Source organism: Nonomuraea sp. NPDC059023 (genome assembly GCF_042740095.1).
In the GTDB taxonomy this organism is placed as follows: domain Bacteria; phylum Actinomycetota; class Actinomycetes; order Streptosporangiales; family Streptosporangiaceae; genus Nonomuraea.
Map to the genome: position 1 here is coordinate 55797 of NZ_JBHYIO010000003.1, position 56852 is coordinate 112648.

Annotated in this window: 53 protein-coding genes and 1 riboswitch (2 of these 54 cut by a window edge); of the genes, 9 read left to right on the plus strand and 44 right to left on the minus strand. The window is 71.8% G+C overall.

What is annotated here, in order from left to right:
- Positions 1–380 carry the 5' portion of a 2-keto-4-pentenoate hydratase gene (locus tag ACFWYW_RS06210; RefSeq protein WP_379618618.1) on the minus strand. It extends 403 nt beyond the left edge of the window, so only the first 380 of its 783 coding nucleotides appear in the window; it begins with the start codon at positions 378–380; its stop codon lies off the left edge, out of view.
- An 8-nt stretch (positions 381–388) separates the two neighbouring features.
- Positions 389–1816, minus strand: a complete 1428-nt coding sequence (locus tag ACFWYW_RS06215; protein ID WP_379618620.1) for a 2-hydroxymuconic semialdehyde dehydrogenase — start codon at positions 1814–1816, stop codon at positions 389–391.
- A 177-nt stretch (positions 1817–1993) separates the two neighbouring features.
- On the opposite strand from ACFWYW_RS06215, the gene ACFWYW_RS06220 reads away from it, so the two are divergent.
- Both ACFWYW_RS06220 and ACFWYW_RS06225 read left to right on the plus strand, forming a co-directional pair.
- Positions 1994–3307 carry an MFS transporter gene (locus ACFWYW_RS06220; RefSeq protein ID WP_379618622.1) on the plus strand — a complete coding sequence of 438 codons (1314 nt, stop codon included), beginning with the start codon at positions 1994–1996 and terminating at the stop codon, positions 3305–3307.
- A 19-nt stretch (positions 3308–3326) separates the two neighbouring features.
- Positions 3327–4250 (plus strand): LysR substrate-binding domain-containing protein, encoded by a 924-nt coding sequence (locus ACFWYW_RS06225; protein WP_379618624.1) that lies wholly within the window; start codon positions 3327–3329, stop codon positions 4248–4250.
- Positions 4251–4467: 217 nt separating this feature from the next.
- On the opposite strand, the gene nusB is transcribed toward ACFWYW_RS06225, so the two are convergent.
- From nusB to ACFWYW_RS06240, 3 genes are read right to left on the minus strand one after another with little or no spacing between them, the layout of a single operon-like run.
- The gene (nusB, locus tag ACFWYW_RS06230) at positions 4468–4878 is read right to left on the minus strand and encodes a transcription antitermination factor NusB (RefSeq protein WP_184960681.1); all 411 of its coding nucleotides are present in this window, start codon (positions 4876–4878) and stop codon (positions 4468–4470) included.
- A 1-nt stretch (position 4879) separates the two neighbouring features.
- The gene (efp, locus tag ACFWYW_RS06235; RefSeq protein ID WP_379618626.1) at positions 4880–5440 is read right to left on the minus strand and encodes an elongation factor P; all 561 of its coding nucleotides are present in this window, start codon (positions 5438–5440) and stop codon (positions 4880–4882) included.
- Between the two features lie 26 nt (positions 5441–5466).
- Complete coding sequence (locus ACFWYW_RS06240) at positions 5467–6504, minus strand: M24 family metallopeptidase (RefSeq protein WP_379618628.1); 1038 nt, start codon at positions 6502–6504, stop codon at positions 5467–5469.
- A 92-nt stretch (positions 6505–6596) separates the two neighbouring features.
- On the opposite strand from ACFWYW_RS06240, the gene ACFWYW_RS06245 reads away from it, so the two are divergent.
- Positions 6597–8384 carry a glycoside hydrolase family 9 protein gene (locus ACFWYW_RS06245; protein ID WP_379618630.1) on the plus strand — a complete coding sequence of 596 codons (1788 nt, stop codon included), beginning with the start codon at positions 6597–6599 and terminating at the stop codon, positions 8382–8384.
- Here the strand turns inward: ACFWYW_RS06245 and ACFWYW_RS06250 are convergent.
- The 3 genes from ACFWYW_RS06250 to rhaI all read right to left on the minus strand — a co-directional run bounded on the left by ACFWYW_RS06250 (position 8359) and on the right by rhaI (position 13764).
- Entirely contained in the window at positions 8359–10032 is a 1674-nt protein-coding gene (locus tag ACFWYW_RS06250) for a serine/threonine-protein kinase (protein WP_379618632.1), read from the minus strand. The two genes, ACFWYW_RS06245 and ACFWYW_RS06250, sit on opposite strands and share 26 nt — an antisense overlap.
- Before the next feature lie 556 nt (positions 10033–10588).
- Positions 10589–12628, minus strand: coding sequence for a bifunctional aldolase/short-chain dehydrogenase (locus ACFWYW_RS06255; RefSeq protein WP_379618634.1), 2040 nt, complete (start codon positions 12626–12628; stop codon positions 10589–10591).
- Positions 12628–13764 (minus strand): L-rhamnose isomerase, encoded by a 1137-nt coding sequence (gene rhaI, locus ACFWYW_RS06260; RefSeq protein ID WP_379618636.1) that lies wholly within the window; start codon positions 13762–13764, stop codon positions 12628–12630. Before rhaI ends, ACFWYW_RS06255 begins: the two co-directional genes overlap by 1 nt.
- A gap of 106 nt (positions 13765–13870) precedes the next feature.
- Between rhaI and ACFWYW_RS06265 the strand changes: the two genes are divergently transcribed.
- Both ACFWYW_RS06265 and ACFWYW_RS06270 read left to right on the plus strand, forming a co-directional pair.
- Positions 13871–14845 (plus strand): LacI family DNA-binding transcriptional regulator, encoded by a 975-nt coding sequence (locus ACFWYW_RS06265; RefSeq protein ID WP_379618638.1) that lies wholly within the window; start codon positions 13871–13873, stop codon positions 14843–14845.
- Entirely contained in the window at positions 14842–16251 is a 1410-nt protein-coding gene (locus tag ACFWYW_RS06270) for a rhamnulokinase family protein (protein WP_379618640.1), read from the plus strand. The genes ACFWYW_RS06265 and ACFWYW_RS06270 overlap by 4 nt, the downstream gene beginning before the upstream one ends.
- A 64-nt stretch (positions 16252–16315) precedes the next feature.
- Here ACFWYW_RS06270 and ACFWYW_RS06275 read toward each other — a convergent pair whose 3' ends face one another.
- The 3 genes from ACFWYW_RS06275 to ACFWYW_RS06285 form a co-directional block, all read right to left on the minus strand.
- Positions 16316–17611, minus strand: a complete 1296-nt coding sequence (locus ACFWYW_RS06275; protein ID WP_379618642.1) for a dicarboxylate/amino acid:cation symporter — start codon at positions 17609–17611, stop codon at positions 16316–16318.
- Between the two features lie 89 nt (positions 17612–17700).
- Positions 17701–17784: a putative leader peptide gene (locus ACFWYW_RS06280; RefSeq protein ID WP_379618716.1), complete on the minus strand. Its 84-nt coding sequence runs from the start codon at positions 17782–17784 to the stop codon at positions 17701–17703.
- A 564-nt stretch (positions 17785–18348) separates the two neighbouring features.
- A complete protein-coding gene (locus ACFWYW_RS06285; protein WP_379618644.1) occupies positions 18349–19389 on the minus strand; it encodes an LLM class F420-dependent oxidoreductase in 1041 nt (346 codons plus the stop codon).
- Positions 19390–19483: 94 nt separating this feature from the next.
- Between ACFWYW_RS06285 and ACFWYW_RS06290 the strand changes: the two genes are divergently transcribed.
- A complete protein-coding gene (locus ACFWYW_RS06290) occupies positions 19484–20374 on the plus strand; it encodes an endonuclease/exonuclease/phosphatase family protein (protein ID WP_379618646.1) in 891 nt (296 codons plus the stop codon).
- Here the strand turns inward: ACFWYW_RS06290 and ACFWYW_RS06295 are convergent.
- The 32 genes from ACFWYW_RS06295 to ACFWYW_RS06450 form a co-directional block, all read right to left on the minus strand.
- On the minus strand, positions 20371–20937 hold the full coding sequence (locus ACFWYW_RS06295) for an NTP transferase domain-containing protein (RefSeq protein ID WP_379618648.1): 567 nt from the start codon (positions 20935–20937) through the stop codon (positions 20371–20373). The two genes, ACFWYW_RS06290 and ACFWYW_RS06295, sit on opposite strands and share 4 nt — an antisense overlap.
- Entirely contained in the window at positions 20924–22033 is a 1110-nt protein-coding gene (locus ACFWYW_RS06300) for an XdhC family protein (protein WP_379618650.1), read from the minus strand. Before ACFWYW_RS06300 ends, ACFWYW_RS06295 begins: the two co-directional genes overlap by 14 nt.
- The gene (locus ACFWYW_RS06305) at positions 22026–23099 is read right to left on the minus strand and encodes a VWA domain-containing protein (RefSeq protein WP_379618652.1); all 1074 of its coding nucleotides are present in this window, start codon (positions 23097–23099) and stop codon (positions 22026–22028) included. Before ACFWYW_RS06305 ends, ACFWYW_RS06300 begins: the two co-directional genes overlap by 8 nt.
- Positions 23092–23982 (minus strand): AAA family ATPase, encoded by an 891-nt coding sequence (locus ACFWYW_RS06310; RefSeq protein ID WP_379618654.1) that lies wholly within the window; start codon positions 23980–23982, stop codon positions 23092–23094. Before ACFWYW_RS06310 ends, ACFWYW_RS06305 begins: the two co-directional genes overlap by 8 nt.
- 21 nt (positions 23983–24003) lie before the next feature.
- The gene (locus tag ACFWYW_RS06315; RefSeq protein WP_379618656.1) at positions 24004–24741 is read right to left on the minus strand and encodes a metallophosphoesterase; all 738 of its coding nucleotides are present in this window, start codon (positions 24739–24741) and stop codon (positions 24004–24006) included.
- A 69-nt stretch (positions 24742–24810) separates the two neighbouring features.
- Positions 24811–25263: a PH domain-containing protein gene (locus ACFWYW_RS06320; RefSeq protein WP_379618658.1), complete on the minus strand. Its 453-nt coding sequence runs from the start codon at positions 25261–25263 to the stop codon at positions 24811–24813.
- A gap of 118 nt (positions 25264–25381) precedes the next feature.
- Entirely contained in the window at positions 25382–25852 is a 471-nt protein-coding gene (gene ribH, locus ACFWYW_RS06325) for a 6,7-dimethyl-8-ribityllumazine synthase (RefSeq protein WP_379618660.1), read from the minus strand.
- The gene (locus ACFWYW_RS06330) at positions 25849–27060 is read right to left on the minus strand and encodes a bifunctional 3,4-dihydroxy-2-butanone-4-phosphate synthase/GTP cyclohydrolase II (protein WP_379618662.1); all 1212 of its coding nucleotides are present in this window, start codon (positions 27058–27060) and stop codon (positions 25849–25851) included. Before ACFWYW_RS06330 ends, ribH begins: the two co-directional genes overlap by 4 nt.
- The gene (locus tag ACFWYW_RS06335; RefSeq protein WP_379618664.1) at positions 27057–27707 is read right to left on the minus strand and encodes a nicotinamide riboside transporter PnuC; all 651 of its coding nucleotides are present in this window, start codon (positions 27705–27707) and stop codon (positions 27057–27059) included. The genes ACFWYW_RS06330 and ACFWYW_RS06335 overlap by 4 nt, the downstream gene beginning before the upstream one ends.
- A gap of 32 nt (positions 27708–27739) precedes the next feature.
- Entirely contained in the window at positions 27740–28330 is a 591-nt protein-coding gene (locus ACFWYW_RS06340) for a riboflavin synthase (RefSeq protein ID WP_379618666.1), read from the minus strand.
- Complete coding sequence (gene ribD, locus ACFWYW_RS06345) at positions 28330–29766, minus strand: bifunctional diaminohydroxyphosphoribosylaminopyrimidine deaminase/5-amino-6-(5-phosphoribosylamino)uracil reductase RibD (protein WP_379618668.1); 1437 nt, start codon at positions 29764–29766, stop codon at positions 28330–28332. The genes ACFWYW_RS06340 and ribD overlap by 1 nt, the downstream gene beginning before the upstream one ends.
- A 26-nt stretch (positions 29767–29792) precedes the next feature.
- Positions 29793–29923: riboswitch (FMN riboswitch) on the minus strand.
- Positions 29924–30005: 82 nt separating this feature from the next.
- Entirely contained in the window at positions 30006–30815 is an 810-nt protein-coding gene (locus ACFWYW_RS06350; RefSeq protein WP_379618670.1) for an oxygenase MpaB family protein, read from the minus strand.
- A gap of 213 nt (positions 30816–31028) precedes the next feature.
- The gene (rpe, locus tag ACFWYW_RS06355; RefSeq protein ID WP_379618672.1) at positions 31029–31700 is read right to left on the minus strand and encodes a ribulose-phosphate 3-epimerase; all 672 of its coding nucleotides are present in this window, start codon (positions 31698–31700) and stop codon (positions 31029–31031) included.
- A gap of 61 nt (positions 31701–31761) precedes the next feature.
- Entirely contained in the window at positions 31762–32733 is a 972-nt protein-coding gene (locus ACFWYW_RS06360) for a phosphatase PAP2 family protein (protein ID WP_379618674.1), read from the minus strand.
- A gap of 73 nt (positions 32734–32806) precedes the next feature.
- Positions 32807–34246: an RsmB/NOP family class I SAM-dependent RNA methyltransferase gene (locus ACFWYW_RS06365; RefSeq protein ID WP_379618676.1), complete on the minus strand. Its 1440-nt coding sequence runs from the start codon at positions 34244–34246 to the stop codon at positions 32807–32809.
- Positions 34243–35172, minus strand: a complete 930-nt coding sequence (gene fmt, locus ACFWYW_RS06370; RefSeq protein ID WP_379618678.1) for a methionyl-tRNA formyltransferase — start codon at positions 35170–35172, stop codon at positions 34243–34245. The genes ACFWYW_RS06365 and fmt overlap by 4 nt, the downstream gene beginning before the upstream one ends.
- Before the next feature lie 2 nt (positions 35173–35174).
- A complete protein-coding gene (gene def, locus ACFWYW_RS06375) occupies positions 35175–35723 on the minus strand; it encodes a peptide deformylase (RefSeq protein WP_379618680.1) in 549 nt (182 codons plus the stop codon).
- A 34-nt stretch (positions 35724–35757) separates the two neighbouring features.
- Positions 35758–37089 (minus strand): hypothetical protein, encoded by a 1332-nt coding sequence (locus ACFWYW_RS06380; protein ID WP_379618682.1) that lies wholly within the window; start codon positions 37087–37089, stop codon positions 35758–35760.
- Between the two features lie 38 nt (positions 37090–37127).
- Entirely contained in the window at positions 37128–38717 is a 1590-nt protein-coding gene (locus ACFWYW_RS06385) for a hypothetical protein (protein WP_379618683.1), read from the minus strand.
- Between the two features lie 49 nt (positions 38718–38766).
- Entirely contained in the window at positions 38767–40845 is a 2079-nt protein-coding gene (locus ACFWYW_RS06390) for a primosomal protein N' (RefSeq protein WP_379618685.1), read from the minus strand.
- A gap of 9 nt (positions 40846–40854) precedes the next feature.
- Positions 40855–42006 carry a globin domain-containing protein gene (locus ACFWYW_RS06395; protein ID WP_379618687.1) on the minus strand — a complete coding sequence of 384 codons (1152 nt, stop codon included), beginning with the start codon at positions 42004–42006 and terminating at the stop codon, positions 40855–40857.
- 146 nt (positions 42007–42152) lie between these two features.
- Positions 42153–43403: a LuxR C-terminal-related transcriptional regulator gene (locus ACFWYW_RS06400; protein ID WP_379618689.1), complete on the minus strand. Its 1251-nt coding sequence runs from the start codon at positions 43401–43403 to the stop codon at positions 42153–42155.
- Positions 43404–43553: 150 nt separating this feature from the next.
- Positions 43554–45830, minus strand: coding sequence for an ATP-binding protein (locus tag ACFWYW_RS06405; RefSeq protein ID WP_379618691.1), 2277 nt, complete (start codon positions 45828–45830; stop codon positions 43554–43556).
- A 576-nt stretch (positions 45831–46406) separates the two neighbouring features.
- Positions 46407–47594, minus strand: coding sequence for a methionine adenosyltransferase (gene metK, locus ACFWYW_RS06410; RefSeq protein ID WP_379618693.1), 1188 nt, complete (start codon positions 47592–47594; stop codon positions 46407–46409).
- A 120-nt stretch (positions 47595–47714) separates the two neighbouring features.
- Positions 47715–48077: a hypothetical protein gene (locus ACFWYW_RS06415; protein ID WP_379618695.1), complete on the minus strand. Its 363-nt coding sequence runs from the start codon at positions 48075–48077 to the stop codon at positions 47715–47717.
- Positions 48078–48396: 319 nt separating this feature from the next.
- Positions 48397–49140, minus strand: coding sequence for a PspA/IM30 family protein (locus tag ACFWYW_RS06420; protein WP_379618697.1), 744 nt, complete (start codon positions 49138–49140; stop codon positions 48397–48399).
- A gap of 33 nt (positions 49141–49173) precedes the next feature.
- Entirely contained in the window at positions 49174–51135 is a 1962-nt protein-coding gene (locus ACFWYW_RS06425; protein ID WP_379618699.1) for a TPM domain-containing protein, read from the minus strand.
- A gap of 113 nt (positions 51136–51248) precedes the next feature.
- Positions 51249–52439: a bifunctional phosphopantothenoylcysteine decarboxylase/phosphopantothenate--cysteine ligase CoaBC gene (gene coaBC, locus ACFWYW_RS06430; protein ID WP_379618703.1), complete on the minus strand. Its 1191-nt coding sequence runs from the start codon at positions 52437–52439 to the stop codon at positions 51249–51251.
- Between the two features lie 138 nt (positions 52440–52577).
- Positions 52578–52847, minus strand: coding sequence for a DNA-directed RNA polymerase subunit omega (gene rpoZ, locus ACFWYW_RS06435; RefSeq protein WP_184960643.1), 270 nt, complete (start codon positions 52845–52847; stop codon positions 52578–52580).
- Positions 52848–52852: 5 nt separating this feature from the next.
- Complete coding sequence (gene gmk / locus ACFWYW_RS06440) at positions 52853–53488, minus strand: guanylate kinase (protein WP_379618706.1); 636 nt, start codon at positions 53486–53488, stop codon at positions 52853–52855.
- 52 nt (positions 53489–53540) lie between these two features.
- Entirely contained in the window at positions 53541–53864 is a 324-nt protein-coding gene (gene mihF, locus ACFWYW_RS06445; protein ID WP_157244637.1) for an integration host factor, actinobacterial type, read from the minus strand.
- A 544-nt stretch (positions 53865–54408) separates the two neighbouring features.
- Positions 54409–54732 carry a hypothetical protein gene (locus ACFWYW_RS06450; protein ID WP_379618708.1) on the minus strand — a complete coding sequence of 108 codons (324 nt, stop codon included), beginning with the start codon at positions 54730–54732 and terminating at the stop codon, positions 54409–54411.
- 68 nt (positions 54733–54800) lie between these two features.
- Here ACFWYW_RS06450 and ACFWYW_RS06455 point away from each other — a divergent pair, with 68 nt between their 5' ends.
- The 3 genes from ACFWYW_RS06455 to ACFWYW_RS06465 all read left to right on the plus strand — a co-directional run bounded on the left by ACFWYW_RS06455 (position 54801) and on the right by ACFWYW_RS06465 (position 55973).
- Complete coding sequence (locus ACFWYW_RS06455) at positions 54801–55184, plus strand: VOC family protein (RefSeq protein WP_379618710.1); 384 nt, start codon at positions 54801–54803, stop codon at positions 55182–55184.
- 148 nt (positions 55185–55332) lie between these two features.
- Positions 55333–55542, plus strand: coding sequence for a hypothetical protein (locus ACFWYW_RS06460; protein ID WP_379618712.1), 210 nt, complete (start codon positions 55333–55335; stop codon positions 55540–55542).
- The gene (locus tag ACFWYW_RS06465) at positions 55539–55973 is read left to right on the plus strand and encodes a PIN domain-containing protein (protein WP_379618714.1); all 435 of its coding nucleotides are present in this window, start codon (positions 55539–55541) and stop codon (positions 55971–55973) included. Before ACFWYW_RS06460 ends, ACFWYW_RS06465 begins: the two co-directional genes overlap by 4 nt.
- Positions 55974–56247: 274 nt before the next feature.
- On the opposite strand, the gene pyrF is transcribed toward ACFWYW_RS06465, so the two are convergent.
- Positions 56248–56852: the 3' portion of an orotidine-5'-phosphate decarboxylase gene (gene pyrF, locus ACFWYW_RS06470; protein WP_379616479.1), read on the minus strand. Its footprint extends 88 nt past the window's final position; only the last 605 of its 693 coding nucleotides appear in the window; its start codon lies off the right edge, out of view; it ends in the stop codon at positions 56248–56250.

A 56852-nucleotide genomic window follows, 5' to 3' on the forward strand; every position in this document is an offset into this window, starting at 1 on the left:
GCGGTCGCCTTGATCACGTCGGCGACCGTGTGGCGCTCGTGCGGCAGGTCGTGCTCCAGCACCAGCGCCACCTCGGCCTCGGCGCGCGGCTGCAGCACGGTCCCGGCCGGGATCTCGGCGCCGTCGGGAACCGCCATGTCGGCGAACAGCGCCCCGAAGTCCGGCTGGTCCACGCCGAGCTGCTTCTGCACGGCCGCGCTGGTCAGGCCGATCTTGCGGCCGGTCAGCCGCCGTCCCTCACCCAGCCACCTGCCGGTCAGCCAATCCTGTACGGCGTACGCCTCCTCGACCCCGCCGACCAGATCGCGCACGGGCTCGCAGGGCCGGCCGGAGGCGTGCGCCCCCAGCAGCCGCTCGGCGGCCTGTTGAACATTCGTCACCGATGACCTCATATCTTCACGCACACGTTGACCGGCTCGGAAAAGAAGTCGAGCGAGTACTCGCCGCCCTCCCGGCCGATGCCCGACGCCTTCACCCCGCCGAACGGGGTGCGCAGGTCGCGCAGGTTCCAGCAGTTCACCCAGACGATCCCGGCCTCGATCCTCGGCGCGACCCGGTGGGCGCGCGACAGGTCGCCGGTCCAGACGGTGGCGGCCAGGCCGTACGGGCTGTCGTTGGCCAGCCGGATCGCCTCTGCCTCGTCGTCGAAGGGCGCCACGTGGCAGATCGGGCCGAAGACCTCCTCGCGGACGGTCCTGGCGCTCTCGGGCAGGCCGGTGACGACGGTGGGCTCGACGTAGAAGCCGCCGTCGCGCTCGTCGCCGAACCTCGGGGCGCCGCCCCCGGCGACGACCGTGGCGCCCTCCTCGACGGCCAGGCGGTAGTAGGACAGCACCTTGTCGCGGTGCTCGGCCGAGATCATCGGGCCGTAGTCCTTCAGGCCTCTGGCCCGTTCGGCGAGCTTCGCGGTGAACGCGTCGAAGATCGGGCGCTGGACGTAGACGCGCTCGGTGCACAGGCAGATCTGGCCGGAGTGGGTGAAGCTGGAGCGGATCGTGCCCTCGACCGCCTCGTCCAGGTCGGCGTCGGCGAAGACCAGGGCCGGGTTCTTGCCGCCGAGCTCGAAGGAGACCGGGGTGACGTGGTCGGCGGCGGCGCGCATGATGGCCGAGCCCGTGGCCGACTCGCCGGTGAAGGCGATGGCGTCCACGCCGGGGTGGGAGGTCAGGAACTCGCCCGCCGCTCCGGCGCCGTGGCCGTGGATCAGGTTGAAGGCGCCGGGCGGCAGCCGTACCTCGTCGATGACCTCGGCCAGCAGCGTCGCGGTGGAGGGCGTCTCCTCCGAGGGCTTGGCCACCACGGCGTTGCCCGCCGCCAGGGCGGGCGCGACCTTCCAGGTGAGCAGCAGCAGGGGGAGGTTCCAGGGTGAGATGACGGCGACGACGCCGAGCGGGCGGCGCACGGTGTAGTTGAGAGCCTCGCCGGTGCCGCTCCAGCCGGGGACGCGGGTGTGGTGGGCGCGTTCCGGGCGGCCGTAGGACAGGTCGGCGTAGGCGCGGAAGTTGCCGATCGCGCGGGGGACGTCCACGGTGGCGGCCAGGTCGCGCGGCTTGCCGGTGTCGGCGACCTCGGCGGCGACGAACGCGTCGAACCGGGCCTCGATGCCGTCTGCGATCCGCCGCAGCCAGGCGCAGCGCTCCTCGCTGCTCGTGGCGCCCCAGGGACCGGCCAGCGCCGCCCTGGCCGCGACGACCGCGGCGTCGACGACCTCGCGCGGGGCCTCGGGGACGGTCCCCATCTGGCGCCCGTCGACGGGCGAGATCAGCGGGAAGGGGGTCCCCGTGGTCTCGAAGACCCCGTTGACGTAATGCTTCATGGCGCCATTGTCCGGCCGAGGCGCCATATCAGACCAATACCTGATCGCGGCCGAGCCATACCAATCCCGATATATGACGTTTTTTGCATAGGCGACGGCCAGAACAGTATTCGCCGCGACATAGCACCAGCGTGCATCCTCATCCGTACCCCCTGATCGGAAAGGTAAAGCCGCAAAATGGACACTGACCGCCGCAGGGCGGCGCGCCGCGTCTCGTGGGCGGCCTTCATCGGCACGACCATCGAGTGGTACGACTTCTTCCTGTACGGCACGGCCGCCGCGCTCGTCTTCAACAAGCAGTTCTTCCCCGCCATGGACCCCGTCGCCGGCTCGATCGCCGCCTTCGGCACCATGACCGTCGGATTCCTGGCCCGCCCGCTGGGCGGCATCGTCTTCGGCCACTTCGGCGACCGGCTCGGCCGCCGCAACACGCTGGTCGTCTCGCTGCTGATCATGGGGATCGGGACCACGCTCATCGGCGTGCTGCCCACCTACTCCAGCATCGGCATCTGGGCCGCGGTGCTGCTGGTCGTGATGCGCATCGCGCAAGGCATCGGCCTCGGCGGCGAACTCGGCGGGGCCGTGGTGCTGACCATGGAGCACGCGCCGAAGGGCCGTCGCGGCCTGTTCGGCGCCTTCCCGATGATGGGCACGCCCGCCGGGATGCTCTGCGCCAACCTCGTCTTCCTGGGCACCTCCTCGGCGCTGAGCGAGGAGGCCTTCATGTCGTGGGGCTGGCGGGTGCCGTTCCTGCTGAGCGTCGTGCTCGTGGTGGTCGGCATCTACCTGCGGCTGCGCATCGAGGAGAGCCCCGACTTCGTGGTCCAGCGCAAGCCGGTCAAGCTGCCGATCGCCGAGGTCCTGCGCGGCCACTGGCGCGGGGTCGTGCACAGCATCGCGGTCATCATCGGCAACAGCGCCGTCGCCTACGTCTTCATGGTCTACATCCTCCAGTACGGCCAGGCCCCCGCGATCGGCCTGTCCCGCACCTTCCTGCTGACCTGCGTGATCGGCGGCGCCACGGTCTGGCTGGCCACCGCGCCGCTCTGGGCCCACCTGGGCGACCGGTTCGGGCTCCGGGCCCTGTTCTCCCACGGCTCGTGGGTCCTGCTGGCCGGAGCCGTGGCCATCCTGCCCGTCGTCAACACCGGCAACCACGCGCTGATCGCGGTCTTCATGGTGGCCATGGGCGCGGTGCTGGCGATGACCCACGCGGCGCAGGGCACGCTGACGGCCAGCTTCTTCCCCGTCGCGATCCGCTACTCGGGCACCTCGGCCGCCTACCAGTTCGCCGCGCTGCTCGGCGGCGGCATCACCCCGCTGGTGGCAGCCTCCCTGCTGGCCTCGACCGGCTCGTCGTGGTCGATCACCGCGTACCTGGCGGTCGTGACCGCGATCAGCCTCGTGGCCGCGCTGGTCCTGCCCCGCAACGACGCCGAACGCTTCGGCGACGTCCCCGGAGCCATACCCGATCGGGCCGTCAAGAGCTGAAAGCTATGCTGAAATGGTGATGACCCGCGCTCTGGACCTGCTCGGCGGCCGCCTCAAGCTCCGCCACCTCGTGCTGGTCACCGCCATCGCCGACCACGGCAGCGTGCTGCGCGCCGCAGAACACCTCCGCCTCGCCCAGCCCGCCGCCACACGCGGCCTGCGCGAGGTGGAGCAGATCCTCGGCGTCGAACTGTTCACCCGGGGGCCGCGCGGGGTCACGCCGACCGTGTTCGGCACCGCCTTCGTCGACCACGCCCGCGCCGTCCAGGCCGAGCTGCGCCGGGCCGGTGACCGCATCACGGGCCTGGCCAACGGCGAGACCGGCACCGTCACCGTCGGCACCCTGCTGGCCGCCACGAACGTCCTGCTGCCCCGCTCGATCGCCGCGCTCAAAGCGGAACGGCCCGGCATCACGGTCATCGTGCGCGAGGGCACGTTCGACTCGCTCGTCCCCCGGCTCATCGACGGCGACACCGACCTGGTCCTCGGCCGCCTCAACCCCATCGACGACCGGCACGGGCTGCGCCAGATCCCGCTCTACGACGAGCCCATCCTCCTGGTCGCCCGCTCCGGCCACCCCGCCTCGGCCGCCTCGACCCTGGCCGGGCTGCTCGGCTACCCGTGGATCCTGCCGCTGGAGCAGACGTCGCTGCGGCAGGAGCTGGAACAGGTCTTCAAGAACCAGGACCTGCCGTTGCCCGAGGACCGCGTGGAATGCACGTCGATCCTGACGATCCGGTCACTGCTGCTGCAGACCGACATGGTGGCCGCGCTGCCGGCGCTGCTGGTCCGGTCCGATCCGCAGCTCGTGTGCCTGCCGGTGCCGCTGGCCTCGGTGAAACGCTCCGTCGGCGTCACGCTGCCGGGGTCACGGGCGCTGACTCCGGCGGCGAAGGTCATGCTCGACCATCTACGCACCCAGTCGGCCACCCTTGAGCCCTGACGGCATCCAGATCACACACCTTTGAGGCTTTCTACCGGGTCAAGGGCGGAGTCGTCGCGGCGGGGACCCCGTGAGCCCTCACGAGCGGCGCTCGACGGGCGCGCGCCCATGGCGGCGGAGCGGGTGGGGTGGCGGGAGCCGCAACGGAAAAGAGGCGCGCCATGAAGATCACGGCGCGCCTTCCCGAGTGCGCCGTGATGATCACGGCGCGCCCCCACTACAGCGACAGACTCGGCTTGAGCTGCTTGAAACGGGCCAGGAGGCCGTTGATGAAGCTGGGCGACTCGTCGGTCGAGAGCTCGCCCGCCAGGTGCACCCACTCGCTGATGACCACGCCCTCGGGGACGTCGGGCATCCACAGCAGCTCGTAGGTGCCGCCGCGCAGCAGGTTGCGGTCGACGGCGGGCATGCGCTCCAGTGTCCAGCCCTCGGAGTAGGTGGTGATGAGCTCGTCGATGCGGGCCCGGTGACGGGCCACGCCCTCCACGATCGCCGAGGTGTACTCGTTGACCGGCGGCTCGCTCCGCTCCACCCGCTCGGCGAGGATCTTCAGCGGGTCTTCTTCCCTGGCCTCAGCCTCGAAGAGGATGTCGAGGGCGCGCCTGCGTGCTTTGCCGCGTGCCGACACCTCAGGCCCGGCCGAGGTATTCGCCGCTACGGGTGTCGACCTTGACCTTCTCGCCGGTGGTGATGAACAGCGGGACCTTGATCTCGGCGCCGGTCTCCAGCGTGGCGGGCTTGGTGCCGCCGGTGGAGCGGTCGCCCTGCAGGCCCGGCTCGGTGTTGGAGATCAGCAGCTCGACCGCGGCCGGAAGGTCGACGTAGAGCGCGGCGCCCTCGTTGAAGGCGATCGTGGCCATGGTGTTCTCGAGCATGTAGCTGGCCGCGTCGCCGACGGTCTTGGCGGGCACGTTGACCATGTCGTAGGTCTCGGTGTCCATGAAGACGAAGTCGTCGCCGTCCTTGTAGGAGTACTGCATCTCGCGCTTGTCGACGTTGGCCACGTCGACTTTCACCCCGGCGTTGAAGGTCTTGTCGACGACCTTGCCGGAGAGCACGTTCTTGAGTTTGGTGCGCACGAACGCGCCGCCCTTGCCCGGCTTGACGTGCTGGAACTCCACAACGGCCCACAGCTCACCGCCGTCGAGCTTCAGCACCATGCCGTTCTTGAGGTCGTTGGTCGTCGCCACTCGTTTTCTCCCGCGTGTTGCCGCTCTTAAAGGACGAGCAGCTCTTTGGTCGTCTTCGTGAGGAGTTCCGGCCCGCCCACACGCGTGACCAGCGTGTCCTCGATGCGGACCCCGCCTTGTCCCGGGAGGTAGACCCCCGGCTCGACGGTGATGGGAACTCGATCCTCTAGTCTACCGGTCCTGGCGGGGCCCAGGAACGGCTCCTCGTGGATCTCCAGGCCGACGCCGTGTCCGAGGCCGTGCCGGAAGTGCTCGGCGTGGCCCGCTCCGGCGATCACGCCGCGCGCGGCGGAGTCGACCTCCTTGGCCGTGACGCCGGGCGCGAGGGCCTCACGACCGGCCTTCTGCGCGGCGGCGACGAGGTCGTAGATCTCGCGCTGCCAGGCGGCGGGCTCGCCCAGGCTGACGGTGCGCGTCATGTCGGCGTGGTAGCCGCGGTAGTTGGCGCCGAAGTCGAGGGTGACCAGGTCGCCCTTGCGCAGCTCACGGTCGGTGGGAGTGTGATGGGGTACGGCCCCGTTCGCGCCCGCGGCGACGATGGACTCGAAGGCGACCTTGTCGGCGCCGAGTTCGATCATCCGGTGCTCAAGGACGCGGGCTATCTGGCGTTCGGTGGCGCCGGGTCGGATTTTTTCGGAAATATCGCTGAATGCCTGGTCGGAGATGGCGCAGGCCGTACGCAGGAGCTCGATCTCTTCTTCGTCCTTGACCGTACGCAGGAGCTCCACCAGCGGCTCCAGCGGGACCAGGCCCTCCCCCAGCCGCCGGAACGTCGCGACCGTCATGTGCGCGGCCTCGATCCCCGTGCCCGGCGCGGCCAGGGCGCCCGCGGTGTCCGGCGCCTCGACGACCTCGACGCCCAGGTCGCGGGTCATCTCGATGTAGCGGGAGTCGGTCGCGAGCGTGGCGCTGCCGTCCTCGCGCACCAGGACCGCGGCGTTGGAGCTGTCGAGCCCGGTCAGGTACCTCACGTTGATCAGGGAGGAGACGAGCACCGCGGGGACCGCGCGCTCGGGCAGCAGCGCGGCCAGGGCGGCTCGGCGCCGCGCGTGAGTGTCGGTCATTTCGTCAATGTACGCGTCTTGACCTTCCTCACGCTCCGCGGCTACCGTGCGCAGCAAGGTTAGTAAGGTTTCCTAACCTTCAAGGAGCGTGCATGAAGCTGGCAGCGGCGTTGACCGCGTTATCCGTCCTGATCGCAGGGAGCCCAGCGATGGCCGAGAGCGCGTCGTTCATCAGGGTCGACCAGGTGGGCTTCGCGCCGGAGGAGGCCAAAGAGGCCTACCTCATGGCGGACCGTCCACTCCCCTTCACCGTCGTCGATCGCCGGGGGCGGGTGGTCCTGCGCGGTACGGCGGGCCGCGACCTCGGCAAGTGGAACGACACCTACCGTCATGTCTACCGCCTGGACCTGTCCAGGCTCCGTACCCCCGGCAGCTACCGGGTCAAGGCGGGCGGGCAGACCTCCGCCGAGTTCGCCGTGGCCCCCTCGATCGCCCTGTCGCTGCCCGCGGCCAAGATCGTGACGTTCTTCGGCGGCCAGCGCGACCGCTGGCACAAGGGCGACAAGGCCGCCTCGGTCTATGACTGGCCCGAGTTCACCGGCCCGGACACCGACCAGATCAAGGGCGACCTGACCAAGGTCGGCGGCCCGGTGGACGTGTCGGGCGGATGGTTCGACGCGGGCGACTACCTGAAGTTCACCCACATCCTCGCCTACGTCGACACGCTCCTGTGGGCGGCCAAGCGCGACGGCGCCATCGACCCGCGCCTGCGCGGCGAGGCCGACCACGGCCTGAAGTTCCTCGACAAGATGTGGGACGAGACGTCGAAGACCCTCTACATCCAGGTCGGCATCGGGGCCGGCAACGCCGAGGGCACCTTCGCCGGCGACCACGACATCTGGCGCATGCCCGAGGAGGACGACCACTCCACCGAGAAGTACATCCGCGACCGGCCCGTCTTCCGCGCCGCCGCGCCCGGCGAGCCGATCAGTCCCAACCTGGCCGGCCGTACCGCCGCCGCCTTCGCCCTGGCCGCGCAGGTGGAGCCCGACCGCGGGCGCGCCCGTGAGCTGCTGGAGAAGGGCGCCTCCGTCTACGCCATGGCCAAGACCGAGAACGTCGGCCGGCTCGTCACCTCGCTCCCCCACGCCTTCTACCCGGAGAGCGTCTGGCGCGACGACATGGAGCTGGGCGGCGCCGAACTGGCCCTGGCCGCCCAGCGCCTGCGCGACCCGCGGGCCGGCGAATGGCTGCGACAGGCGGCCCACTGGGCCGGCGAGTACCTGAAGCACGACGCCGGCGGCGACACCTTCAACCTGTACGACGTCAGCGCGCTCGGCCACGCCGACCTGGTCAAGGCCATCCGCCAGGCTCGTGGCGGCACACTGCCGGTGACCGAGCGGCAGCTCGTCGGCGACCTCAGGGCGCAACTGGAGATCGGCGCCGCACGGGCCGCCCAGGACCCGTTCCAGGCCGGTGCGCGTTATGACCAGTTCGACTCGGTGCCGCACGCGTTCGGGCTGGCGGCCACCTCGCGCCTCTACCGGTCGGTGAGCGGCGACCGCTCCTACGACTCCTTCGGCACCCGCCAGCGCGGCTGGGCCTTCGGAGCCAACGCGTGGGGCGTGTCGTTCGTCTCCGGGGTCGGCGACGACGCGATCACCTGCCCGCACTATCAGATGTCCAACCTCACCGGCAGGCCGCCGACCGGCGCCGTGGTCAACGGCCCGAACAGCGCTTCGCTGTTCGACGACGGGCTGGGGGGCCACATGGACCGCATGAGCCCCTGCCCCGCCGACGGAGTCGACCGCTACGCCCCGTTCACCGGGCGCGGCAGCCGCTTCGTCGACGACGTCCGGTCGTGGCAGGCGTCAGAACCCGCCGACGACTTCGCCGCGGTGGCGCTGTACGCGCTCACGCTGATGTCGCGGGGCGGTTGAGGCCCCAGTCGGCGAGGAAGTTCGCGAGGGGGCCGGTGGCGGCCATGTCGCCGTCGCCGGCCGCTTCGCGCAGGTCGGCCGCCGCCTCCAGCGCGTGGCGGCGGGCCTGGTCCTCGCGGCCCTTCCTGATCCGGTCCATCGCTCTGGCGATCTTCTTGCGGGCGTCGGCGGCGACCCCGCCGTCGATGCCGTTCAGCTGCTGCTGGAGCCGCACCGCCTCGTCGAAGCGGCCCAGCCAGTTCTGCCACCCGCCCGGCGGGGTCTGCCGCAGTCCGGTGGTGTCGCGAGGCTGGGGGGTGAGGGTGTCCAGGGGGTTCGCCGGGCCCAGCGTGTCGACCAGGCCTGTGGGTTCCGGGGTCGGCTCTTCCGGGGTGAAGGTCGGTTCTGGCTCTTCCGTGGTGGCCGTCGGTGTCGGGTCTGGCTGTTGCGGGGTGAAGGTCGCGCTGGGTACGGGGGTCGCGGCGGGCTGGTCGCGGCCGGACAGGACGATGAAGCCGATCGTGACCAGAGCGATGACGGCCAGGGCCGCGACCATCTGGATGATCAGGCGGCGGTTCTGGTTGGGCGGGTCCGGGATGGGGCCTTCGAAGATCTGGGTGTGGCCGTCCTTGAAGGGCGGCTGACCACCTGGGGCCGTGTGCAACCCGGTTTGCGGGCCTGGTTGTGGGCTGTACTGGCCCGTCTGCGGACCACCCAGACCCGAGGCGCCGTAGCCCGCTTGCGGGCCCCCGTGACCTGGCGCGCCGTGGCCCGCTTGTGAGCCGCCGTGGCCTGTCTGCGGGCCCGGTCCGGCGTAGGCGGATGGCTGGCCGTCGGTGTTTCCGCTGAAGGGAGTCTGGGCGTCCGGGAGGTTGGGGAGGGGGCCGGTGCGCTGGGTGGCGCCGGGGCGGGCGATGCCGGCCAGGCGGCGCCGTACCGTGTCACCGCCCGCAGGACGTGCGGCGGGATCCTTGGCCAGCAACGCCAGCAACAACTGCTCCAGCTCGGCCGGAACGGCGGGACGGTGGCGCGTCGGCGGCTCGGGCTCGGCGGTGCGGATGCGCTCGGCCAGTTCCTCCCCCTCGCCCTCGAACGGCGGCCGCCCGCACAACATCTCGTAACAGACCGCAGCCAGCGCATACAGATCGGCGGCAGGCCCGCCCGGCCCGTCAAGCTGCTCAGGCGCGCGGTACGGCGTCACCGGCCCCGGATCCGCCCCCTGAATCCCGAACCCGACCACCTTGAGCACCCCGCTGCCCGCCCGGCGGAAGGAGTCCGGGTCGATCTGCCCGTGCACCACCCCCGCCCGATGCGCCGCGTCAAGCCCGCCAGCCGCCTGTCCGAACAGGTCGCACGCCTCGACGATTCCCAGCGGCCCGTGCGCGACGCGCTCATCGCCGAGGCTCGCCCCCGTCAAAAACTCCATCACCAGGTACGGCACGCCGTTATGGCCACCGATGTCCAGAACCATGGCCACATGAGGATGCACGACCTTGGCCACGGTCTGGGCATGTTTGTGCGCCAGCTCGCTGGAGCCCGCGGTGAGCATCTTGACCGCCACGGTCCAGTCGGCGTTCTCGTCGTGCGCCCGCCACACCTCACCGGCCTGCCCTCGGCCGATGAGCTCGTCCAGCCGGTAGCGGCCCGCGACCAGCGTCTCCTCGGACATATCCCCGCCAATGCACTCAAGGTTGGCAATTTGCCCCCAACCTTAGGGGCTCACCCGCCCTCAAGCCCCCGGACTCCACCACCTGGCCCCAGGCCCACGAAGATCACCCACCCACGCAAACCGCCGCACCCACACCCACGCCACGGCCTTCTCCTCCCCACACCGCTCAGCCCGCCACGTCTCCACCACGCGAGTCATCGTGCCCCCGCCCACGCACACCACCGCATCCCCCGCCCAGGCGAGCCGCCGCATCCCCCGCCCACGCATATCGCCACGCCCCACCGCCGGCTGTCCGCCAGACCTCCGCGTCAGGCTGCCGCCGGGCAAGGGCCCGGACGCGGGCCACCCGAGCCGAAGCCGGGCGTGCCTGTCCGCGTGTCCCGCCAAGCCGATGCGGAATGCCGAGCGGGCGGGGCCGACGGGTGGGGCCGACGGGTGGGCGAGGGTGGGCGGAGCGGGTTGAGCAGGCGAAGGGGCGGGTGGGGCGGGCGGGCAGGGCGGGGCGGGCAGGGCGGGTGGTGGGTGGTGGGTGGTGGGTGGTGGGTGGTGGGTGGGGCTAGCGGAGGAAGGCGGCGGGGACGCCTGCGTCGACCGGGATGTGCAGGCCCGTCGTGAGGTCCAGGTCGCCGGCGGTCAGGGCGAACACCGCGGCCGCCACGTGCTCCGGCAGGACCTCGCGCTTCAGCAACGTGCGCTGGGCGTAGAACTCGCCGAGCCGCTCCTCCGGCACCCCGTAGACGGCCGCGCGGTTGGCGCCCCACCCGGAGGCGAAGATGCCGGAGCCACGGACGACGCCGTCCGGGTTGACGCCATTGACGCGGATGCCGTGTTCGCCCAGTTCCGCGGCGAGCAGGCGGACCTGGTGGGCCTGGTCGGCCTTGGCGGCGCCGTACGCGACGTTGTTGGGGCCGGCGAAGATCGAATTCTTGGAGGAGATGTAGATGACGTCTCCCCCCATGCCCTGATTTATCAGGACTCGTGCGGCTTCGCGGGAGACCAGGAACGAGCCCTTCGCCATGACGTCGTGCTGGATGTCCCAGTCGTCCGCCGTGGTCTCCAGCAGGGGGCGCGAGAGGGACAGTCCCGCGTTGTTGACGACCAGGTCGAGGCCGCCGAAGGCCAGCACGGCCCGCCGTACCATGTCCTGGACCTGCGCTTCGTCGGTCACGTCCGCGCGGACCGCGACCGCCGCGTCCGCCGTGCCGATCCGCGCGGCCACCTTCTCGGCGGCGGCGAGGTCGCGGTCGGCGACCACCACGAGCGCCCCCTCGGCGGCCAGGCGGCGCGCGGTCGCCGCGCCGATGCCCGAACCGCCGCCGGTGACCAGCGCGATCCGGGTGGCCAGCGGTTTGGGCGGCGGCAGGCGGCGGAGCTTGGCCTCCTCCAGGTCCCAGTACTCGATGCGGAACTTCTCGCTCTCCTCGATCGGCGCATAGGCGGACAACGCCTCGGCGCCGCGCATGACGTTGATCGCGTTGAGGTAGAACTCGCCGGCGACGCGCGCGGTCTGCTTGTCCTTGCCGAAGGAGAACATGCCGACGCCGGGTACCAACACGATCGCGGGGTCGGCGCCGCGCATCGGGGGTGATTCCGGTACGGCATTGCGGGCGTAATACGCGGCGTAATCGGCGCGGTAGGCGGCGTGGAGATGCCTGATCCGTTCCTCTTCGGGGTCCGGGGGCAGGACGAGCGGGGCGATCTTGGTGCGCAGGAAGTGGTCGGGGCAGGAGGTGCCGAGCGTGGCCAGGCGGGGGTGTTCGGCGCGGGCGAGGAAGTCGAGGACCTCGGGGGTGGCGGTGTAGTGGCCGACCATGGGCGCGTCGGTCGAGGCCAGGCCGCGCAGCAGGGGGAAGAGCCGGGCCGCCTCGGCCAGCCGTACCTCTTCGCCGGGGGTCTCGTGGACGATCGGGCCGAAGGGGTCGGGGCGGCCGTGGGCGGTGATGTACTGCTCGGCGGTGCGGATGATCTCCAGCGAGTTGGCGCGGCACTCCTCCGAGGTGGCGCCCCAGGCGGTGATGCCGTGGCCGCCGAGGATGACGCCGATGGCCCGCGGGTTCGCGGCCTGGATGGCGGCGATGTCCAGGCCGAGCTGGAAGCCGGGACGGCGCCAGGGCACCCACACCACGCGGCCGGCGAAGATCCGCTCGGTCAGGGCGGGGCCGTCCTGGGCGGTGGCGATCGCGATGCCGGCGTCGGGGTGCAGGTGGTCGACGTGCGCCGCCTCGACCAGGGCGTGCATCGCGGTGTCGATGGACGGCGCGGCGCCGCCCTTGCCGTGCAGGCAGTAGTCGAACGCCGCCACCATCTCGTCTTCGCGTTCAACGCCCGGGTAGATCGTTTTAAGCGCGCGTACGCGGTCGAGCCGCAGGACGGCCAGGCCGCTCTCCTTCAGCGTGCCCAGGTCGCCGCCGGAGCCCTTGACCCACATCAGATCGACGTCCTGGCCGGTGACGGGGTCGTGGCCGGCGGCCTTGACGGAGGCGTTGCCGCCCGCGTAGTTGGTGTTGCGGGGGTCGCCGCCCAGGGCGTGGGCGCGGTCGAGCAGTTCCCTGACCTGCGCGGGCGTGTCGTGGCGCGTGCTGCTCGTGCTAGCCATCAGGCTCCCCAACCTGCCTGGGCGCCGCCGACGCGGGTGGCGCTGATTTCCTGGAAATATCCGGACTTGGCGTAGGCGGCCATGGGGTCCGGGTCGAGGCCCGCCTCCTGGCGGAGATCGGCCAGCAGGGGGCGTACGTCGGTGTTGTAGGCGTCCATGAGGACGGCGTTGGCGCCGAGGACGTCGCCCGCGGCCTGCGCGGATTTGAGGGCGTTTTTGTCGACGAGGAGGGCCTTCGCGGTGGCCTCCTGGACATTCATCACGGAGCGGATCTGGCCGGGGATCTTGGGCTCGAGGTTGTGGCACTGGTCGAGCATGAACGCGATCCCGGGCTCCTCCGCCACCTCGTACATGATCCGGAACAGCTGGAACGGGTCGGCCGCCCCCACCATCAGGTCGTCGTCGGCGTAGAAGCGCGAGTTGAAGTCGAAGCCGCCGAGCTTGCCCTCCCTGAGCAGGAAGGCCACGATGAACTCGATGTTGGTGCTCGGCGCGTGGTGGCCGGTGTCCACGACGACCTGCGCCTTCGGGCCCAGCCTGAGGCAGTGGGCGTAGGCGGTGCCCCAGTCGGGCACGTCGGTCGTGTAGAAGGCGGGCTCGAACAGCTTGTACTCCAGCAGGAACCGCTGCCCCTCCCCCAGCCGTGCGTAAACCGATTCAAGAGCCTCGGCCAGGCGGTCCTGGCGGGCGCGGATGTCGTCCTGGCCCGGGTAGTTGGTGCCGTCGGAGAACCAGAGCTTGAGCGTGTCCGACCCGGTGGCGTCCATGATGTCGACGCATTCCAGCAGGTGGTCCAGGGCCTTGCGGCGGACGCGCGGGTCGGGGTTGGTGACGCTGCCCAGCTTGTAGTCGTTGTCCTGGAAGACGTTGGCGTTGATCGCCCCGATGCTCAGTCCGAGGCCCTCCGCGTGGCGGCGCAGGCCAGCGTAGTCGTCCACCTTGTCCCAGGGGATGTGCAGGGCGACGCTCGGGGCGATCCCGGTGAAGCGGTGCACCTGGGCGGCGTCGGCCAGCTTCTCGAAGGGGTCGCGGGGGACGCCGGGCTGGGCGAAGACCTTGAAGCGGGTGCCCGAGTTCCCGTACGCCCACGAGGGGGTCTCGATCCGTTGCTCCCTGAGCCGCGCTCTGATGTCCATGAGGGCAATCCTTTGAATCGTTTTAACAACGTGTGCGACGCTAGACAGCGATCTCGCTCCCGTCAATTGCCGTTTCTCGGTTGTTACGTTTTAATCAGGTCCTGTGGTGAACATCAAGGAGGTCGCCGAACTGGCCGGAGTCAGCCCCGGCACGGTCTCGAACGTCCTGAACCGCCCGGAGAAGGTCTCCCCCACGACCCGCCGGCGGGTGGAGGCGGCCATCGAGGACCTCGGCTTCGTCCGGCACGCCTCGGCCTCGACGCTGCGCGCGGGCTACAGCCGGACCATCGGCCTGTCGGTGATCGACATCGGCAACCCGTTCTTCACCGACGTGGCCGCCGGAGTGGAGGAGACCGCCAGTGCCCTGGGGTACGCGGTCATCCTGGGCAACTCGGCGGGCTCGCGTACCAAAGAGGAACGCAACCTGCGCGTCCTGGCCGAGCAGCGGGTCCGCGGCGTGCTCATCACCCCGTCCGACGAGGACCCCGCGCGCCTGGACCGCCTGCGCGCCCACAACATCAACGTCGTCCTCGTCGACCACCCGCCCCACCGCGCCGACCAGTGCTCGGTGGCGGTGAACGACGTGGTCGGCGGCAAGCTGGCCGTGGAGCATCTCCTGGCCGGGGGCGCCACCTCCGTCGCCTACGTCAGCGGCCCCCTGACCATCCGCCAGTGCCAGGATCGTTTCGAGGGCGCCTCCCGGACGTTCCCCGGCACCCTGCGCCTGATCCAGATGCCCGCCATGACCGCCCGCGCCGGAGAGAGAGCCGCCCAGTTGCTGCTGGACTCCGGCATCCCGGACGCCGTCTTCTGCGCCAACGACCTGCTGGCACTGGGCGTCCTGCGCGGCCTCACGCAACTCGGCGTCCGCATCCCGGACGACGTGGCCCTGATGGGCTACGACGACATCGACTTCGCGTCGGCCTCGGCCGTCTCCCTGACCTCCATCCGCCAGCCGACCTACCAGTTGGGCAAGGTCGCCACGGAACTGCTGCTCGACGAGTGCGACCGCCCCGGCGCCCACGCCCACCAGCAGATCGTCTTCCAGCCCGAACTGGTCGTGAGGGAGTCCACCCGATGACCCGCTTCGCCGCCATCGACCTCGGCGCGTCCAGCGGCCGCGTCATCGTCAGCGACGAGTCCCTGACGTTGACCGAGGTCCACCGCTTCCCCAACGGCGCCACCCTGCGCGAGGGCGCCCTGCGCTGGGACATCCACCGCATTTTCCACGAGATCCTGTACGGCCTGGCCAAAGCGGGACCGGTCGACTCGATCGGCATCGACTCGTGGGGCGTCGACTACGGTCTCCTGGGCCACGACGGCACCTTGCTCCGGGACCCGGTGAGCTACCGCGACAGCCGTACCGAAAAAGTGGTGTCCCCCACCATCGACCGCCTGGGCGCCGGAGCTCTCTACGCGGCCACCGGCATCCAGCCCCACCCCATCAACACCGTCTTCCAGCTACTGGCCGACGACCTGACCGGCGCCGCGACCATGCTCCTGATCCCCGACCTGATCGCGTACTGGCTGACCGGCGAGATCGGCGCGGAGGTCACCAACGCCTCGACCACCGGCCTCCTGGACATCCATTCCCGGACCTGGTCGGACGACCTGGCGGGCAAAGCGGGCATCCCCACCCACCTCTTCCCGCCGATCCGCCACCCCGGCGCCCCCATCGGCGTCATGACCCCTGCCCACGCGCCCGCGTCGTGCTGCCGGGACGCCTTCCCGGCCTGGTCGGCCCCGGTCGTGACGGTGGCCTCCCACGACACGGCCTCCGCCGTGATCGCCGTCCCGGCCACCACGGACGCCTTCGCCTACATCTCCTGCGGTACGTGGTCGCTGGTGGGCGTGGAGCTTTCTTCTCCGGTGCTGTCAGAGGCCAGCCGTACCGGAAATTTCACGAACGAGACCGGCCTGGACGGCACCACCCGCTACCTCCGCAACGTCATGGGCCTGTGGCTCCTCCAGGAATGCCTGACCACCTGGGGCACGCCCGACCTCCCCACCTTGCTGCGGTCAGCCGAGGAAGCCGAACCTTTCCGCTCCCTGATCGACGCCGCCGACCCCGCCTTTCTGGCCCCAGGCGACATGCCCGCCCGCATAGCCGAAGCCTGCCGAGCAGCCGGCCAGCCAGTCCCGAGAACGCGCGCCGAGACAGTCCGCTGCATCCTGGAAAGCCTGGCCCTGGCCCACAGAAACGCGGTGGCCGACGCGACAACCTTGTCCGGTCACCCGGTGGAGGTCATCCATTTGCTGGGCGGCGGCTCCCGCAACCGCCTCCTGTGCCGGCTCACCGCCGAAGCCTGCGGCCTCCCCGTGGTGGCCGGCCCCGTAGAGGCCACCGCCCTGGGCAACATCCTCGTCCAGGCCCGAACAGCCGGAATGGTCGGCAGCCTCAACGAAATCCGCACGCTGGCGCGTGACCTTCACAGCGAACCGCATTCCGCCGCAAAGACTTCTGCCGCTCCGCCGGGGCACACCTAAGTCTTTCAGCACGCGAAAGGGCGAGAGGCCGGAAGCCTCTCGCCCTTTCGTCGTGATTGTGCGGTTATGCCAGCGCCGGTTCCCGGGCGGGGGACTTGGCGGCGGGGGCGTCGTTGTCGAGGGGCTGGGGCGGGGCGTTGAAGACGGCCTCGTCGAGGCGGCCCTCCGAGCGGGCGACCAGGACGGGGACCACTGCCTGGCCCGCGACGTTGGTGGCGGTGCGGATCATGTCCAGGATGGGGTCGATGGCGAGGAGGAGGCCGACGCCTTCCAAGGGCAGGCCCAGGGTGCTCAGGGTCAGGGTGAGCATGACGATGGCGCCGGTCAGGCCGGCCGTCGCTGCCGAGCCCACGACCGAGACGAACGCGATCAGCAGGTAGTCGCCCACGCCCAGCGGGACGTTGAAGACCTGGGCCACGAAGATGGCGGCCAGCGCGGGGTAGACCGAGGCGCAGCCGTCCATCTTGGTGGTGGCGCCGAACGGCACGGCGAAGGAGGCGTAGTCGCGGTCGACGCCGTTGCGCTCCACCGTCACGCGCTGGGTCAGGGGCAGGGTGCCGACGGAGGAGCGGGAGACGAAGGCGAGCTCGATGGCGGGCCAGGCGTTGCGGTAGAACTTCAGCGGGTTGACCTTGCCGAAGACGGCCAGCAGCGTCGGGTAGATCGCCAGCAGGACGATGAAGCAGCCGATGTAGACGCCGGCCGAGAACTTGGCCAGCGGCGCCAGCAGGTCCCAGCCGTAGGTGGCCACGGCCTTGCCGATCAGGCCCGCGGTGCCGATGGGGGCCAGGCGGATGACCCACCACAGGGCCTTCTGGACGAGTTCGAGGACCGAGCGGCTCAGGTTCAGGAACGGCTCGGCCTTGTCGCCGATCGCCAGGGCCGCGGCGCCGAGGACGACACCGAGGAAGACGATCTGGAGGACGTTGAGCTCGGTGAAGGCGGTGACGATGTTCGTGGGGATGATGCCGGTCACGAAGTCGAGCCAGGTCCCGGCGCCCTCGGTGTCGACGGGCTTGGCGGTGCTGGTGTCGAGGGTGACGCCCTGGCCGGGGTTGATGATGAGACCGAGGCCGATGGCGAAGGCGACCGAGATGAAGGCGGTCGCCAGGAACCAGAACAGGGTCTTCGAGGCCAGCCTGGCGGCGCCGTTGACGTTGCGGAGGTTGGCGACGCTGACCAGCACCGCGGTGAACACCAGCGGCGGGACGGCCAGCTTCAGCAGCTGGACGAAGATCTTGCCGACTTGGGTCAGGGTCTCTGCCAGCCAGGAGACGTCCCAAATCTTGGCGACGAATCCGAGGGCTATGCCGGCCACGAGGCCGGCGAGCAGTTGCAGGGAAAAGCTGAATCTCTTCACGAGAGGAAGGCTCCGGAGATGACGGCATGCCAAAGGCGCACCGGAAAGGAGAAAAGGGGTGAGTGGCGATCTAGCGCGTCATGGCGCGATCAGCGACAGCTCGTCCCCGTCACGCGGCACAGGTCGATGTGCAGCCGCTCAACGAGCCACACGATGACTACCGAAAACCTCACGAACCGTCACAACACCACTCTTATCTCTGGCTATTCCCGTCGTCCTGTGTGATCTAGATCACTATCCTTTACGGCTTCGCCCCCGAACCACCGCCCACCGCCCCCAGCGCGCCGCCGCAGCCGATGCTCCCCACCGCACTCCGGCGGGGCGCCGCGACAGCCATCCGCCGGCCGGCCGCCGTGGCCCACGCCGGGCACCGCACCGGGTGCGCCGAGCCCCGCCGTACCCCTTCCGCCCGCGCGGCGCACAAACCCCCGGCAACCCCCTCAGACCCGGACAACCCACGACCAAGACAGCCCCAGCCTCCGGAACCCAACCCGTGACCCGGGGCCGGGTGGCCGAGGGCCGGGTGGCCAAGGGCCGGCGAGCCAGGGGGCAGCGGGCCAGGGGCCGAAGCCGGGGTCGAGGCTGGGCCGGGGGGTGGACCGGTGGCGGAGGGAGGGAGAGGCCGGTGGTGGAGAGAACGGAAGCGGCAGGTCCGGAGCAGGCCGGACCCCGGGCGGACGGGCGACCGGGGTGGAGGCGGGCGGGGCCAGGGTGCCGGGGTGGCAGGGTGCCGGGAGTTAGGCGGTCAGTTCTTTCATCTTTTCCACGAGGCGCAGACGCTCCTCGTGGGTGTTGGCGAGGGGTGTCACGTTCAGCGTCGTCACACCCGACTCACGCAGAGCCTGGATCCGGTCCCGGACGAAGCCCTCCGATCCGATCAGCGACATCTTCTCCAGCAACTCCTGCGGCACCAAAGCCGCCGCCTCCTGCTTCTTCCCCTCCAGGTACAGGTCCTGGATCTGCTCGGCCTCCTTCTCGTAGCCGTAGCGCCGGGCGAGCTCGTTGTAGAAGTTGCGCCCCTTGGCGCCCATCCCGCCGATGTACAGGGCCGCCATGCCACGCCCCAGCTCCAGCAACCCCTGCACGTCGTCGCCGATCGCCAGGGCGGCCTGCGCGATCGTGTCCAAGGAGCCGAGGGCCGGGTCGCGGCGGGCGGCTCCGGCGGCCAGTGACGGGCCCCAGACCTCGGCCGCCTTCTCCGGTACGTAGAAGATCGGCTCCCAGCCTTCGGCGACCTCGGCGGTCAGCTCGACGTTCTTGGGGCCGATGGCGGCGACCACGATCGGGATGCGCGGCCGTACCGGATGATTGATGATCTTGAGGGCTTTGCCGAGTCCGGTGCCCTGCTCGGGAGGGAGCGGGAGGGTGTAGTGGTTGCCGGAGTAGGTGAGCTTCTCGCGGCGCCACACCTGGCGGCAGATGTCGATGACCTCGCGGGTACGGCCCAGCGGCGCCGTATAGGGCACGCCGTGGAAGCCCTCGATCACCTGCGGGCCCGAGGCGCCGAGGCCCAGGGTGAAGCGGCCGTCGGAGACGTAGTCGAGCCCGGCGGCGGTCATCGCGAGCAGGGTCGGGGTGCGGGAGTAGATCGGCAGGATGCCGGAGGCGATCTCGAGGCGGTCGGTCTTGGCGGCGATGTAGCCCATCTGGCTGACCGCGTCGAAGCTGTAGGCCTCGGCCACGAAGACGATGTCGAGCCCGGCCCGCTCGTAGTCGGCCAGTTCGGCGACCGTCTCCTTGAAGCCGCCTGAATAGTTGAGCGCCATACCGATCCGCATGCCGGACTCCCTCGAACCGAGTAGTAACCGAACTATATTCGGCACCAGGTTAGCCTGTCCGCATCCCGAGCCCGCACCGGCTAGCCTGGGACGGGTGCTGAGTCGGGTCGTCATCGTCGTGTCCGCCCTGGTCGCCGTGGCCTTGGCGGGTCATCAGCTCTTTCCGGCCATGGGTGGATTCACACCCATCTGGGAGAGCATGCTGCCCTGGGTGGGGCTCACGGTGCCCATGCTTCTGCTCGGCGCGGCGCTGTCGCGCTCGAAGGGCGCCGCGGTCGCGGCCGTGGTGCCCGGCCTGGTGTGGGCGCTGATGTTCGGCTCGACCATGCTGCAGTCGCCGCCCGGCGGCGCCAGCGACCTCAAGGTGGCCACGGTCAACGTCGGCGTCACCAACAGCGCCTCAGGCGAGGCCATGCGCAAGATCGCCGAAGGGCTCGACCTGGTCGCGGCCCAGGAACTCACCCCGGGCGGACCGGCCGCCAAGCAGCTCGACCGGATGTTCCCGCACAAGTACCCCGTCGGCACGGTCGGGCTGTGGAGCCGCTATCCGCTGAGCAAGCAGCAGAAGCTCGACGTCGGCATGGGCTGGCCCAGGGCGCTGCGGGCGGTGGCCGACACGCCGAAGGGCAAGGTCACCGTGTACGTGATGCACCTGGCCTCGGCCCGCCCCGGGCACACCGCCTTCCGCGACAAGTCGCTGGCCCACGCGCGCTCGCTGGTCGACAAGGACTCCAGCAAGCGCATCCTGCTCATGGGCGACCTCAACACCGCCACCACCGACCGCGGCATGTCCGGGCTGACGCCGCCGCTGCGGGACGCGCAGCGCGAGGCGGGCGACGGGTTCGGGTTCACCTGGCCGTCGTCGTTCCCGATCACCCGGCCCGACCACATCCTGTACAAGGGCATGACCGCGACCAAGGCGGGCGTGGCCCCGGCCGTCGGCAGCGACCACCGCGCCGCACTCGCATCTCTACGAATGAGCTAGAGGCCTTTCAGAAGCTCCAGGTCCTCGGGCGTGTCGATGTCGGCCGGGCTGCCCAGCCCGTCGCACGGCACGTCGGTGATCAGTTCCGGATACGCCTTCAGGAACGGCCTGGCCCCCACGTCCCCCACGGCCAGCCCGGCCACCTCGGCGAAGTGGTCCCGGGCGAACAGCACCGGGTTGCGCCGGGCGCCGCCGTACGTGGCGACGGCCACCTCGCCCCCGCTGGCGATCAGCGCCGCCACGGCGGCGGGCGACACGAACGGCTGGTCCACCAGCGCCACCACGACGGCGGCGGCGTCCGGCGGCAGCGCGGCCAACCCGACGCGCAGCGAGGAGCCCATCCCGGTGCGCCAGTCGGGGTTGCGCACGACGACGGCGCCGCGCACGGGCACGGTCGCCGCCCCGAGCACCACGACGACGGGATGGCAGCCGCCGGTCTCCAGCAGCCGCACCCCGCGATCGACCAGCCGCTCGCCCTCGTACTCCACGAGCGCCTTGGGCGTGCCCAGCCGCGCTCCGCGCCCGGCCGCGAGCAGCAGCCCCGCCACGCTAGATCGCTTCATCCCGCTTTTCTGCCCATCCGTGAATGCGTCCACGCGTCTCGCGCAGCGGCCGTCCGGAACCGCCCCACCGCAGCTGGATGAGCTCGGCGGCGATGGACACCGCCGTCTCCTCGGGGGTGCGGGCGCCCAGGTCGAGGCCGATGGGCGAGCGCAGCCGTCCCAGCTCGGCGTCGGTGAGCCCGGCCTCGCGCAGCCGTTCCAGCCGGTCCGCGTGGGTACGGCGCGAGCCCATCGCGCCCACGTAACCGGCGTCGGTGCGCAGGGCCAGCTCCAGCAGCGGCACGTCGAACTTGGGGTCGTGGGTGAGCACGGCGATGACCGTGCGCTCGTCCACCTTCTGCGTGGCCAGGTAGTCGTGCGGCCACTTGACCACGACCTCGTCGGCCTCGGGGAAGCGCTTGGGGGTGGCGAAGACCGGGCGGGCGTCGCAGACGGTGACGTGGTAGCCGAGGAACTTGCCGACCCGGGCGACGGCGGCGGCGAAGTCGATGGCGCCGAAGACCAGCATGCGCGGCGGCGGCGCGAAGGAGTGCACGAACACCGCCAGGTCGTCCAGGCGGCGCTCGCCGTGGCCGCCGTAGTGGCGGATTCCCGTGAGGCCCTGGGCGAGCATGCCGCGGGCGTCGTCGTCGACGGCCTGGTCGAGGCGGTCGAGGCCGAGGGTGCCCGCGGTGCGCTCGGGCCAGATCACCCTTCTCGCGCCCATCCGGCCGGGGCCGCCGACGATGGTGGCGACGGCCACGGGTTCGTGGGCGCGGACCGAGGCGTAGATGTCGCCGAGCTCGGGGAAGGTCTCGATGGAGACCGGCTCGACGAGGATGTCGATGATGCCGCCGCAGGTGAGCCCGACCGCGAAGGCGTCGTCGTCGCTCACGCCGTACCGCCGCAGGACGGGGACCTCGGTCTCGGCGGCCAGCTCGAACACCGCGCCCTCGACGCAGCCGCCGGAGACGCTGCCGACGACCTCGTCCCCGCGCACGGCCATCGAGGCGCCGGGCGGCCGGGGCGCGCTGCTGAACGTGCTCACCACGGTCGCCAGCCCGAACCTCAGCCCGGAGCGCCACCACCGCATGATCTCCGGGAGCACCTCACGCATGGCCGAGCCTTTCGCTGAGCGCCTCGAACGCGGCCAGGCTGTGCCCGGCCACGAGGTCGTCGATGTACGGCAACGCCGCCCGCATCCCACCGGTGAGCGGCTCGTAACCCTCATACCCCTTGTGCGGGTTCACCCAGATCACCCGGTACGCCTGCCGGGCGAGCCTGGCCATCTGGGCGCCGAGCAGCGCCGGGTCGCCGCGTTCCCAGCCGTCCGAGGCGAGGACCACGATCGCGCCGCGCGCGTCATGATTTTTCAGGAAACTCCGGAGCTCCTCCCCCAGCCGGGTGCCCCCGCTCCAGTCCGGTATCACCCGCGACGCCGCGTTCAGCGCGGTGCCCGGATCACGGTGGCGCAACTCGGCGGTGACGTGCGTCAGCCGCGTCCCGATCGAGAACACCCTGGTCGCCCTGGGTTCGCTGCGCACCAGCGCGTGCGCGTACCGCAGCAGCGTCTCCGCGTACGGCGACATCGACCCGCTCACGTCGACCAGCAGCACCACCTCGCGCGGGCGCGTGGCGTGCGTCTTCCTGCGCAGCCGCGCCACCTCGCCCTTGCGCAACGCCTCGCGGATCGTCCGCCGCGGGTCGAGGACGCCGCGGTGGGCGGGCTGGTGGCGCCGCGAGCGCCGGCGGGCCCGCCGCTCGCGCAGCATCGCCAGCATCCGGTGCACTTCGCCGCGTTCCGCCTCGGTCATCCTGGCCACGTCGCGGTGGCGCAGGATCTCGGTGCGGCTGGCCGTGCCGGGCGCCGCGTCCGCGTCCTCCTGCTCGCCGTCCTCACGTGCCTCGCCCGCCGCCACGTGCCGCGTGACGACCTTGTCCGCGGTACGGCCGGCCGCCCGCAGACCGCCGAAGTAGGCGGCGAAGCAGCGGTCGTACCGGGGCAGGTCGTCCGGCGCCGCGCACAGCGTCAGCCGCCCGGCCCAGTACACGCGCGCCGGGTCGCCGACGTCGAGGTGGTCCAGCGCCAGCAGCAGGTTGCGGGTGCGCTCGTGGTCGGCCGCGACCCCCGCCGCCCGCAGCGTCCTGGCGAACCCGGTCATGGTCGCGGCCAGCTCATCCATGGCGCAGCAGCCCGTTCGCGAGCACCGCCTCGACGTCCTCCCGGTACTTCAGCGCCGCGCCCAGCGTGGCCGCCGCCAGCCCCGGGTCGAGCTCGCGCGCGCCGAGCGTCAGCAGCGCCTCGGTCCAGTCGAGGGTCTCGGCCACGCCGGGCGGCTTGATCAGCTCGGCCGCCCGCAGCCGCTCCGCCGCCCCCGCCACCTGTACGGCCAGCGTCTGCGTGCACGAGGGCAGTCTGCGCAGCAGGATCGCCACCTCACGGTCGAACCCCGGGTGCTCCAGCCAGTGGTACAGGCAGCGCCGCTTCAGCGCGTCGTGCACCTCCCGCGTCCGGTTGGAGGTGACGACCACGACCGGCGGCGTGGCCGCCTTGATCGTGCCCAGCTCGGGAATGGAGATCGTGAAGTCGGACAGCACCTCCAGCAGGAACGCCTCGAACTCGTCGTCGGCCCGGTCGATCTCGTCCACCAGCAGCACGCTGGGCTGCGTCTCGACCGCCTTCAGCAGGGGCCGGGCGATGAGGAAGCGCCGGTCGTAGATCTCGCTCTCCAGCCGGGCCACGTCGGTGACCCCGGCCGCCTCGGCGGCCTTGAGGTGGAGGAGCTGGCGGGGGAAGTCCCAGTCGTAGAGGGCCTGGGCGGCGTCGAGGCCCTCGTAGCACTGCAGCCTGATGAGCGGCGCCTTGAGCAGATCGGCCAGGGTCTTGGCCAGCTCGGTCTTGCCGACCCCCGCCTCCCCTTCCAGGAACAGCGGCCGGCCCATCCGCAGCGCCAGGAACGCCGCCGTCGCCAGTCCTTCGTCGGCCAGGTAGGAGTACCGGTCGAGCAGCTCGATCAGCTTTTCCGGTGACTCGATGTCCGCCGCTCTGATGGTCCGCCTCAGCACCCCTTCAGGCTACGCCGACATTCAGAGGATCGTTCGGTAGTGCGTCGTCACGCGGCCCTCGTCGAGCACGTGGAAGGCCAGGGACGGCGGCTGGTCGAGGTCCACCACGCCTTTGGGCAGCTCCCAGGGGAGCCGGAGCGTCGAGACGACACCGGGCGCCACGAGCAGGGGCCGGCCCGCGAACGTGGTGGCCGCCGGGGTGTGGGCGTGCCCGGCCAGCAGGGCGGCCACGTGGGGGTGGCGCTCCAGGAGGTCGGCCAGGCGCCGCTCGCCGTACTGCCTGATGCCGTCGACGAACGGCACGTGCAGCAGCGCGGGAGGGTGGTGAAAGGCGACCAGCGCCGTCCGCTCCCCCGCCCCGGCCAGGACCTGGTCCAGCCACAGGAGCGTCTCGTCCTCCAGCAGCCCCTCGTCCTTGCCCGGCACCGAGGAGTCGCACGCGGCCACGACGAAGCCGGAGCCGTGGTGCACCTGGTTGACCGGGCCTGGGGCGGCCTCGCCGCCGAGCAGGTGCGCGCAGAAGGCGGCGCGGTCGTCGTGGTTGCCGGGGCAGACCAGCACGGGGTGCCGGGAGTCCAGCAGCTCACGGGCCCGCGCGTACTCCTCCGGCAGGCCGTGGTCGGCGATGTCACCGGTGACCAGGACGAGGTCGAGGTCGTACGGGAGGTCGTTCAGGTAGTCCATGACGGCGCGGGTGCGGTCGGAGCTGCGCGGATCGGCGTCGAGGTGAATGTCGCTGAGATGCGCGATCACGTTCATGTCCGTGCAGCGTAGCCCCGGGGTGGTCACCGGCAAAGGTCCACCTCACCCCCGAACCGCCAGGCCACTTCAGTCTTCGCCGGCCTCGCCCCGGGTGCGGATGAGGGCCTTGAGCTCGGCCGTGGCCTGTTTGGCGCGGGCCTTCTCCGAGCCCTGGATGCCCATGGCGCCGACGGTGCGGCCGTCGGAGAAGTCGATCTTGGGCCAGGGGTCGCCGACCATCAGCGTGATGTCCAGGACCTCGGGCCAGGTGTAGCGGTGGGTGCGCAGGGCGTTGACGAGGGTGATGCCCTCGTCGTCGGCATCCACACGGACGCGGCCCAGCAGATGCAGGATGTACGCCACCGCGCAGCCGAACAGCACGATGGCGATCCGGTCGGCCAGCTGGAACGGCTCGGCGATGAACAGGGCCATCAGCACGGCGCCGATGAGGATGACCACGGCGAAGCCGTACGGGACGATTCTGCCGCGGCGCGGCCGGAAGGTCACGGGCAGCGGCGGCGGGCTGACTGGCTCGGGCACGCAGGAAACTTACCGCACGTCGGGGTCGGTCCGGCGAGCGGACGGCCGCGGCCACCGGCCACACCCGTGGCAGGCCGCCCGCGACCGCGCCGCCCGCCACCTGGCCGGCGCCCGGCGATCAGACGGTCAGCCCGCGTAGCAGCAGCGCCGTCTCCAGCGCCGCCAGGGCCGACTCGTAACCCTTGTCCTCCTTGGCGCCGGGCCCGCCCGAGCGGTCCTCGGCCTGCTGGAGGTTCTCGCAGGTCAGGACGCCGTTGCCGACCGGGGTCTCCTCGTCGAGCGAGATCCTGGTCAGTCCCGCGGTCACCGAGTCGCAGACGTACTCGAAATGGGCGGTCTCCCCCCGGATCACCGCCCCGAGCGCCACCACCGCGTCGCAGCGCCTGGCCAGAGCCTGCGCCACCACGGGGATCTCCAGCGAACCTGCCACCCTCACCACGGTGGCGCGGGCGCCGCTGTCGTCGCAGGCCTGCACGGCCCTGGCCACCAGCCGGTCGGTGATGCCCGCGTGCCAGCTCGCCGCGACGATCCCGACCTTGAGGCCGGAGGCGTCCACCACGGACGCCCCGGGCCGTCCTTCTCCGCTCATGAGGTCTCCTCCACGAAGTGGCCGAGCCGTTCCCGCTTGGCCGTCAGGTACCGCTCGTTGTGCGGGTTCACGGCCACCGGCATCGCCTCGCGGCCCAGCACCTTGATGCCGTAGCCGTCCATGCCCTTGAGCTTGGCCGGGTTGTTGGTCAGCAGCCGGATCGACTTGACCCCCAGGTCGGCCAGCATCTGGCCGGCGTTGGAGAACTCGCGGGCGTCCACCGGCAGCCCCAGCTCCAGGTTGGCGTCGACGGTGTCGCTGCCGTTGTCCTGCAGGCTGTACGCCTTGAGCTTGGCCAGCAGGCCGATGCCACGTCCTTCGTGCCCGCGCAGGTACACGACGACGCCCCTGCCCTCCTCGGCGATGGCGGCCATGGCGTGGTCGAGCTGTACGCCGCAGTCGCAGCGCAGCGAGCCGAACACGTCGCCGGTCAGGCATTCGGAGTGGGCGCGGACCAGGACGTTCTCGCCGTCGCCGAGGTCGCCGAGCACGAGCGCGAGGTGCTCGCCGCCGTCCAGCGAGCTGGAGTAGCCGTACGCGCGCCACGTGCCGTGGCCGTTGGGCAGGCGGGTCTCGGCGACCCGGGTGACCATGCTCTCGGTACGCCGCCGGTGCTCGACGAGCTGCTCGATGGAGATGAGGGCGAGGTCGTGCTCGTCGGCGAAGGCGCGCAGCTCGGGCAGCCTGGCCATGGTGCCGTCGTCGTTGACGATCTCGGCCAGGACGCCCGCCGGTGACAGCCCGGCCAGGCGGGCCAGGTCGACGGCGGCCTCGGTGTGGCCCCTGCGCATCAGGACGCCGCCGTCGTGGTAACGCAGCGGGAAGATGTGGCCGGGCCGTACCAGCTCATTGGGTTCTGTGGCGGAGTCGGCGAGCGCGCGGATGGTCTTGGCGCGGTCGGCGGCCGAGATGCCGGTGGTGACGCCGTCGCGCGCGTCGACGCTGATGGTGTACGCGGTCCGCATGCGCTCGCGGTTCTGGAACACCATGAGCGGCAGGCCGAGCCGGTCGAGCTCCTTGCCTTCCATGGGCACGCAGATGACGCCGCTGGTGTGGCGGATGGTGAAGGTCAGGAGCTCGGGGGTGGCCTTCGCGGCGGCGAAGATGATGTCGCCCTCGTTCTCGCGGTTCTCGTCGTCGACGACGATGACGGGCCTGCCGTCGCGGATGTCGTTGATGGCCCGTTCGACCTGGTCCAGCATGGTCATGTCGCCACCGCCATGGGCTTGAGCTCGGCGGTTCGTGTGCGGTACTCGCGCAGCCACTTCACGAAGCCGATGAGGACGAGGATGAAGAAGAGGCCGTAGACGGCGCCGGAGACGTAGAGCTGGGAGCGGAACAGCAGCGGCACGCCGACCAGGTCGACGGCCATCCACACGATCCAGAAGTCGACCAGCGCCCGCCCCTGCGCCCAGGTGGCGACGGCCCCGCCGACGAAGATGTACGCGTCGGCGGCCACGAGGAAGAGGCTCTCCGGCCCCGGCGCGTGCACGCCCCACGACAGCGGCAGCTCGAACAGCACCCACGCCCCGTAGAACACCGTGGCGACCAACGCGGTGCCGAGCAGCATCGCGGCGATCAGCCCGACGCGCTCCCCCAACCGGGCCGGGCGCACCTCAAGGGCCTGGCCGCCCTGGGTGCCCTGGCGCCACTTCCACCAGCCGTAGACCGCCAGCGCGGCGAACAGGACCTGCTTCAGGGCGTTTCCGGTGACGTGCGCGCTGACCGAGGCGATGAACAGCAGCACCGCCCCCACGAACTGCACCGGCCACGTCCAGATGGACTTGCGCATGGCGAACAGCACGGTCGCCACCGCGAACACGTTGCCGAGCAGATCGGTCCACTTGACCGGCAACCCGAACACATTGATTGAGGCATCTGCCCAGCTCACCGCAGTGCCACCAGCCTTTCCACATACTTGGCGATCACGTCGACCTCCAGGTTCACCAGCTCCCCGGCCACCCGCCGTCCCAGGTTGGTCAGGCGCAGCGTGGTCGGGATGAGGCTCACCCCGAAGCTGTCGTCGTCAACCGTCGTGACCGTGAGACTGATTCCGTCGATCGCGATCGAGCCCTTCTCCGCCACATATCGGGCGAGCTGGGCGGGCAGGCTGAAGCGCAGGTTGTCCCACGCCTCGCCTGGCTCCCTCGACAGCAGTACGGCGGTGCCGTCCACGTGGCCCTGCACGATGTGACCGCCGAGCCGCTGGTCGGCGCGGACCGCGCGCTCCAGGTTGACCGCCGAACCCTCCTTGAGCCCGCCGAGCGAGGTGCGTTCCAGCGACTCCTTCATCACGTCGACGGTGAACACCCCGTCCGCCGACTCCACGACGGTCAGGCAGACGCCGTTGACGGAGATGGAGTCGCCGTGGCGGGCGTCGGAGGTGACGATCGGGCCGCGTACCGACAGCACGGCCGAGTCCCCGCGTGTTTCGAGGGCGACGACCTCGCCCATTTCCTCGATGATTCCGGTGAACATCACTTCTCCTTAGGGGAACCCGGCCGCGCGGTGAGCCGCAGGTCCGGGCCGATCATGGAAACCTCTTCGAAGACGAAGGAGTGGATGCCGGCGATCGTGGACACGCCCGCCTGCCCCAGCGCCGCCCGCCCCGAGCCGAGCAGCGCGGGTGCGACGTAGGCCACGACCCGGTCGACCAGGCCCTGCCTGACGAACGAGCCCGCGAGCGTCGGGCCGCCCTCCAGAAAGACACTCACCACGCCGCGCCGCCGCAGCTCCGCGAGCAGCGCGTGCAGATCCAGCCCGTCCGGCCGGTACGGCAACCGCGCGAGCTCGGCCGTCAGACCGGTGCGCGTGGTGTCGGCGATGGCCACGAGGGTCGGCGCCGCCCCGTCGAGCACCCGCGCTCCGGCGGGCGTACGGGCTCCCGAATCGACCACCACCCGCAACGGCGGCCGCGCCCGCCGCCGCGCCTCGGCAAGCTGCTCCCGCATCACCCCGTCCAGCCCGCGTCCCAGCCCGTCGTCCGGCCCGCGTCCCAGCCCGCCTCCCAGCTCGCTCGCCGGCCCTCCGTCCGGCCCGTTCTCCGGTCTGTCGTCCGGTACGGCTTTCACCGGACGGGCGGTCAGGAGCGGGTCGTCGGCCAGGACGGTGCCGATGCCGGCGATGATCGCGTCGGAGGCGGCCCGCAGCCGGTGGACGTCCTGCCTGGCCTCGGGCGAGGTGATCCACTTGCTGGTGCCGTCCGCGGCGGCCGAACGCCCGTCGAGGGTGGCGGCGAACTTCCACGTGACATGCGGCCTGCCCAGCCGCACCGAGGTCAGCCACGCGGCGTTGACCCGCTCGGCCTCCTCGCCCAGCAGACCGTGCGCGACCTCGACACCGTGGGCGCGCAGCCGTTCGCCGCCGCCGGCCGCGAGCGGGTTGGGGTCGGGGACGGCGTAGACGACCCGGGCGAGACCGGCGGCCAGGAGCGCCTCGGTGCACGGGCCGGTGCTTCCGGTGTGGTCGCAGGGTTCGAGGGTGACGTAGGCGGTGCCGCCACGGGCCCGCTCACCGGCCGAGCGCAGGGCCACGACCTCGGCGTGGGGGCCGCCGGCGTAGGCGTGAAAGCCCTCGCCCGCGACCTCACCGTGGGCGTCGAGGATGACGCAGCCGACGACGGGGTTGGGGCTGGTCGTGCCAAGACCGAACGCGGCCAGCTCGACGGCCCGCGCCATGTGCCCGGCATCCCACTCCCCCGCGGCATCCCATTTGCCCGCGCCGTGCCGTTGACCGGAGGCGTGCCGTTCATCTGCGGTGTGTTGTTCACCTGCGGCGTGCCGCTCGGCTGCGGGGCGCCGTTCATCGGAAGGGGGGTCATCCCGGAAGGGTTCGTCCACCCCCGGACCTCCTACTCGCCAGTAGCTCCAAGCCACGGCGAACCCCGGGGGTGCGTGGTGCGCGAACGCCACCACAACGGCGCCCGGCCACGGCCGGACGCCTGCGCGCTTCCTCCCATCCGGACTTTAACCGTCGGTCCCGGAATTTCACCGAGTCAACCGGCCGATGGCATCGGCCGGGTCGCGGACTGTAACCGCCGGTTCGGAATTTCACCGACCCCGGAGCACGCTAGCTCTTCTTTCGCCTATCAGTCTGCCATGCCCGAATCGGCATCTGCGACCGCCCCCATATTCTCAACCAAGCGCTCGCTTGGTCAAGCGGCCATGAGCTTGCGTGCCCGGCGGGCGTCGGGGGCGTAGCGCATCTGGGCGGGTACCAGGCCGAGACCCGCGTGCAACGTCCGCAGCGTGGCGGTGGCCCACAGGTCGCCGACGGGGGTGGCGGGCAGGCCGTACAGGCGGCGCGCCCAGCGGGGCAGGGTGGCGAACGCCAGCAGCGTCAGGGCGGGAAGCACGGGCTTGAGCGGCGCCAGCCGTAGCGGCAATGGCGCGGTCAGCGACTGCAGCAGCGGGTGCCCCGCCTCGGGCACCAGGCGCAGTGCCGGCCGCTCCGCCTCGACGTAGGCGCGCAGTTCGGCGACGCTGCCCGGGGCGTCATCGGGATTCAGGCCGACGACCTCCGCGGCCCGCCGCCATTCCAGGACGAACCGGTCGGCATCCTCGGCCGACAGCCGTACACCCGCCCGCCGCGCCACCGACAGGTAGGAGTCCACCTCGCCGACGTGCACCCACATGAGCGCACCGGGCTCGTCCAGCCGGAAGCGCTCGCCGGTGTCGGGGTCGTCGGCGCGGAGCATGGAGTGGATCTTCCGCACCCGCTTACCGGCCCGCTCGACCTCGGCCAGCGTGCCGTAGGTCCGGACCCGGACGAACTCGGTGGTCCGCATGAACCGCGACCAGGCCTCGTCGGGGTGCATGAGCGCGGAGTTCTGCAGGACGCCGCGCATCGCCCTCGGGTGCAACCCCTGCATCAGCAGCGCCCGGAACCCGCCCACCAGAAGGATGGGCTCCCCCATCACCCGCCACGTCACCGATTCCGGCCCGAACAGCCCATGGTCCGTCATAAGTAAACAGTTACCCATAACCCCCAACCAGACAAACGTTCCAGTACCCCCCTGGAGCCAAGGGATCCCACCTCAAGTCCCCGCCACCGGCCCGAAACACGGACCCCGGCGAGCCACTCGGTCTCCCAGGGCCGGAGGGCCGTTCTTCGCGCTGGGGGTCAGTGGTCCAGCACGCCGGCACCGGAAGAGCGGGTTTCCGGTGCCGGGGGCGGGTTAGATCGCGCCGCCTGGGCGGGGGACGCTCTCGGCCAGGGCGCGCAGCTCGTCGATGGCGGCGCGTGGGTCGGTGGCGCCGTAGACGGCGCTGCCCGCCACGAACACGTCCGCGCCCGCCTCGGCGCAGCGTTCGATCGTGTCGGCGGCCACCCCTCCGTCCACCTGGATCCAGATCTGCCCCCCGTGGCGGGACACCAGCTCACGAGCGCGGCGGATCTTGGGGAGCACGACGTCGAGGAAGCGCTGTCCGCCGAAGCCGGGTTCGACCGTCATCAGCAACAGCATGTCGATCTCGCCCAGCAGGTCCTCGTACGGGGTGACGTCGGTGGCGGGGTTGAGGGCGAAACCGGCCCGCGCCCCCAGCGCCCTGATCTGGCGCAGCGTCCGTACCGGCGCCTTGGCCGCCTCCGCGTGGATGGTCACGCTGCCCGCCCCGGCCTCGGCGTAGGCGGGGGCCCAGCGGTCCGGGTCCTCGATCATGAGGTGGCAGTCGATCGGCGTGGACGTGGCCTTGAGCAGCGCTTCGACGACGGGCAGCCCGAGGGTGAGGTTGGGCACGAAGTGGTTGTCCATGACGTCCACGTGGAGCCAGTCGGCGTTGGGCACCGCGGCGGCCTCGTCGGCGAGCCGGGCGAAGTCGGCGGACAGGATGCTGGGCGAGATCTGCACGCTCCGATTCTAGGGAAGCCCCGGACCCGCACCGGGCACCGGCCGTCTCCCGGGAAACCTTCTACGGCACCTTGCGCCCGGCTCCGTCCATCAGGCCCAGCCGGATGAACGTCAGCGGCGCCCCGAGCTGCACCCACAACGTCAGCAGCGCGTACCGGAGATAGCGCAGCACATCGTGCTCCGGCAGCAGTTCCCGCAGCCCGAACCATACCGCCGCCACCACCACCGACCCGAGCGCCCACCGCGCCGCCTTCCGCCCGAGCGTCCCGCGCACCGAGAACCACCCGAGCCGGTACATCACCGACGCCCCCGCCAGCATCCCCAGCACCGACCCGCACATCGCCACCAGCGTGTCGAGCGCGGCGGGATCGACGTCCCCGGCCTGCTGCCACGCCGCGGGCAGCGACCACCCGGCATGAGGCACGTTGGCCAGCGCGGCGGCCCCCAGCGGGAGTACCGAGACCAGCGCCGACGCGGCCAGTTGCCAGCCGAGCGTCAGCCCCCGCCACCACCGTACGGCGGGCGGCTCCAGCTTCACCACCAGTACCAGGACGGCCACGCCCAGCAGCACCCCCGCCACCACGTCGGAGATGAAGTGCACCCCCAGGTAGACCCGGGACAGCCCGATGAGCGCGACCGCCGCCACCGCGCCCCACCACGCCCACGGCCGCCGCACGGCCGCGGCCAGGGCGCCCCACGTGGCCGTGGCGATCTGCGCGTGCCCGGACGGCAGCCCGAACGTCCCCTCCAGCGACAGCGGCCTGACCCGGGCGTCCACCCAGTAGGGACGCGGCGCGTGGAACAGCAGCTTGAGCACCGCGTTGCTGGCCGCCGCGCCCAGCACGACCACGCCCATCCGCAGGCCGAGGCGGGGGCTGACGCACCAGTACAGGACGGGCAGCAGGAACAGGAAGGTCTGCTCGCTGCCGAACAGCGACACCGCCTCCATCACCGGTTCCAGCCAGCCGGGCAGCCCCTGGAGCGCGATGATCGGCCCGAGTTCGGCCCCGCGCAGGCCGTCGAGGATGTCCACGTGGCCGATGGGACCACACCAGCCCAGGGCAAGGACAGGCTTAGAAGGCGAATCGTAACCTAACGCTTGCTTGTTACCGCTTGCGGAGCAGGGCCAGGAACATCGCGTCCATGCCGTGCCGGTGCGGCCAGAACTGCGCGTGCGGGCCGTCGCCGAGATCGGGCACCTCGGTCAGGTACGAGCGCGCGTCCAGCTGCTCGACGTCCTCCCGGCCCCGCAGCACGTCGGAGACCACGATCCCGGTCTCGGCCAGGTGCGGCGAGCAGGTGACGTAGGCGACGACGCCGCCGGGCCGTACCGCGTCGAGGGCGGTGCCCAGAAGGCCGCGCTGCAGCGCGCCGAGACCGGGAACACCCGCGGGGTCGCGGCGCCACCGAGCCTCGGGACGGCGGCGCAGCGCGCCCAGGCCGGTGCAGGGCGCGTCCAGCATGATCCGGTCGAAGGCGCCGGACCGCCAGGCGGGCTCGGTGCCGTCGGCGGTGATCACCGAGGCCTCGCGGGTGGTCTGCCAGACCAGGCGGGCCCGGTGGTACTGGACGTCGGCGGCCAGCAGGTGCTTGCCGCCGGGGAAACCCTCGTCGGGGTCGCCGTAGGCGGCGATGGCGTCGAGCAGGCCCGCCTTGCCGCCGGGGCCCGCGCACATGTCGAGCCAGAACTCGTCGCGGCCCTCCACCGGCACCCTGGCCAGGGCGAGGGCGACGAGCTGGCTGGCCTCGTCCTGCACGGCGGCGCGGTACTCGGCCACCGCCGGCACCTGGCCCGGGTCGCCCTCGGGCAGGTAGGCGGCATAGGGCGAGTAGCGGCCGACCTCGGCGCCGGAGTCCTGCAGTTCGGGCACCGAGCTGCGGCCGGGACGGGCCACGAGCGTGACCAGCGGGCGTACGTTGTCGGCCGCCAGCAGATCGGCCGTCTCCGCGTCGTCGCCGCCGAGCGCGTCGCGGAAGGCGGACACGATCCAGCGCGGGTGGCTGTGGGCGATCGACATGTGGCCGACCGGGTCCTCGGGGGCCACGATCGGGATCCAGTCGTCGAGGGACCTGGCGGCCACCTTGCGCAGGACGGCGTTGGCGAACTTGGAGGCGCCGACGCCGACGCGCAGCCGTACCAGATCGACGGTCGTGCCCACCGCGGCGTGCGGCGGCACGCGCATCTTGAGCAGCTGGTGGGCGCCGAGCCGCAGCGCGTCGCGCACGTCGGGGTCGGGCGCGCGGTCGGTGCAGTACTCGATGATCGCGTCGTAGGTGCCGAGCCCGCGCAGCGTCCCGTAGGCCAGTTCGGTGGCGAGCGCCGCGTCGCGCCCGCCCAGCCGCCGCTCGCGCAGCAGGCGCGGCATCAGCAGGTTGGCGTAGGCGTCCCGCTCGTCGACGGCCCGTAGCACGTCGAAGGCCGCGTTGCGCGGCTCGTCCCGCACCGGCCCCTTCCCGGTACGGCTCCCGCCGCCCCTGCCCCGGCCGTAGCCGCCGTCACCACGACCGCGGCCCCGTGCGCCGCCGTCCCCCCGTGAAGCCGTCACGCGAACTTGTCCCCTTCGCCCAGGCGCGAGCCGCGGGCCCACTCGGCCGCGCTCATCGCCCGTTTGCCCTGCGCCTGCACCTCGGTCAGCTCGACCGGATGGGTGGCGGTGCCGACCAGCACCTCATGCTTGGTTGCCGCGATCACCCCGGGCTCCAGCCGGGCGGCGTCGGGCCGCGGCCGGACCGGGCCGAGCTTGACCCGCTGGCCGCGGAACTCGCTCCACGCGCCGGGGTTGGGCGTGCAGGCGCGCACGAGCCGGTCGATCCGCATGGCGGGCGCCTGCCAGTCGGCTCTGGCGTCGTCCACGTTGATCTTCGGTGCGTAGCTGATGCCGTCGGCGGGCTGGGGCCGGGGCTCCAGGGTGCCGTCCTCGATCCCGTCGAGGGTGGCGGCCAGCAGTCCGGCGCCGGAGATCGACAGGCGCTCCAGCAGCGCTCCGCTGGTGTCGCCGGCGCGGATCTCCTCGGTGACGACGCCGTAGACGGGCCCGGCGTCGAGTTCCTTGACGATCCGGAAGGTGGCCGCGCCGGTGATCTCGTCGCCGTGGAGCACCGAGTGCTGCACGGGGGCGGCGCCGCGCCAGGCGGGCAGCAGCGAGAAGTGCAGGTTGATCCAGCCCCGGCTGGGGACGTCGAGCGCGGACTGCGGCAGCAGCGCCCCGTAGGCGACGACCGGGCAGCAGTCGGGCTCCAGCGCGCGCAGCCGGTCGAGGAACGCGGGGTCGCCGGCCTTGGCCGGGCGCAGCACCTCGATGCCGGCCTCCTCGGCCAGCTCGGCGACGGGCGACGGGTGCACCTTGCGGCCGCGGCCGGTCTGGGCGTCGGGGCGGGTGACCACGGCCACGACGTCGTGGCGCGGGGAGTCGATGAGGGCGCGCAGCGAGGGCAGGGCCGTCTCGGGCGTGCCGGCGAAGACCAGGCGCATGGTCAGAGAGCCTTCCCGCCGGTGGCGTGCGGGGAGATCTTGACCGCCGGCGGGGTCAGACCGCTCCACTCGGCCTCACGGATGGCCTTCATCGCGAGCTTGCGCTGCGCGGAGTCCATCCGGTCGATGAACAGGATGCCGTCGAGGTGGTCGGTCTCGTGCTGGAAGCAGCGGGCCATCAGGTCGGTGCCTTCGAGAGTGACCGGCTCGCCGTGCATGTTGAGTCCCTTGGCGACGGCGCGGATGGCGCGGGGCGTCGGGAAGGACAGGCCGGGGAAGGACAGGCAGCCTTCCTCGCCCTCCTCGTCGAGGTCGGCCGACAGGTCGAGGTCGGGGTTGATCAGGTGGCCGAGCTGGTCGTCGACGTAGTAGGTGAAGACCCGCAGGCCGACGCCGATCTGCGGGGCGGCCAGGCCGGCGCCCGGCGCGTCCATCATCGTGTCGGTCAGGTCTTTGACCAGTTTGCGCAGCTCCTTGTCGAAGTCGACGACCGGGGCCGCCGGGGTGCGCAGCACCGGGTCTCCGAACAGCCGGATCGACTGGATCGCCAAGAGGCCAACTCCGTTCCGCGAAGGCAGGGTGGGATCAGCCCAGTTTAGTGGTCAGGAGCGACCTTGCTTTCATCGCGGCCTTGCGCGCCGCCTTGGCGACGGCGGCGTCGCCGTGGGTGGAGGCCAGGAGTTCGAGGACGGCCACGGTGTCGGGGTGGCTGGAGCCGGCCATCTCCCCCACGCTCCTGACCAGGTCCTCGCCGGACTCCAGTGCGCCGAACTCGCCGACGGACTCCGGGCTGCCGGAGATGTGGAGCAGGGCGGCGACGGAGTCGACGGCGATCCAGGTGTGGTCGTCGGAGCTGAGCGGCGGCGCGTCGAGGTCGCGGATGTGCAGCCAGGAGGCGGCGTAGCGCCACATGGTGGGGTCGGCGAGCGAGTCGCGTACCGGTGACTGGGCCTCGGGGCCGAGCTCTTCGAGTATGGCGCCCACGGCGCCGCGGTGGCCGGCGCCGCCGGCCGTGGCGACGGCCAGGAGGTCGCGGGCGGCCTGCTCGGGCGGGCGGCGCTCCAGCCAGGTCGTCACGGCGCTCTGCGTGACCGCGCCGCTGACCAGGGACTCCACCAGCGCTTCCGCGTCGAGCCCGGCGAAGACCTCGACCTCGGCCAGCGTGGGCGCCTCGTGGCCCTCGCGCAGCAGGTCGTGGCGGACGGCCCAGACGCCGAGCGGGGTCAGCGCGATCCGGCCGGTGCCGGTCTGCTGCACCAGGCCGCAGTAGGTGAGCAGGGACAGCGCCTCCAGCAGCTCGCCCGGCAGGCTGCCGCTGAGCTCGCGCAGCTCGGCCTGGCTCGGCTCGCAGGCGACCTCGTGCGACTGCAGCAGGCCCTTGGCGAGGTTGGCGATGGCCACGCCGGAGCGTACGGAGTAGATGGTGGCGAGGGTCTCGGCCAGGTGGCCGTCGATGACGCGTGAGCCGGTCAGGCGGGAGGACTCGGCCTGGTCGAGTACGTCCATGACGACGCCGTCCCAGAACTCCAGCGTGCCCTCGACGGGCAGGCGCAGGGGCAGCGCGCCGCGCGAGGCGGTGCCGCGCACGATCTGGAGCAGGCGGGTGTTGACCGCCACGATCCAGGCCAGCCGCAGCCGGGCCGGGGAGACGCCGAGCTCCTTCGCCGCGGCGGCGGCGTCGGTCTCGGACAGCAGCCCCTCATCGGTGACCGGGCGCTCGCCGGTCCAGGAGGTGAGCTTGATGGCGTCGGCGACGAGCGGCACCCCCGGCACCGCGGCGGCCAGCTCCGCGTCGGCGGCCGGCGCGACAGGCGGGAACGTCAATGCCTCCCTGACCTGGGGCGCGGGCGTCTCCACTGGAGCGGGCTCCTCGATCAGCTTGCGGAGCTCGGCGAGGTCGAAGACGTTGTTTGCCACCCACGAAACTTACTGCACACGAGTCACAGGGATGTACTTCATCGGATGGCTCGTGAGCGCGCTTTGAACGCCGCCTTGCGCGCCGCCTTGGCCTCTCCGCTGCCCGGCAGGGACCGCCCGAGCAGTTCGAGCACCTCGACCACGTCCGGGTGGTCGACCCGCCACATCTCCTCGATGAGGTGGGCGGGCGGGCCGGAGGCGGCCATGTTCTCGGCGAAGATCTCGGGGTCCTCGCGGGCCGCCGGCATGGCCAGCGCGAGCATGTCCACGCTGACCCACAGGAGCTCGTCCTGGGTGAGCGGCGGCGCGGGCATGCCCCTGGAGGTCAGCCAGTGGATGGCGTGCGGGCGCAGTTCCTCGTCGCCGAGCACCGCGCGCAGCGCCGGTTCCGCGGCGGCGCCGAGGTGGTCGACGATGGTGACCGCGATGCCGCGGGCGACGGCCGGGGCGCCGGTGGCGGCGGCCAGCAGCTCGGCGGCGGCCCGCTCGGGGGTGCGCCCGGCCAGCCAGCGTTCGATGTCGTGCTCGGCCGCCTCGGTCGGCATGCCGTCGAGCAGTCCCTCGATGAGGCCGACCGCGTCGGCGACGGCGAGGTCGGGCGCCTCGGGGGCGTCGCGGCCATGGGCGAGGTAGAGCTCGCGCAGCCCCCAGACGGCCAGCGGGCTCAGCCCGGCGCCGTCGTGCCGGCGCTCGACCAGCCCGCACCAGGCCAGCCGGTCGAGCACCGCCTCGACGTCGACGTCCGCGTCGGCCAGCTCGAACACGTGGTCGGCGACCACCTCGTCCGGCACCCGCGCCTGCAGGCGGTAGAGGCGGTCGAGCAGGTCGTAGAGGGCGTCGTCGAGCTCGGGCAGGCCGGTGACCGCGCCGGCGGTGTCGTGTTCGACCAGGTAGGCGACGGTGCTCGCCCAGCCGCCGAGCCCCTGGTGCCCGGCCAGCGCCCACAGCAGCCTCGGCTCGGGCACCGGCGCGGCGGCGGCGTCCTTGGCGCGCAGCGCGCCCTTGGCCGTGGGGGTGCTGCCCCGGTCGCCCAGCCAGGCCAGCAGCCGGTCGCGGTCGGCCAGCAGGGCCACCTCGCCGAGCGCGGCCTCCAGCTCGCGCGCGGAGGCCAGCCGTACGGCGGGCAGCGGCGTGCACGCCGGGCAGTCGCAGGGCGCCTCCTCGATCTCGGGAAGCTCACTCCCGGGCGCGTCGGCGGAGGGGATCGCGATGTCCTGCTCCAGCGATTCCGGGCCGATCGAGCTGAACAGGCTCTTGGCCATGCCGAAGTTGGCCGGGTCGGCGAGGGCGGCGGGCATCTCCTCGGCGATCTCGCTCAGCCGCGCGCGCATGGCCCGCGCCCGGTCGGCGCCGGCGGCGCCGGAGGACTCGAGGTAGTCGACGAGCGTGCCGGCCGCGGCGATCGACTCGGGGGCGCTCTCCGGCGGCGCGATCACCTTGCGCGGGTAGATGGACAGCAGCAGGTCGTCGAAGGTCGATGGAGCGAAGTCGGCCAGCTCGTTCACGCCCAGATAGTCGCTGGCGTAGTCGCAGAGCAGCCGCACCTCGTCGGCGTCCACCTCGACGCCCCGCGCCCGCCCCCATGCGCGCAGGTCGTCGATGGCCCGGTTCACCCATTCGATCGACACAGGGAGACGCTAACGGCTGGCCAACAGATGAGCGAATCGGGGAAAGCGGCTAAATCAGGTCGAGAGGGTCGACACTCACCCGGACGACATCAGCCGCCTTACGCGCCGCACGCACCCCGGTGGCCCCTTTGAGCGCGGCGGCCAGCACGCCGCCGGAGGCTCTCGGGACCCGGATCATGGCGCGTTCCCGCTCGTCGTCGACCTGGACCGGGCCGAGGACCTGGGCCTCGTCCGGCAGGCGGACCTCGTCGAGCATCTGGCGTACGGCGGCGGCCGTACCGGTGAGCGTGGCCATCCGGACCGCGGGCGGGAAGCCGAGTTCGGCGCGGTCGGCGAGCTCGCGCTCGGCGTGCGTGACGGGGTCCCACCGCAGCAGCGCCTGTACGGCCGGCAGCGCCATGTCCGCCAGCACCACCAGCTCGGCGCCGGGCCGCAGCAGGGCGGCGGCGTTCATCCAGCGGCGCACGCCTTCCTCGGCCGCCCGCAGGTCAGCGCGGCCCAGCAGGGCCCAGCCGTCCAGGAGCACGGCGGCGGCGTACCCGCCGTCGGACACGGGCTCCGCGCCCGGCGTGGCCACCACCAGCGCCTTTCCGGATCCGACGCGCGCCAGGACCCCGTCCCTGCCGGACGTCTTGACCGGCACGGAGGGGAAGGCTCGCCCCAGTTCCTCGGCGGTGCGGCGGGCGCCGACCACGACCGCGCGCACGTGCGCGCCGCCGCAGTGCTCGCAGCGCCAGGCGGCGTCCACCCGGCCGCACCAGCGGCAGTAGGGCGCGGTGTGCCCGCTGCGCAGCGCCAGCGGCCCGTGGCAGGCGGCCCTCCCCGGCACGGCGTCGTCGATCCTGTTGCCCTGGTCGGGGGCGGTACGGGTGGGCGGCAGGGCGCAGCGGGCCGGGCGGCGGCACTGGCGGCAGGCGATCGAGGGCAGGTAGCCGCGCCTCGGGACCTGGACCAGCACCGGGCCGGACTCCAGCCCCTCGCGCAGCGCCCGCCAGGCGACGCTGGGCAGGCGGGCGGCGCGGGCGGCCTGGTCCTTGGCCAGTTCGGCGTCCTCGCCCGCCGGGCGCACCCTGGGGGCCTTGGCGCGCACGGTCTCGCGGGCGGCCACGATCGGCCTGGCCCAGCCGGTGGCGATGAGCTGGGTGGCCTCGGCGGTGCGGGCGTAGCCGCCGATGAGCATGGCCGCGCCGCCGCGGTGGGCGCGCAGGGCGAGCACCTCGCGGGCGTGCGGGTAGGGCGCCAGCCGTTCGGCGTGGAGGTCGTCGCCGTCGTCCCAGAGGGCGACGAACCCCAGGTCGGCGACGGGCGCGAACATGGCCGCGCGGGTGCCGACCACCGCGCGCGCCTGCCCGCGCAGCACCCGGAGCCAGCGCCGGTAGCGCTCGGCGGGCCCCAGTCCCGCGGTGAGCGCGACGTGCGCGCCGTCGCCGAGCAGCCGCTCGAGCACCTCGTCGGCGAGTGCCACGTCCTTGCCGTCCGGCACGACGACCAGCGCGCCCCGGCCGCCGGCCAGCGTGGCGCGCACCGCCTCGCCGATCGCCTCGGCCCACCCTCCGGCCCCGGGCAGCGCCGACCACACGGCCCTGGGCGCCCGCCCGTGCTCCAGCGCGTCCAGGAACGACGTCCCCATCGGGTATCCGGCCCAGGCCTGACCGTCTCCGGGCTCCGGCGGGCCGTCCGTGGCGGCCGCCTGCTCCGGCTCCGCCTCGACCTTGGCGTGCCGCGGGGGTACGGCCAGCCGCAGCACGTCGGCCAGCGTCCCGGCGTAGCGGTCGGCCACGGCCCTGGCCAGCGCGGCCACCTCGGCCGTGAGGACCGGCTCCGCCGACACCACCCGCTCGATCGCGGCCAGCTTCCCCCGGTGCTCGCTCTCCTCGGTCCGCTCCAGCAGGAACCCGTCCACGAGCTTGCCCGCGAACCGCACCCTGACCCGCACCCCCGGCAGCGCGCTGTCGTGCAGGGCGGCGGGCACGAGGTAGTCGAAGGGCCGGTCGAGGTGCGGCAGCGGGTTGTCGACCGCCACCCTGGCCACGGGCGCCTCGGGGGCGGGAACGACCGAGCCCTTGGCCTTCTGCGCGGCCGGGCGTACCGCATCCAGCGGCAGCAGGGCGTGGTCGGTCTCGGTCACGCACTACGTCTACCAGACCGTGGCCTCCGGTAAGGCCGGTCGGTCACTGGCCAGGTCGTGGTGGATGCGGGCGCGGGGCACGCCGTCGCGCAGCAGCCTGCGTACGGTGGCCTCGACCATGGCCGGCGGCCCGCAGACGTAGGCCTCGTGGTCGGTCCAGGCGCGGAAGCGCTCCAGCGCGTCGGGCAGCATGCCGCTCAGCGTGTCCCCGGAGGCGAGCCCTCCGGCGGGGCCGCCGTGGGAGACGACGGGCACCAGCCGCAGCCGGGGATGGCGGGCGGCCAGGACGAGCAGGTCGGGCAGGTCGTAGAGGTCCTGGGCGCTCCTGGCGCCGAACAGCAGATGGATGCCGGGCCGCCGGCCCGAGGCGAGGATCTGCTCGATGATGGCCTTCAGCGGCGCCAGGCCGGTCCCGCCCGCGGCGAACAGCAGTTCCCGCTCCCCCTCCGGCGCGGCCATGGTGCCCATGGCGGGCCCGACGGTCAGCTCCTCTCCCGCCCTGGTCTCGTTGACCAGCGCGGTGGAGACGTGCCCGCCGGGCACCGCCCGTACGTGCAGCCGGATGAGGCCGTCGGGCGCGGGCGCGTTGGCGACGGAGTAGGTGCGCCAGATGCGGGGGTGGCGCGTGGTCAGGACGCTCACGTACTGCCCGGCCCGGTACGGCAGGCGCACCGCGGGCCGGAGCGTCAGCACGGCGATGGACTCGCCCCTGCGCTCGTGCGCCACGACCTCGGCCCGCGTCCAGGCGGGCCCGTCGGTCTCGGCGGCGGCGCCGATCATGTGGTTGGCGGCCATGGTGTAGGCGCTGACCCAGGCGGACTCGGTGGCGCTGTCCCACGAGTGGCCGCTGAACCGGCGCACGGCCGCGATCAGGGCCCGGCCGACGGCGGTGTAGTGCTCGGGCGCCACGCCGTACTTGCGGTGGTCGCGCCCGAGCTGTCCCAGGTACTCGCGCAGGTCACGCGGCCGGTCGAGGAGGGCGACGATCTGGCCGAGCGACACGAACAGCCGTTCCCTGCGCACGTCCATGACCGGCGGGAACATCGCCCGCAGCGCGGGGTCCTCCGCGAACAGCCGCCCGTAGAAGTACGCGGCCGCGCGCTCGGCGTGCGGTTCCACCCGGGCGAGGCTGGCCCGCACCAGGGCGGGGTCGATCGACATCGGCTTCCCCTCGTCGCTGTGGTGCCGGCGGATGGACGCGGGGCGCCGGACCCTGGGACCCCTCCCCTGGACGACGCCGGTGGTCACCCGCCGGCATGACAACAGTTCGTCGCCGACCCGGCCTCCCGCATCCGGAGAAGTGCCGATTAATCGCCGGAAGCCACCCAAGCGGCGACATGGGTGCGGGAAGCGAGATGCCCCTTCGCGAGGATGTTGCGGACGTGCGCGTCGACCGTCCGCTTCGAGATCACCAGCCGCCCGGCGATCTCCAGGTTCGTCAGGCCCTCGGTGATGAGCTTGGCGACCTGCAGCTCGCGGGGGCTCAGGACCACGCCACCGGCCTCGGGGCCGCCGCCGGGCGCGGGCACGGGCGCGGCCGTGGCGGCGCCGTAGCGGGCCGTCAGGCGCCTGCGCGCCCGCGCCTCGAGAAGCTCCAGCCCGACCTGACGGTACGGCCGCAGCAGCCGGTAACCGGTCGGCTCCCGCAGTACCACGGAACCGGCGACGAGGTCGCCCAGCACCGCGGCCACCCGCGCCCCGGGCAGGCCCGCCTCGACGCCGATCGCCTCGGCCGTCTCCCGGTCGAAGCCGCCGTCCACCACCGACAACGCCGCCCACAGCGTGCGCTGCTCCACCCCGCACAGCGCGTGGCTCCACTCGACCATGGCGCGCAGGTCGCGCTGGCGCGGCAGCGTGTTGGTGGTCCCCGCCGCCAGCAGGGGGCAGCGGTCGCGCAGCCGGTCACGCAGTTCCGGGGCGGTCAGCGAGCGCAGGCACGCCGCGGCCAGTTCGACGGCCAGCGGCAGGCCGTCCAGGCTCCGGCAGATCTCGGCGACCGCGGCGCGCGTGCCGCCGGACAGGGAGAAGTCGGGGTCGACGGCGGCGGCGCGCTCGGCGAACAGCGTGACGGCGTCGGCCTCCGCCAGCGGCCGCACGTACAGCAGGCGCTGCCCGGCCAGGTCGAGCGGCTGCCGTCCGGCCACCACGATCTTGACGTGGGGCGCCCGGCGCAGCAGTACCTCCGCCAGACGCCCGACCGGCCCGATCAGGTGCTCGCAGGTGTCGAGCACGACCAGCGCCCTGCGCTCGCGCAGCGCCGCGGCGATCCCCTCGGGGGTACGCGCCTGCGGCCGGCCGATCGCGGCCGCCACGCGGGCGGTCAGCGCCGGTTCCCCGGTCACCGCCGACAACTCGGCGTACCAGGTCCCGCCGGGGAAACGCCGCCGGGCGTGGCGGGCGACCCTGACCGCCACGCGGCTCTTGCCCACCCCTCCGGGCCCCGTGACCGCGAGCAGGCGCGTGCGCGCCAGCGCCCGCAGGCCCTCGGCCACCTCGGCCGCGTGGCCGATCATGCTGGTGAACTCGGCGGGGAGATTCCCCCTGCCTCGCTCGACCATGGACCCCTCCCTCCTGGCGGCGGGCCGTCCGTGCCGCGGACCTTGTAGGTTCGCGTCAGCGCGCGAACCGCCCCCGCATCCCCGGACAATGGACACGTTGAGTATTCACGCCATCACCCATGGCGACATCGGGGATTATGCCTATCCTGCTCAGTCTTCCTCCCTCTGCCTGCGCCTGATCACCCATGCGGCGATCTGGCTGCGTCCGGAAAAGCCGAGTTTGGCGAGGATGTTCTCGACGTGCGTGTCAACCGTGCGCCGGGACACGACGAGCCGGTGGGCGATCAGCCGGTTGGTGAGCCCGGCGGCGACCAGGTCGGCGACATCGGCCTCGCGCGGCGTCAGCGGCGCCCACGCCGGAACCGCCCGCGGCTCGCTCTCCTCCGGCTCGCCGGACAGCGCCTCGGCGATCGCCTCCTCCGCCGACAGCGCCCGTCCGGCGGCCTTGACGCGCTCCAGCTGGGGCCCCAGGGCCTCGGCCAGCTCGTCCTGGTACCGCTTGCGCTCGGCCGCCATGTGCGGCGAGCCCAGCAGCGGCCGTACCTCGGCGCCCCAGAGCCGGTGCGCGGCGCTCAGCAGCCGCGCGGCCCGCGCGTGCGCGCCGCGGTCGGCCGCCAGCCACGCCAGCACCTCCACGCAGAACGCCCGCCCGAACGTCGTCTCCACCCGCGCGTGCGTGCGCAGCGCCGCGCGCGCGTGCCCCTCGGCCTCGCCGGTCCGTCCGCACCGCCGCAGCAGCAGCGCCAGCGCCAGGTCCGCCCACGCCGCGCCGCACCCGTCACCCGCCTGCCCGCACAGCCGCGCCGCCCGGGTCAGCACCCGTTCCGCCTCTTCGGTACGGCCCGCCGTCAGCAACGTGAACCCCAGCTCGATCAGGCCGTTGAGCAGGTGGACGCCGCCGTGTCCCGCCAGCCCGTCCACGCTCTCGCGCAGCAGCCGCTCGGCCGCCTCCAGGTCGCCCTCGCAGAACCGCAGCGTCCCGCGCATCTTCGTGAGATGCAGGCCGCCGAGCCTGCCCAGCCGGGCCGCCGGCTCCTCGGCGCCGTCCAGCGCGCGCCGGGCGGCGGGCAGGTCGCCCTGGCCGATGGCGATGTGGGCGAGTTCGAGGTGGGCGCCCAGGCGGACCCAGTCGGGGGCCTCGGTGCCGGGGAGCAGGCGGTCGAGGTACTGCCGGCCGTACCTGGCCATGCCGCCGAACACCCACAGGTAGCCGAGGCGCAGGCCCATCTCCAGACCGGCGGCGCGCCCGGCGGGGTCGGCGGCGTAGGACTCCAGGGCGGCCCGCAGGTTCGGCCAGTCGGAACGTGCCCGCAGCACCTCCTCCACGCGGTCGCGCCCGGCGCGCTCCACGCCGAAGCGGCGGGCGACGGCGAAGTAGTACTCGCGGTGGCGCACCCGCAGCCGCTCCGCCTCGGGCTCCGGCACGCGTCCCATGGCGTACTCGCGCAGGCCGTCCAGCATCCGGTACACGGTGCGCCGCCCGTCGTGCTCGCGGACCACGATCGACTTCTCGACCAGCGCGGCCAGTGTCGGGTAGACGAGGGCGCCGGGCAGGCCGGCGTCGGAGCAGACGCGCTCGGCGGCGTCCAGGTCGAAGGAGCCGGAGAAGACGGTCAGCCGCTCCCACAGCAGCCGCTCCTCCTTGGTGCACAGATCGTGGCTCCAGGCGATGGCCGCCTGCATCGTCGAGTGGCGCCCGCCGCGGGCGCGCGAGTCCGCGTGGCCCAGCGAGCCGTGGGCGTCCATGAGCCGCAGGAGCCGGGCGACGGGCAGCAGCCGGGCGCGTACCGCGGTCAGCTCGATGGCCAGCGGGATGCCCTGGATACGCCGGCACAGCTCGGCCACGACGGGCGCGTTGTCGGGCCGCAGCTCGAACGCCGGGTCCACGGCGGCCACCCGGTCCAGGAACAACGCGACGGACTCGACGTGCGCGACCGCCGCCGGCTCGGTCTCCGGCCCCGGTACGGCCAGCGGCCGGACGATCACGATGTGCTCACCGGGGGCGCGTAAGGCCTGGCGGCTGGTGACCAGGATGTGCAGGCCGGGCGCGGCGGGCAGCAGGGCCTGGGCCAGCCTGGAACAGGCTTCCGCGACGTGCTCGCAGGTGTCGAGGACCAGGAGCATGCGCCGATCGGCCACGTGGGCCGCCGACTCGGCGGGCGCGCTGACGCCCAGGGCCTGGGCGATCGCCTCGTCCACCGCTTCGGCCGTGGTGGCGCCGGACAGCTCGACGTAGGTGACGCCGTCGGTGAAGGCCCGCCGCATGAGCTGCGCGGCGCGTACGGCCACGCGCGTCTTGCCCACGCCCGCTATCCCGGTGACCGTGACCAGGCGGCTGCGCTGGAGCATCCTGCGGACCCCGGCGACCTCCTGACGGCGGCCCACGAAGCTGGTGACGGCGGTGGGGAGGGCTGCCCGCGACAGCATGGTCCCGCACCCCCAACAAGCCGCACCCGCGGCCCCGTGTGGCAGGCCCGGTTCTGGAAGATCCCTGAGAACACGTTATATGGATCTTGGACCGGACACACACGGCCCCCGCCCTGCCGCACACTCCGAACGCGGTCCCGCCCCACCCTGACGCTCCGCGCGGGCGTCACACACGGGCTCCCCTCACCCCGAGCACGCAGGCCCCGGCCTCCCGCAACACCCGTGGCCACACAGGAGCCAGCCCTGGAGGCCCTGAGCCGCAGCACCCTGAACCGCAGGGCCCTGGGCTTGCCGGGCCTTGGGCCGCCGGCCCCTGAGCCCGAGCCCCAAAGCCGCTGGCCCTTGAGCCTCAGCCCCCTGAGCCGCTGGCCCCTGAGCCACTGACCCTTGAGCCGCTGACCCTTGAGCCGCTGGCACCAAGGCCGCTGGCCCCTGAGCCGCTCTTCCCACGGCCGTGACCGTGTCCCGGGCCGGGCAGCCCCGGGCCTGGGCCGAGGTGCTTGGGTCCGGGCATGCGTGAGCCCTGAGGCCGCCGGGTGGCGGGGCTCAGGGCTCAGGCGGTGGAACGGGTGCCGGTCAGAGGCCGGCGGCGGTGCGGAGGGACTCGGCGCGGTCGGTCGACTCCCAGGAGAAGCCCTCGCGGCCGAAGTGGCCGTAGGCGGCGGTCTCGGAGTAGATCGGGCGCAGCAGGTCGAGGTCGCGGATGATGGCCGCGGGACGGAGGTCGAAGACCTGCAGCACGGCGGCCTGGATCTTCTCGATCTCGACCTTCTCGGTGCCGAAGCACTCCACGAACAGGCCGACCGGCTGGGCCTTGCCGATGGCGTAGGCGACCTGGACCTCGCAGCGGTCGGCCAGGCCGGCCGCGACGACGTTCTTGGCGACCCAGCGCATGGCGTAGGCGGCCGAGCGGTCGACCTTGGACGGGTCCTTGCCGGAGAAGGCGCCGCCGCCGTGGCGGGCCATGCCGCCGTACGTGTCGATGATGATCTTGCGGCCGGTGAGGCCGGCGTCGCCCATGGGGCCGCCGATCTCGAAGCGGCCGGTCGGGTTGACCAGCAGGCGGTAGCCCTCGATGTCGATCTCGAGCCCGGCGAGCACGGGGTCGACCACGTGCTCCTTGATGTCGGGGGCGAGCATCTCCTTGAGGTCGATCTCGGCCGCGTGCTGCGTGGAGACTACCACGGTGTCGAGGCGGACCGGCGTGTCGCCGTCGTACTCGATGGTGACCTGGGTCTTGCCGTCGGGGCGCAGGTACGGCACGGTGCCCGACTTGCGGACCTCCGACAGGCGCTGGGCGAGCCGGTGCGCGAGCATGATCGGCAGCGGCATCAGCTCGGGGGTCTCGCGGCAGGCGTAGCCGAACATCAGGCCCTGGTCACCGGCGCCCTGGCGGTCGAGCTCGTCGCCGACGCCCTCCTCGCGGTGCTCGTAGGCGTCGTCGACGCCCTGGGCGATGTCGGGCGACTGCGCGCCGATCGAGACGGAGACGCCGCAGGACGCGCCGTCGAAGCCCTTGTGCGAGGCGTCGTAGCCGATCTCAAGGATCTTCTCGCGGATGACGCCGGGGATGTCGACATAGGTCTCGGTCGTCACCTCGCCCGCGACGTGGACCTGGCCGGTAGTGATCATCGTCTCGACGGCGACCCTGCTCTTGTGGTCGTCCTTGAGCATGGCGTCGAGAATCGCGTCACTGATCTGGTCGGCGATCTTGTCCGGGTGGCCCTCGGTGACCGACTCGGAGGTGAACAGGCGACGTGACAACTCAGTGGCTCCTCATGCAGCGGCTGCTGACGTATGTGCGGCTCGGACAGGTGGACACCAGCCTGGGCCTCGCCGAAGTCTAGCCCCACGGGAGGCCAGGTAGCGAAACCGCGGGCCGATTCAGAGATCCGGCAGTGGGTCGGGTGGAAGCGTCTCGGGCGCGAAGATCTCCGCGTCCGCCGCTCTAACCACGGCGGCGTACTCCTCATCGAACTCGAAGGCCATCGAGCCGAGCTCGATGATCGATCCAGTCATGATGGGGCCCAGGCGTGTCGCCCTCGGGAACGTGGCATGGACCGACACCGGCCGGTCGCTCCTGAGCATCCTGGTGGCGAGCACCGAGATCGCCCCGTCGGTGACCACGATGAGGAAGTTGGCCATCCCCGGCGGCCCCACCGACAGCGCGGGAAACACGTATCTGATCTGTTCGTCGGGCCCGAGCAGCGTCCTGCAGCGGTCCCTCACCGCGGTTCCTACCGGCATCTGCGTTCTCCCCCTTTGTGTAAGTATCCGCAGGGGTACGGCAACGCGGCAACATCCAAATCCCGATCCCCCGCCCCAAACCCAGGAGACGACCGCGGCAGCGGGCAAGGGCGTAGTCGTCACGGCGGGAGGCCGTTGGCCTTCACGACCGGCGCTCGACGGGCGCGCGCCCGCGACGGCGGGGCGGGCAAGGCGGCGGGAGCCGTAACGGATGGCGGGCGTGAAGGACGCCCACCCACAGCGGACGAAAGCCGCAACGAACGAAGAACGTAAAAAACGGCCCGGCCGCGCCGGAGAAAGTGGCACGGCCGGGATGGGATTAGTTGGGGCTGGGGGATTGGATTTGGAGGGGTTTGCCCATCTTGAGGGCGGCCAGGCGGGCCTCGATCTCGGCCTGGGCGCTGACGTCCTCCAGGCTCTCGAACTGCGCGTCGAGCGACGAGGCGGCCAGCTCCTGCTGTCCGATGACCTTCGCCTCCTCCCGCTTGATCTTCTCCTCGAAGCGGCTGACCTCGCTGGTCGGGTCGAGGATGTCGATGCTCTTGATCGCGTCCTGGACCTGTGACTGGGCCTGGGCGGTCTTGGCGCGGGAGACGAGTTCGTCGCGCTTGCTCCGGAGCTCGCCAAGCTTGTTCCTCATCTGCTGAAGGCCCGCCTTGAGCTTGTCGACGACCTCCCGCTGCGCCGCGATGCCCGGCTCCGCGGCCTTCGCCTCCTGCTCGGCGGACATCTGGCGGCCCAGGGCGACCTTGGCGAGTTCGTCGAACTTGTCGCCCTCCGTCCGCTGCCCCGACGCGCGCAACTGGTCGGCGCGCTGGCTGGCGGCCATGGCCTTCTTGCCCCATTCCTCCGCCGCCTGGACGTCCTCGCGGTAGTCGGCCTCGACCATCCGCAGCGACCCGATGGTCTGCGCGATGGCCTTCTCCGCCTCGGCGATGTTGTCGGTGTAGTCGCGCACCATCTGGTCGAGCATCAGCTGCGGATCCTCGGCCGAGTCCAGCAGCGCGTTGATGTTGGCCCTGGCCAGCTGGGCGACACGGCCGAAGATGGACTGTTTGGACATTGCTCATTCCCCCGATATGTGATCGTTTCCGGGTCAGAAGGCTCCCCCTGAGCCCCTCCGCCCTCGTGTACCAGAGCCGCCGAAGCTGCCCGGCGCCTGGCCGCCGCGCCTGCCCGTCCCCGCGGTCTGGCGGCCGCCCCCGCGGCCCGCGCCGCGGCCGGACATCATGCCGCCCCTCATCCCGTCGATGAGGATGCCGCCCAGGATCGCGCCCATCATCGCGTCGGCGCCGCCCCTGCCGTTGCCGGTACGTCCGTAGCCGAACGCCGACACCTCGCCCCGCGCCGCCCGCCCGGCCTCCTGGGCGAGCTGGTCGGCGCGCTGGGCGGCGGCGAGCGCCGCGGACGGGTCCTCCCCCGCCCGCGCCCGCGCCTCGGCCAGCAGACGTTCCGCCTCGGCGATCCGGGTGCGCGCGGTGCTGCCGACCGCGCCGCGGTTGGTGGTGATGAAGTCCCTGGTGGCCGCGATCTCGCTGCGCGCCGTGAGCATCGCCTGGTCGAGCATGCTGCGCGCCTGCCCCTGACGGGCCTTCTTGTCGCGTACGCCCTTCAGCGCCTCGTCCAGCGTCGCCTGCGCCTCCTCCACGCGGCGCAGCAGCGCGATCGGATCCACGCGGGTCGCGACGACGTCCTCGGCCACCTGGGTCGCGGTGCTCTCCGCGTACGCGATCTGGGGCGCCAGGTCCGCCGCGTACGCCTGGTCGGCGGCCAGCGCCTTCGCCGCCGACAGGTTGGCCGCGACGGTCTCCAGGGCGGGCTTGAGACCGGCCGCCGCCTGGTGGATGTCGTCGGCCCGCCTGGTCACCGCCTCCATGAGCTGCCTGGCCTGGTCCACGGCCGACTGCGCGGCCAGCACCTGGGCGACCGCCTTGCCCGACTCCCCCGCGTCCAGCGACGCCTGCGCGGCGGTGAGCGTCTGGCCGGCGAACTCCAGGCGGTTGGCCGCGTCGTCCGGGTTGTCCTCGACGGGGGTCAGGGCGCTGTGGGCGAAGCGCTCGGCGGTGGCGGCCATGGCCCGCCGTACCTCGGCGAGCTTGGGTGTGAGCTCGGCGTGCGCCTGCCGGACCTCGGCCAGTACGCGCGGGGCCTGCTTCTCCATGTCGCGCAGCCGGTCGAAGGCCTCCGACTCGGCGTCGAGCCGGGCGTTGGCGTCCGCGCAGCGCCTGACGATCTCCTGCAGCATCGCCTGGCGGGTCACGTCGTCCTCCGGGACCTCGTCGTCGAGCTGCTGGCGGAGCCGGAAGGCCTGGTCGAGCTCGCCTTTGGCGTATTCGAGCGCTTCGGCGAACGGCTGGGCCGCCTCCTCGCCGAACTGCGCCGTCGCGAAGCCCACCTCCTGCTCGGAGGTCTTGACCGCGTCGTCGGTGTGGACGAGCGCCTGTCCCGCGCGGGTCTCCAGGTCCTTGGCCGCGGCGGCGTGGCGGGAGGTCTTGCGGCGGCGCGAGTACAGGTAGACGCCCCCGCCGGCCGCGGCCAGCACCCCCGCCCCCGCCAGCCACCAGGCGCTGCGGCCTTCGGGGTTGGCCGGGTTCGCCATGGCCGTGCCGTACCCCTTGGCGGCGCCGACGGCCGCACCCGCCCAGTCGTCCTTGCGCAGCGCCGGCACGATCGTGTCCTGCGCGACGGCGTTCATCTGCTCGGCGGACAGGGGGAAGTTCGTGTCGGCTGATACGGCGTAGCGGCGTTCCCGCGTGGCGACGGCCATCAGCAGGTCGTCACGGCCGAGGCGGCTCAGTCCGGCGGTCTGGTCGGCCCAGGTGGTGGCGTTCCAGCCGGAGAAGCCGGTGACGTAGACGACGTAGAGGCGGATGCCGCGCTCGGCTTCGAGCCGGCTGATGGCGGCCTGAACCTCGCCCGCCCGGTCGCCGAGGGCGCCGGCGTGGTCGGTGACGGTCTGGGTGACGGCCTCGGGCGCCTCGGCGGACGCCGCCGCGGGGATGGCCAGGAGGGCGCCGGTGATGAGCAGTACGCGTATGACGTGCCTGAATGCTGACAACCCCGACCGCCCCCAGTCGTAGCTTCACTGACCCCTGAGGCGTCTCATCCCCACATTACGGAGCGTGTACACATTTGTCCCATTAGTGAGAAAGGCAGGTCACAGGGGCTCGATCAAGCCAGACGCGGCGCGACCAGGGACCAGAGGGCGTCGGCCAGATCTTCCTTCGGGCCCCTCGGAACCTCGACCGGCTCTCCCCCGGCGACCAGGATCGTGGCCGCGTTGTCGGGGGTGCCGAAGGCGAGGTGCTCGCCGACCTGGTTGACCACCAGGAGGTCGCACCCCTTGCGGGCCAGCTTGGCCTGGCCGTTGGCCAGCACGTCATCGGTCTCGGCCGCGAACCCCACGATCACCGCGCCGTTCCCGGCCCGGGTACGCCGCACGCCGAGCTCAGCCAGGATGTCGGGATTCTTCGTCAGCCGGATGGCCTCGGGATCGCCGGACGTCTTCTTGATCTTGGACGTGGAGCGCGTCACCGGCCGGAAGTCGGCCACGGCGGCGGCCATCACCACCGCGTCGGCGTCCTCCGCGGCCGACAGCACCGCCTCGCGCAGCTGCTCGGTCGACTCCACCCGCACGATCTTGGCCCCGGCCGGATCGGGCAGCGTGACGTTGGCCGCGATCAGGGTCACCTCGGCGCCGCGTGCCACGGCCGTGCGCGCCAGCGCGTACCCCTGAAGGCCGGACGAGCGGTTGCCGATGAAGCGGACCGGATCGATCGCCTCGCGGGTGCCGCCCGCGGAGACGACCACCCGGCGGCCGGCCAGGTCGCGCGGCGCCCCGCGCAGCACGCGGCGGCAGACCTCGAAGATCTCCTCGGGGTCGGGCAGCCGTCCGGGGCCGGTGTCGGCGCCGGTCAGGCGTCCCGAGGCGGGGTCGATGACGAGGGCGCCGCGCTCGCGCAGGGTGGCGACGTTGGCGCGGGTGGCGGGGTGGTCCCACATCTCGGTGTGCATCGCGGGCGCGAACACCACCGGGCAGCGCGCCGTCAGCAGCGTGGTGGTGAGCAGGTCGCCGGTCAGTCCCTGGGCGGCCTTGGCGAGGACGTCCGCGGTGGCCGGGGCGACGATCACGAGGTCGGCGTTCTGCCCGATCCGCACGTGCGGCACCTCGTGCACGTTCTCCCACACCTCGGTGGTCACCGGGTTGCCGGACAGCGCCGCCCAGGTCGGTTCGCCCACGAACCGGAGCGCGTCGCGGGTGGGCACCACGCGCACCTCGTGCCCGGACTCGGTGAACAGGCGGAGCAGTTCGCACGCCTTGTAGGCGGCGATGCCGCCGCTGACGCCCAGTACGACCCTCATCGGCGCGCCGCCACCCCTCTCCTCCGCACGAATCGCCCCAACCCTAGAGCTTCGCGCCGGTACGGCTCCGCCCGGGGTCCGGACATGGCGCAGCTCCCGGCTCCGCCCTGGGCGGCGTCGAGAGCTGGAGTCGAACGGTCAGACCGCGCCTTCGATGGGCTCGGCGTTGAGCAGCCCCTCGGAGACCTCGCGCAGCGCGATGGACAGCGGCTTCTCCTGGGCGTGGGTCTCGACCAGCGGGCCGACGTACTCGAGCAGGCCCTCGCCGAGCTGCGAGTAGTAGGCGTTGATCTGCCTGGCGCGCTTGGCGCCCATGATCACCAAAGAGTACTTGCTGTCGACGATGTCGAGCAGAGAGTCGATCGACGGGTTGGTGATTCCCTCAGCGACCGGGGCAATGCCTGCCACGATTGTCAGACCTCTCGGTTGGTGGATGTCGTGACCCCCTGAGGGTCTGTCATCAAGGCTATCAGCCGATGACATACATCCTGGACACTCGTGTTCACAAGTGTGATGTCGAACTCGGGTTCCGCCGCGCATTCGACGCGTCCGGCGGCCAGGCGGCGTTCGATGACGTCCTCCGGCTCGGTGCCGCGGCCGCGCAGCCGGCGTTCCAGCTCCTCCCACGTGGGCGGGGCCAGGAAGACCAGGAGCGCCTCCGGCATCGTCTTGCGTACCTGCCTGGCGCCCTGGAGGTCGATCTCCAGGAGGGTGGGCACGCCGCTCGCGAGCCGGTCGAGCACGGGCCGGCGCGGCGTACCGTAGCGGTTGCCGGCGAACTCGGCCCATTCGAGCAGTTCGCCCGACTCGATGAGCCGGTCGAACTCGTCGTCGTCGGCGAAGAAGTACTGCACGCCGTGCGACTCGCCGGGGCGGGGCTTTCTGGTGGTCACCGAGACCGACAGCCACACCTCGGGGTGGGACCGCCGGATCTCGGCGACGACCGTGGACTTCCCCACGCCCGACGGCCCGGACAGGACCGTCAGGCGCCTGGAGGGAAGGAGGTCGACCTGTGTGTCGTGGGCCCTCAAACTGTCGGACCAAGACATGTCGGTCACTTCCTACCCCCCGCTGAAGCTGCGCTTTCGTGTGAAGACGAGATTAGCTCTCGCCGCCACCGAACTCGCGCTCAAGGGCGGCCCTCTGGTTCGCGCCGAGGCCGCGCACGCGGCGCGACTCGGCGATGGTGAGCCGCTCCATAAGCTGCTTGGCGCGGACCTTGCCCACGCCTGGGAGCGACTCCAAAAGCGCCGACACCTTCATCTTGCCGATGACGTCGTCGGTCTGCCCATCCTTGAGCACCTCAGCCAGAGAAACCGCGCCATGCTTGAGCCGGTTCTTGACCTCGGCACGCTCTTTACGGGCCTTGGCAGCCTTCTCCAGGGCTGCGGCGCGCTGCTCGGGGGTCAACGGAGGAAGAGCCACGCCGGGTCACCTCGAATTTCTGTCGATGTACTCGGACGAGAGGGGAAACTAGCTGGTCATCGCCACCTAAGCAACGCCAAGAGCGGTTTCTCTCACCACAAAATCCAGTTCTTAACTCTCCGTGTTTGTAAAACTACGATGAGCTGATCAAATCGCGCTCACTTCCCGGTTCTCGAAGATCGTCGCCCGCCAGGGACGATAACGATCATGACTACTGACCGTCACCCGAAACCCGTCTTTGCGCGACCCGAAAACCCGTTATCAAACCGAGATCTTCTCTTCGCCGGAACGGCTCCGCCACCCCTGCGGGTAGAGAATTCTTCTATCCGGTAGAAGGTTCTTCCTCCCACCGCTGCCCGGTGGAGTGATCATGCACTGACCCGGGGTTAGCTTGGCGGCACGCGAGTCTCACTCGCGATCGACGTGGGGATCGGCGAGGGCAGGCGAGGGGGAAGTACCGCACGACCGGAGCACGTTTCCCGGTCGTGCGGTACTTCCGAGAAGCCGGTGGGTGGCAGGGCCTCGCGCGGCTCCCCTTCTGGGGCTACGAACGGAGTCCAGCGGTGGCGGCGGTTCTCGCCGGCCACACCGTGACGGCCGGCACCGCCACCGAGCACGCGGCCGCCGCCGGAAGGTTCGCCGGATCGTCCAGCCGGCCGAGGGCGACGCTCAGGAGCGGCAACAGGATGAGCACGACCCGCCGCAGGGCAGGCGACCGCACCGCGAGCACGACGATGCGCAGGAGTTCGGCCGCCGGCACCGTACTCACCACGACGCCGGCGAGCAGGACGGCGGCCCATCCCGCCAGCCGCCGGACTCCCGAGGGCGCGGGACCCCGTAGCAGGTCGAACGCCTCGCGCCCGCTCACGGCCGCCACCGCAAACGACTTACCGAATTCGGTGGCGCGCGAGGGAGCGCTGAGGCAGGCTCCACCTCATGGTTTCGGTAGTGCAGAACGTGGCGATCGATTGTGCGGATGCCTTTGAGCTGGCCGGATTCTGGAGCGAGGTGACCGGCAGGCCCCGGCATCCGGAGGACCGGCCAGGTGACCACGAGACCCAGGTGATGCTGCCGGAGGGCCCGGTGCTGCACTTCAACCAGGTGCCGGAGAAGAAGACGATCAAGAACAGGATCCACCTGTGCCTGCGCCCGGAGACCTCACGCGAGGAGGAGGTCGAGCGGCTGCTGGGCCTCGGCGCCACCCAGGTCGCCGATCACCGGAACCCGGACGGCTCGGGCTGGGTCGTCCTCGCCGACCCGGAAGGCAACGAGTTCTGCGTCCTGCGCAGCGACTCCGACCGCGCCGCGACACCTTCCTGATCCCGAAGCGATCCCGGGTCGCCGCGCAAAGCTCGCCTACTTCTTGACGAGGTGGGTTGATATACCCCGAAGGGCTATTAGTGTAGATAGAATAAGAAGGTGGATACATCCAATGTTGAGTTCGTGAGGTAGCCTTATGGCCAAGACCATGATTGACCTGGACGATGACGCTCTCGTGCTCGCCGCCGAAGAGCTCGGCACGTCTACCAAGCGTGACACCGTGAACGCCGCGCTGAGAGTGATCGCCAACCGGCGCGCCGCCAAACACGCCCTCGCACTCCTGGACGAACTCAAGATCGACCTGTCCGAGGATGCCTGGCAGATCGAGCACAAGGGCTACTCCGGAGAAGAGTCGTGAGCACCGTATATCTCGTCGACAAGTCCGCCTGGGAGTGGGCCCGGCGAGACCCGGCCGCACGCGCCGACTTCACGCAGATCACCGGTGAGGCGATCACCGCGACCTGCCATGTGGCCACAATGGAAGTCCTCTACTCGGCCCGCAACCCAGAGGACTACGAGCGGCTGCGCTTTCGGTGGGCGTCGCTTGCCCAGCTGCCAGACCCTTCCACCGACACCTACGAAGCCGACATGGCATGGGTGATGGATCGGGCCATGGAAGTACAGCGACTCCTGACCGAGACAGGAGAGTGGCGCAGGCCTGTGACGGACCTGATGATCGCCGCTTGTGCGGAGCGGGCCGGAGCGACCGTGCTGCACGTGGACAAGGACTATCCGCTGATCGCCAAAGTGACCGGCCAGCAGGAGCGGCGGCTTACCACATCGAAGTGATCGCCGGGCGAACCGCCGGAGGCCTGCGAAAGATCGAGGGCAGAGATCCCGGCCCCTCTCCGGTCAACGCCAAGACGTGGCTCTCAACCGGCCAACGCTCGGGGAGCGCGAGGGGCCGGAGGCCTCTCGCCGGGGTTTGGGGCGAAGCCCCAATCGGAACAGCCTGAAGGCCCGAGCCTTTGGAGTGGGGCGTGGGGGCCCTGCCCCCACTCGGACACAGCCCGAAGCCGCCCCAGCGCGAAGCGCCCCCTCCGAAAAGCGGAGGCCCGAGCTCTCAGGTGGTGCGGCGCAGGGAGGCGGCCAAGGCCGCGGCCGTGGCTCCCGGGTCCGCCGAGCCCGTGATCGGGCGGCCGATCACCAGGAGGTCCGCGCCGTCGGCCATCGCCTGTTCCGGGGTGGCCACGCGGGCCTGGTCCTGGGTTTCGGCGCCCGCCGGCCGTACACCTGGAGTGATCAGTGTGATCGCGGGGCCGACTTCGGCACGGACGGCGGCCACCTCGTGGGGTGAGCAGACCAGCGCGGTCGCGCCCGCCCCCACCGACAGTACGGCCAGCCGCCGCACAGCGTCGTCGGCCGGTCCCGACAGCCCGATCCGGCCCAGGTCGGCCTCCGACAGCGACGTCAGCACGGTCACCGCGGCGATCTTGGTGTGTGGAGCGGCCTGTACGGCCGCCTGGATCATCGCCGGGCCTCCGGCGGCGTGAACGGTCAGGATGGCGGGCCGGAGGCGGGAAACGGCCCTTGCGGCCCCCGCGACGGTATTGGGGATGTCGTGCAGTTTGAGGTCCAGGAAGACCCGCACCCCGCTGCCCCCGCGGACGGAGTCGATCACGTCGGGCCCGTAGCGGAGGTAGAGTTCGAGCCCGACCTTCACCGTGC

Coding starts and splice junctions, on each gene's coding strand:
- ACFWYW_RS06225 (WP_379618624.1), top strand. CDS start 3,327: ATGACCCGCGCTCTGGACCTGCTCGGCGGCCGCCTCAAGCTCCGCCAC.
- ACFWYW_RS06460 (WP_379618712.1), top strand. CDS start 55,333: ATGATTGACCTGGACGATGACGCTCTCGTGCTCGCCGCCGAAGAGCTC.
- ribH (WP_379618660.1), bottom strand. CDS start 25,852: ATGAGCGGAGAAGGACGGCCCGGGGCGTCCGTGGTGGACGCCTCCGGC.
- ACFWYW_RS06405 (WP_379618691.1), bottom strand. CDS start 45,830: ATGCTGTCGCGGGCAGCCCTCCCCACCGCCGTCACCAGCTTCGTGGGC.
- ACFWYW_RS06400 (WP_379618689.1), bottom strand. CDS start 43,403: ATGGTCGAGCGAGGCAGGGGGAATCTCCCCGCCGAGTTCACCAGCATG.
- gmk (WP_379618706.1), bottom strand. CDS start 53,488: ATGTCTTGGTCCGACAGTTTGAGGGCCCACGACACACAGGTCGACCTC.
- ACFWYW_RS06220 (WP_379618622.1), top strand. CDS start 1,994: ATGGACACTGACCGCCGCAGGGCGGCGCGCCGCGTCTCGTGGGCGGCC.
- ACFWYW_RS06395 (WP_379618687.1), bottom strand. CDS start 42,006: ATGTCGATCGACCCCGCCCTGGTGCGGGCCAGCCTCGCCCGGGTGGAA.
- ACFWYW_RS06350 (WP_379618670.1), bottom strand. CDS start 30,815: ATGACGGACCATGGGCTGTTCGGGCCGGAATCGGTGACGTGGCGGGTG.
- ACFWYW_RS06300 (WP_379618650.1), bottom strand. CDS start 22,033: ATGCGTGAGGTGCTCCCGGAGATCATGCGGTGGTGGCGCTCCGGGCTG.
- ACFWYW_RS06330 (WP_379618662.1), bottom strand. CDS start 27,060: ATGACCATGCTGGACCAGGTCGAACGGGCCATCAACGACATCCGCGAC.
- ACFWYW_RS06240 (WP_379618628.1), bottom strand. CDS start 6,504: ATGACCGACACTCACGCGCGGCGCCGAGCCGCCCTGGCCGCGCTGCTG.
- ACFWYW_RS06250 (WP_379618632.1), bottom strand. CDS start 10,032: ATGTCCGAGGAGACGCTGGTCGCGGGCCGCTACCGGCTGGACGAGCTC.
- ACFWYW_RS06255 (WP_379618634.1), bottom strand. CDS start 12,628: ATGGCTAGCACGAGCAGCACGCGCCACGACACGCCCGCGCAGGTCAGG.
- coaBC (WP_379618703.1), bottom strand. CDS start 52,439: ATGAGGGTCGTACTGGGCGTCAGCGGCGGCATCGCCGCCTACAAGGCG.
- ACFWYW_RS06270 (WP_379618640.1), top strand. CDS start 14,842: ATGACCCGCTTCGCCGCCATCGACCTCGGCGCGTCCAGCGGCCGCGTC.
- ACFWYW_RS06245 (WP_379618630.1), top strand. CDS start 6,597: ATGAAGCTGGCAGCGGCGTTGACCGCGTTATCCGTCCTGATCGCAGGG.
- ACFWYW_RS06215 (WP_379618620.1), bottom strand. CDS start 1,816: ATGAAGCATTACGTCAACGGGGTCTTCGAGACCACGGGGACCCCCTTC.
- ACFWYW_RS06455 (WP_379618710.1), top strand. CDS start 54,801: ATGGTTTCGGTAGTGCAGAACGTGGCGATCGATTGTGCGGATGCCTTT.
- ACFWYW_RS06285 (WP_379618644.1), bottom strand. CDS start 19,389: ATGCGGATCGGTATGGCGCTCAACTATTCAGGCGGCTTCAAGGAGACG.
- ACFWYW_RS06415 (WP_379618695.1), bottom strand. CDS start 48,077: ATGCCGGTAGGAACCGCGGTGAGGGACCGCTGCAGGACGCTGCTCGGG.
- ACFWYW_RS06340 (WP_379618666.1), bottom strand. CDS start 28,330: ATGTTCACCGGAATCATCGAGGAAATGGGCGAGGTCGTCGCCCTCGAA.
- rhaI (WP_379618636.1), bottom strand. CDS start 13,764: ATGGACATCAGAGCGCGGCTCAGGGAGCAACGGATCGAGACCCCCTCG.
- ACFWYW_RS06315 (WP_379618656.1), bottom strand. CDS start 24,741: ATGAACGTGATCGCGCATCTCAGCGACATTCACCTCGACGCCGATCCG.
- ACFWYW_RS06305 (WP_379618652.1), bottom strand. CDS start 23,099: ATGGATGAGCTGGCCGCGACCATGACCGGGTTCGCCAGGACGCTGCGG.
- ACFWYW_RS06295 (WP_379618648.1), bottom strand. CDS start 20,937: ATGAAGCGATCTAGCGTGGCGGGGCTGCTGCTCGCGGCCGGGCGCGGA.
- ACFWYW_RS06420 (WP_379618697.1), bottom strand. CDS start 49,140: ATGTCCAAACAGTCCATCTTCGGCCGTGTCGCCCAGCTGGCCAGGGCC.
- fmt (WP_379618678.1), bottom strand. CDS start 35,172: ATGCGCCTGGTCTTCGCCGGCACGCCCGAGACGGCCCTGCCCTCGCTG.